This is a genomic window from Streptomyces sp. NPDC056503, assembly GCF_042794995.1.
Lineage (GTDB): Bacteria > Actinomycetota > Actinomycetes > Streptomycetales > Streptomycetaceae > Streptomyces.
This window is the reverse complement of record NZ_JBHTST010000051.1, coordinates 1-48,518: the sequence shown is the minus strand read 5'-3', so window position 1 is coordinate 48,518 and position 48,518 is coordinate 1. Positions and strand designations below refer to the sequence as shown.

General features: G+C 74.9%; 35 protein-coding genes and 1 pseudogene. 23 read left to right on the top strand and 13 right to left on the bottom strand.

The window, feature by feature from the left end:
* Positions 1-105: 105 nt before the first annotated feature.
* Together ACFQ8C_RS17680 and ACFQ8C_RS17675 are read right to left on the bottom strand one after the other, a co-directional pair.
* Complete coding sequence (locus ACFQ8C_RS17680; RefSeq protein WP_383458033.1) at positions 106-936, bottom strand: hypothetical protein; 831 nt, start codon at positions 934-936, stop codon at positions 106-108.
* On the bottom strand, positions 929-1,411 hold the full coding sequence (locus ACFQ8C_RS17675) for a sigma-70 family RNA polymerase sigma factor (RefSeq protein ID WP_383458044.1): 483 nt from the start codon (positions 1,409-1,411) through the stop codon (positions 929-931). Before ACFQ8C_RS17675 ends, ACFQ8C_RS17680 begins: the two co-directional genes overlap by 8 nt.
* Before the next feature lie 173 nt (positions 1,412-1,584).
* Here ACFQ8C_RS17675 and ACFQ8C_RS17670 point away from each other — a divergent pair, with 173 nt between their 5' ends.
* Both ACFQ8C_RS17670 and pepN read left to right on the top strand, forming a co-directional pair.
* A complete protein-coding gene (locus ACFQ8C_RS17670; protein WP_383458030.1) occupies positions 1,585-2,601 on the top strand; it encodes an aspartate-semialdehyde dehydrogenase in 1,017 nt (338 codons plus the stop codon).
* A 195-nt stretch (positions 2,602-2,796) separates the two neighbouring features.
* Positions 2,797-5,376, top strand: coding sequence for an aminopeptidase N (gene pepN / locus ACFQ8C_RS17665; protein WP_383458027.1), 2,580 nt, complete (start codon positions 2,797-2,799; stop codon positions 5,374-5,376).
* A gap of 73 nt (positions 5,377-5,449) precedes the next feature.
* Here pepN and alc read toward each other — a convergent pair whose 3' ends face one another.
* From alc to ACFQ8C_RS17645, 4 genes are all read right to left on the bottom strand, one after another.
* Positions 5,450-6,574 carry an allantoicase gene (alc, locus tag ACFQ8C_RS17660; RefSeq protein WP_383458024.1) on the bottom strand — a complete coding sequence of 375 codons (1,125 nt, stop codon included), beginning with the start codon at positions 6,572-6,574 and terminating at the stop codon, positions 5,450-5,452.
* Positions 6,575-6,632: 58 nt separating this feature from the next.
* Complete coding sequence (locus ACFQ8C_RS17655; RefSeq protein WP_383458021.1) at positions 6,633-7,559, bottom strand: LysR family transcriptional regulator; 927 nt, start codon at positions 7,557-7,559, stop codon at positions 6,633-6,635.
* 9 nt (positions 7,560-7,568) lie between these two features.
* Positions 7,569-8,453: a DMT family transporter gene (locus ACFQ8C_RS17650; protein ID WP_383458041.1), complete on the bottom strand. Its 885-nt coding sequence runs from the start codon at positions 8,451-8,453 to the stop codon at positions 7,569-7,571.
* Between the two features lie 148 nt (positions 8,454-8,601).
* Positions 8,602-9,546: an EamA family transporter gene (locus ACFQ8C_RS17645; RefSeq protein ID WP_383458019.1), complete on the bottom strand. Its 945-nt coding sequence runs from the start codon at positions 9,544-9,546 to the stop codon at positions 8,602-8,604.
* A 138-nt stretch (positions 9,547-9,684) separates the two neighbouring features.
* On the opposite strand from ACFQ8C_RS17645, the gene ACFQ8C_RS17640 reads away from it, so the two are divergent.
* Positions 9,685-10,191, top strand: coding sequence for a MarR family winged helix-turn-helix transcriptional regulator (locus tag ACFQ8C_RS17640; protein ID WP_383458016.1), 507 nt, complete (start codon positions 9,685-9,687; stop codon positions 10,189-10,191).
* 175 nt (positions 10,192-10,366) lie between these two features.
* Here the strand turns inward: ACFQ8C_RS17640 and ACFQ8C_RS17635 are convergent, their stop codons facing one another.
* From ACFQ8C_RS17635 to ACFQ8C_RS17625, 3 genes are read right to left on the bottom strand one after another with little or no spacing between them, the layout of a single operon-like run.
* A complete protein-coding gene (locus ACFQ8C_RS17635) occupies positions 10,367-10,597 on the bottom strand; it encodes a hypothetical protein (protein WP_383458014.1) in 231 nt (76 codons plus the stop codon).
* 20 nt (positions 10,598-10,617) lie between these two features.
* Positions 10,618-12,726 (bottom strand): 4-alpha-glucanotransferase, encoded by a 2,109-nt coding sequence (gene malQ, locus ACFQ8C_RS17630; protein WP_383458013.1) that lies wholly within the window; start codon positions 12,724-12,726, stop codon positions 10,618-10,620.
* Position 12,727: 1 nt separating this feature from the next.
* A complete protein-coding gene (locus tag ACFQ8C_RS17625) occupies positions 12,728-12,952 on the bottom strand; it encodes a hypothetical protein (RefSeq protein ID WP_383458040.1) in 225 nt (74 codons plus the stop codon).
* 343 nt (positions 12,953-13,295) lie between these two features.
* Here ACFQ8C_RS17625 and ACFQ8C_RS17620 point away from each other — a divergent pair, with 343 nt between their 5' ends.
* On the top strand, positions 13,296-16,523 hold the full coding sequence (locus tag ACFQ8C_RS17620; protein ID WP_383458038.1) for a beta-N-acetylglucosaminidase domain-containing protein: 3,228 nt from the start codon (positions 13,296-13,298) through the stop codon (positions 16,521-16,523).
* 81 nt (positions 16,524-16,604) lie between these two features.
* Here the strand turns inward: ACFQ8C_RS17620 and ACFQ8C_RS17615 are convergent, their stop codons facing one another.
* Positions 16,605-17,168 carry an HNH endonuclease gene (locus ACFQ8C_RS17615; protein ID WP_043230089.1) on the bottom strand — a complete coding sequence of 188 codons (564 nt, stop codon included), beginning with the start codon at positions 17,166-17,168 and terminating at the stop codon, positions 16,605-16,607.
* Positions 17,169-17,408: 240 nt separating this feature from the next.
* Between ACFQ8C_RS17615 and ACFQ8C_RS17610 the strand changes: the two genes are divergently transcribed.
* From ACFQ8C_RS17610 to ACFQ8C_RS17520, 19 genes and pseudogenes are all read left to right on the top strand, one after another.
* Complete coding sequence (locus ACFQ8C_RS17610; RefSeq protein WP_383458009.1) at positions 17,409-18,491, top strand: mechanosensitive ion channel family protein; 1,083 nt, start codon at positions 17,409-17,411, stop codon at positions 18,489-18,491.
* A 213-nt stretch (positions 18,492-18,704) separates the two neighbouring features.
* Complete coding sequence (locus ACFQ8C_RS17605) at positions 18,705-19,913, top strand: ROK family protein (protein WP_383458007.1); 1,209 nt, start codon at positions 18,705-18,707, stop codon at positions 19,911-19,913.
* Between the two features lie 55 nt (positions 19,914-19,968).
* On the top strand, positions 19,969-21,315 hold the full coding sequence (locus ACFQ8C_RS17600) for an ABC transporter substrate-binding protein (RefSeq protein ID WP_383458004.1): 1,347 nt from the start codon (positions 19,969-19,971) through the stop codon (positions 21,313-21,315).
* Between the two features lie 145 nt (positions 21,316-21,460).
* The gene (locus ACFQ8C_RS17595) at positions 21,461-22,342 is read left to right on the top strand and encodes a carbohydrate ABC transporter permease (RefSeq protein ID WP_383458035.1); all 882 of its coding nucleotides are present in this window, start codon (positions 21,461-21,463) and stop codon (positions 22,340-22,342) included.
* Between the two features lie 3 nt (positions 22,343-22,345).
* Positions 22,346-23,248, top strand: a complete 903-nt coding sequence (locus ACFQ8C_RS17590) for a carbohydrate ABC transporter permease (RefSeq protein WP_383458002.1) — start codon at positions 22,346-22,348, stop codon at positions 23,246-23,248.
* 7 nt (positions 23,249-23,255) lie between these two features.
* Positions 23,256-24,521 (top strand): 6-phospho-beta-glucosidase, encoded by a 1,266-nt coding sequence (locus ACFQ8C_RS17585; protein WP_383458000.1) that lies wholly within the window; start codon positions 23,256-23,258, stop codon positions 24,519-24,521.
* Positions 24,512-25,486 (top strand): N-acetylglucosamine kinase, encoded by a 975-nt coding sequence (locus ACFQ8C_RS17580; RefSeq protein WP_383457997.1) that lies wholly within the window; start codon positions 24,512-24,514, stop codon positions 25,484-25,486. The genes ACFQ8C_RS17585 and ACFQ8C_RS17580 overlap by 10 nt, the downstream gene beginning before the upstream one ends.
* Before the next feature lie 301 nt (positions 25,487-25,787).
* Positions 25,788-27,233, top strand: a complete 1,446-nt coding sequence (locus ACFQ8C_RS17575) for a hypothetical protein (protein ID WP_383457994.1) — start codon at positions 25,788-25,790, stop codon at positions 27,231-27,233.
* 11 nt (positions 27,234-27,244) lie between these two features.
* Complete coding sequence (locus ACFQ8C_RS17570; RefSeq protein WP_383457991.1) at positions 27,245-28,276, top strand: glutamate ABC transporter substrate-binding protein; 1,032 nt, start codon at positions 27,245-27,247, stop codon at positions 28,274-28,276.
* Positions 28,277-28,308: 32 nt separating this feature from the next.
* On the top strand, positions 28,309-29,586 hold the full coding sequence (locus ACFQ8C_RS17565) for a hypothetical protein (protein ID WP_383457989.1): 1,278 nt from the start codon (positions 28,309-28,311) through the stop codon (positions 29,584-29,586).
* Positions 29,583-32,132 (top strand): tetratricopeptide repeat protein, encoded by a 2,550-nt coding sequence (locus tag ACFQ8C_RS17560; RefSeq protein WP_383457986.1) that lies wholly within the window; start codon positions 29,583-29,585, stop codon positions 32,130-32,132. Before ACFQ8C_RS17565 ends, ACFQ8C_RS17560 begins: the two co-directional genes overlap by 4 nt.
* A gap of 2 nt (positions 32,133-32,134) precedes the next feature.
* On the top strand, positions 32,135-33,607 hold the full coding sequence (locus ACFQ8C_RS17555; protein ID WP_383457983.1) for a PP2C family serine/threonine-protein phosphatase: 1,473 nt from the start codon (positions 32,135-32,137) through the stop codon (positions 33,605-33,607).
* A gap of 108 nt (positions 33,608-33,715) precedes the next feature.
* Positions 33,716-35,041: a VWA domain-containing protein gene (locus ACFQ8C_RS17550; protein WP_383457981.1), complete on the top strand. Its 1,326-nt coding sequence runs from the start codon at positions 33,716-33,718 to the stop codon at positions 35,039-35,041.
* Between the two features lie 1,108 nt (positions 35,042-36,149).
* Positions 36,150-37,019, top strand: a pseudogene (locus ACFQ8C_RS17545) (FHA domain-containing protein); the annotation flags it as partial.
* A 65-nt stretch (positions 37,020-37,084) separates the two neighbouring features.
* On the top strand, positions 37,085-37,465 hold the full coding sequence (locus tag ACFQ8C_RS17540) for a globin (RefSeq protein WP_383457978.1): 381 nt from the start codon (positions 37,085-37,087) through the stop codon (positions 37,463-37,465).
* Positions 37,466-37,699: 234 nt separating this feature from the next.
* Positions 37,700-41,026: an FtsX-like permease family protein gene (locus ACFQ8C_RS17535; RefSeq protein WP_383457975.1), complete on the top strand. Its 3,327-nt coding sequence runs from the start codon at positions 37,700-37,702 to the stop codon at positions 41,024-41,026.
* Positions 41,026-43,878 (top strand): FtsX-like permease family protein, encoded by a 2,853-nt coding sequence (locus ACFQ8C_RS17530; RefSeq protein ID WP_383457973.1) that lies wholly within the window; start codon positions 41,026-41,028, stop codon positions 43,876-43,878. The genes ACFQ8C_RS17535 and ACFQ8C_RS17530 overlap by 1 nt, the downstream gene beginning before the upstream one ends.
* Positions 43,875-44,822, top strand: a complete 948-nt coding sequence (locus ACFQ8C_RS17525; protein WP_383457970.1) for an ABC transporter ATP-binding protein — start codon at positions 43,875-43,877, stop codon at positions 44,820-44,822. The genes ACFQ8C_RS17530 and ACFQ8C_RS17525 overlap by 4 nt, the downstream gene beginning before the upstream one ends.
* A gap of 46 nt (positions 44,823-44,868) precedes the next feature.
* Positions 44,869-45,471 carry a hypothetical protein gene (locus ACFQ8C_RS17520; protein WP_383457968.1) on the top strand — a complete coding sequence of 201 codons (603 nt, stop codon included), beginning with the start codon at positions 44,869-44,871 and terminating at the stop codon, positions 45,469-45,471.
* A gap of 151 nt (positions 45,472-45,622) precedes the next feature.
* Here the strand turns inward: ACFQ8C_RS17520 and ACFQ8C_RS17515 are convergent, their stop codons facing one another.
* From ACFQ8C_RS17515 to ettA, 3 genes are read right to left on the bottom strand one after another with little or no spacing between them, the layout of a single operon-like run.
* Positions 45,623-46,285, bottom strand: a complete 663-nt coding sequence (locus tag ACFQ8C_RS17515; protein ID WP_383457966.1) for a hypothetical protein — start codon at positions 46,283-46,285, stop codon at positions 45,623-45,625.
* Positions 46,282-46,707: a thioesterase family protein gene (locus tag ACFQ8C_RS17510; RefSeq protein ID WP_169084715.1), complete on the bottom strand. Its 426-nt coding sequence runs from the start codon at positions 46,705-46,707 to the stop codon at positions 46,282-46,284. Before ACFQ8C_RS17510 ends, ACFQ8C_RS17515 begins: the two co-directional genes overlap by 4 nt.
* A 6-nt stretch (positions 46,708-46,713) precedes the next feature.
* Positions 46,714-48,378, bottom strand: coding sequence for an energy-dependent translational throttle protein EttA (ettA, locus tag ACFQ8C_RS17505; protein ID WP_079022001.1), 1,665 nt, complete (start codon positions 48,376-48,378; stop codon positions 46,714-46,716).
* Positions 48,379-48,518: the final 140 nt, after the last annotated feature.

Genomic DNA, 48,518 nt, shown 5'->3' with positions numbered 1-48,518 from the left:
CTGTTTGTAACACCCCCCCCCCCCGGGGTCCGGCGGGGGGGGGGCCCCCCCCCCGGCCCCCCCCCCCTTCCGCGTCCGGCCCCGGGGTCCCGCCCCTCCGCGCGGTCAGCCCCGGCCCGGGCAGGGGGCGCCCGCGGCGTCGGGCAGGGCCGCCTCGACCCACTTCCGCCCGTACTCCAGCTCGTCGCGGACGGGGCCGACGTCCTCGCCGAGCTCACCGGGCGGCTCCATGTCCTGCCGGAAGGTGAGCGCCCCCTCGTCCGGGAAGCGGGAGACCACGACGAGCATCCGGGTGCCGGCGCGGTAGAAGGAGCCCTCGGCCGCCCAGCCGGTGAAGGTCAGCTCGCCCCCGCCGCCGGCCGGCTTGTACGCGCGCTCCACCCGCAGCACCACCCGGAACTCCCCCTCCTCCGCCAGCGGCTCGGCGCGCACGACCGTGCCCTCGGCGACGTCCGTGGCACAGGCCACGATCCCGGCCGGGGTGAGCTTCGCGTCCCCGGCGCCGTCGACGGCGCCGTCGAGCCCTCCGGGACGGGCGGCCAGCCACGCCCCGCCGGTGCCGAGCGCGCCCAGTGCCACGCAGGCGGCGAGCGCCCAGGCCGCGATCCGGCCGCGCCGCCGGGGCCGTACGGCTCGCTCCGCCGGTCCCGGCTCCCGCTCCTGCTCCTGCTCCGGCTCCGGCGGTCCCGGCTCCGGTGCCACGGGCCCTGCCGACCCCGGCTCTGTCGACCCCGGCTCCGTCGGTACCGGCCCTGTCGACCCCGGCTCCGTCGGTACCGGCTCCGCGGTCAGCGCGGCCGCCAGGACGCCCAGCCGCTCGCGGATCAGGGCCACGTCCGCGAGGGCGCGGGCGACCTCGGGGTCGTCCCCGGCGTCCCGCGGCCCGTCCTCCGGGAACAGGGCCCGCGCCAGCGGGTCCCTCGTGTCCTCACTCACTCACACCGCCTCCGTCCGTGTGGAGCCGCTCCCGCATCGCGCGTACGGCGGCGTGCAGCCTGCTCTTGACCGTCCCCTCCGGGACCCCCAGCTCCTCGGCGATCCGGGCCACCGGCAGGTCCGCGTAGAACCGGAGCACCAGGACCTGGCGCTGGCGGGCCGGGAGCGCCTCCAGGCCGTCCGCCACGGCGAGCGCGAGGACACGGGCGTCCTCCCCGCCTCCGCCCGACGGCTCCGGCAGCGCCGTCAGCCGTTCGCCGAGCCGTTCCTCCCTGCGCCTCGCCCGGTGCCAGTCGGCGGCCACCCGGGTGGCGACCACCGCGCACCAGGCGGCCGGGGAGCGCGGCGGATCGCCCTTCGCCCGGGCCTCCAGGAGGCGGAGCCCCACCTGCTGCACCCCGTCCTGGAGCTCCGCGTACGGCACCCCGCCCAGCGCCAGGACCGCCCGCACCCGGTCCACCAGCGCCGCGTCCATCTGCTCCACCCCGCCCCCTCCCGTCCGTGTCGCCCCTTCGACGCACGGCCGCTCCGAAACGTTCACCGGGCGGACCGTGTCCCGGTCCTCGGACAATGGATTGGACAAGGAACGGCAGGCGGCACGCATCATGGGGGACGGCAGCACCTGCACACACGTACGGAGGAGTCCCCGTGAAGGTCGGAATCGTCGGAGCCACCGGTCAGGTCGGCACAGTCATGCGCAAGATCCTGGCCGAACGGAACTTCCCGGTGGACGAGCTGCGGCTCTTCGCCTCCGCCCGGTCCGCCGGCACGGTCGTGGACGGCGTGACGGTCGAGGACGCCTCGACCGCCGACTACACCGGCCTGGACATCGTGCTCTTCTCCGCCGGCGGCGCCACCTCCAAGGCCCTCGCCGAGAAGGTCGCCTCCCAGGGGGCCGTCGTGATCGACAACTCCTCCGCCTGGCGCCGCGACCCCGAGGTCCCCCTCGTCGTCTCCGAGGTCAACCCGCACGCGATCAAGGACCGCCCCAAGGGCATCATCGCCAACCCGAACTGCACCACGATGGCCGCCATGCCGGTCCTCAAGCCGCTCCACCAGGAGGCCGGCCTGACCGCGCTGATCGCCACCACCTACCAGGCCGTCTCCGGCTCGGGCGTGGCCGGTGTCGCCGAGCTGCGCGACCAGGCGTGCGCCGTGGCCGAGCGGGCCGACCAGCTGGCCTTCGACGGCGAGGCCGTCGAGTTCCCCGAGCCCGCCGTCTACAAGCGCCCGATCGCGTTCAACGTGCTGCCGTTCGCGGGCAACCTCGTCGACGACGGCTCCTTCGAGACCGACGAGGAGCAGAAGCTCCGCCACGAGTCCCGCAAGATCCTGGAGATCCCGGAGCTGAAGGTCTCCGGCACCTGCGTCCGCGTCCCGGTCTTCTCCGGCCACTCGCTCCAGGTGAACGTCCGCTTCGACCGCCCGATCAGCGTCGAGCGCGCCCACGAGCTGCTGCGGGACGCCGAGGGCGTCGAGCTGTCCGAGATCCCGACCCCGCTCCAGGCGGCCGGCAAGGACGTCTCGTACGTGGGCCGCATCCGTGCCGACGAGACCGTCGACAACGGCCTGGCGCTCTTCCTCTCCAACGACAACCTCCGCAAGGGCGCCGCGCTGAACGCGGTGCAGATCGCGGAGCTGGTGGCGGCCGAGCTCCAGGGCTGACCCCGCGCACGCGTACCCGTACGCGCCCCCGCGCGCCCCTGCGCTCCCGTTCGCGCACCCGTTCGCACGAAGAACGGCGGCCGTCCCCCCGGATGGCCGCCGTTCTTCGTGTTCGCCCTGGGAAATGCGCGATGCGTCTTCGCCGCACCCCGTGGAAGGATGGCCCAAACGTCACGAAACCGAGGAGTTGACCGGGTGCCTGGTACGAACCTGACCCGTGAAGAGGCCCAGCAGCGGGCGTCGCTGCTGACCGTGGACGCGTACGAGGTCGAACTGGACCTCACCGGTGCGCAGGAGGGCGGCACCTACCGGTCCGTCACCACCGTCCGCTTCGATTCCGCCGAGGAAGGCGCCGAGAGCTTCATCGACCTGGTCGCGCCCGCCGTGCACGAGGCCGTGCTCAACGGGCACTCCCTCGATGTCGCCGCCGTCTTCCGCGACTCGCGGATCGCGCTGCCGCGGCTGAAGCAGGGCCGCAACGAGCTGCGGGTCGTCGCGGACTGCGCGTACACCAACACCGGTGAAGGCCTGCACCGCTTCGTCGACCCGGTCGACGGCCAGGCGTACCTCTACACCCAGTTCGAGGTCCCGGACTCGCGCCGGGTCTTCGCCTCCTTCGAGCAGCCCGACCTGAAGGCCACCTTCCGGTTCACCGTGAAGGCGCCGGAGGGCTGGAGCGTCATCTCCAACTCGCCGAGCCCGGAGCCGAAGGACGGGGTGTGGGCCTTCGAGCCGACGCCGCGGATGTCCACCTACGTCACGGCCCTGATCGTCGGCCCGTACCACTCGGTGCACTCGACGTACGAGGGCCCGGACGGACAGGTCGTCCCGCTCGGCATCTACTGCCGTCCGTCGCTGGCCGAGTTCCTCGACGCGGACCACATCTTCGACGTGACCCGGCAGGGCTTCGACTGGTTCCAGGAGAAGTTCGCGTACGCCTACCCGTTCGCCAAGTACGACCAGCTGTTCGTGCCGGAGTTCAACGCGGGCGCGATGGAGAACGCGGGCGCGGTCACCATCCGCGACCAGTACGTCTTCCGCTCGAAGGTGACGGACGCGGCCTACGAGCGCCGCGCCGAGACCATCCTCCACGAGCTGGCCCACATGTGGTTCGGCGACCTCGTGACCATGGAGTGGTGGAACGACCTGTGGCTGAACGAGTCGTTCGCCACCTACACCTCGGTCGCCTGCCAGGCGTCCGTCACGGGCACCCGCTGGCCGAACGCCTGGACCACCTTCGCCAACGCGGAGAAGACCTGGGCCTACCGCCAGGACCAGCTGCCCTCGACGCACCCGATCATGGCCGAGATCAACGACCTGGAGGACGTGCTCGTCAACTTCGACGGCATCACGTACGCCAAGGGCGCCTCGGTCCTCAAGCAGCTCGTCGCCTACGTCGGCCAGGACGAGTTCTTCAAGGGCGTGCAGGCGTACTTCCAGCGCCACGCCTTCGGCAACACCCGCCTCAGCGACCTCCTCGGCGCCCTTGAGGAGACCTCGGGCCGCGACCTGAAGACCTGGTCGAAGGCGTGGCTGGAGACGGCCGGCATCAACATCCTGCGCCCCGAGATCGAGACCGACGAGAACGGCTCGATCACCGCCTTCGCGGTGAAGCAGGAGGCCCCGGCGCTGCCCGCCGGAGCCAAGGGCGAGGCCGTGCTCCGCCCGCACCGGATCGCGATCGGCTTCTACGACCTCGACGCGGCCGGCAAGCTGGTCCGCACCGAGCGCCTGGAGCTGGACATCGAGGCGGCCGAGCTCACCCGGGTGCCGGCGCTGATCGGCAAGTCCCGCCCGGCGGTCGTCCTGCTGAACGACGACGACCTGTCGTACGCCAAGGTCCGCCTCGACGAGGTGTCGCTGCAGAACGTCACCGCGCACCTCGGCGACTTCGCCGAGTCCCTGCCGCGCGCCCTGTGCTGGGCCTCGGCCTGGGACATGACCCGCGACGCCGAGCTGGCCACCCGCGACTACCTGGAGCTGGTGCTCTCGGGCATCGCGAAGGAGTCCGACATCGGCGTGGTGCAGTCGCTCCAGGGCCAGGTGAAGGCGGCGCTGGAGCTGTACGCGGCGCCGGAGTGGCGCGACGCGGGCCTGACCCGCTGGACCGAGGCGGCGCTGACCCACCTCAAGGCGGCCGAGCCGGCGAGCGACCACCAGCTGGCGTGGGCGCGGGCCTTCGCCACGACCGCCCGGACGCCGCAGCAGCTCGACCTGCTCGCCGCGCTCCTGGAGGGCCGCGAGACGATCGAGGGCCTCGCCGTCGACACCGAGCTGCGCTGGGCGTTCGTGCAGCGCCTCGCCGCGACCGGCGTCTTCGACGAGCCGGAGATCGCCGCCGAGCTGGAGCGCGACCGCACGGCCGCCGGTGAGCGGCACGCCGCCACGGCCCGCGCGGCCCGCCCGACCGAGGCCGCCAAGGCCGAGGCGTGGGCCGCGGTCGTCGAGGACGACAAGCTGGCCAACGCGGTGCAGGAGGCGGTGATCGGCGGCTTCGTCCAGGCCGACCAGCGCGAGCTGCTCGCCCCGTACACGGAGAAGTACTTCGCGTCGATCAAGGGCGTGGCGGAGACCCGCAGCCACGAGATGATCCAGCAGATCGTGGTCGGCCTCTACCCGACGCTCCAGGTCTCGCGCGAGACGCTGGACGCCACGGACGCCTGGATCGAGGCCAACGACCCGGTCCCGGCGCTGCGCCGCATGGTGACCGAGTCCCGCGCCGGCGTCGAGCGCGCCCTGAGGGCCCGCGCGGCCGACGCGGCGGCCGCCGAGTAGCCGTTCCCGTACGGAGAAGGGGCGCCCTCCCCCGCGGAGGCGCCCCTTCGCCGTGTCCTGGGACGGCTGACGGCTAGCGGCTCGCGCGGGCGAAGCGGGCGCGGAGTCCGGCCGTGCCCTCCTCGGTGAGGGAGCCGTGGAGGCGCATCCGGGCGACGCCGCCGTCGGGGAAGGCGTCGAGGCGGACGTGGGTGACGACCGCGTGGGCGGGGAGCCTGAAGCGGTGGAGGGTGTCGGGCTGGAGGCGGGTGCGGGGGATGATCTCGAACCACTCGCCGGACTCGCCGTTGCGGCCCTGGAGGGCGATCCAGCCGGCCGAGTTGCCCTTGAGGTAGGCGGTGTCGATCTCGACGGCGCGGACGGCGCCCTGGGCGGGCAGGCGGAAGCGGACCCAGTCGTTGGTGCCGCGGACGCGGCGGCGGCGGTTCTCCCAGCCGTCGTCCATCTTGCGGGAGGTGCCGGGCAGGATGATCTGGGTCGGCGAGGAGTAGAACTTGTCGGAGGCGTCCTCGTACGACCCGCCGTTGAGGACGGAGAGCAGGTCGAAGGTGCCGAGGAGGTCGAGCCACTCGGGGTCGGGCAGCACCTCGCCGTGGACGCGGAGGCGGGCGACGCCGCCGTCCGGGTGCTGGCAGAGGCGGACGTGGGTCCAGCGGCGGTCGCTGTCGACGGCGAAGCCGTTGGCGGCGTGGCCGCGGACGGGGGTGGGCGGGACCAGCTCCTCCCACTTCGCGTCGAGCAGCTCCTCGGGGCCGGGGCTGCCCTCGACGGCGGTGGCCTGGACGCTGACCTTCTGCGGGTAGTTGCCGCGGAAGTGGGCGGTGTCGACGACCAGGCCCCGGATGACGCCGGGGGCGCCGAGGCGGACGATCGCCCAGTCGTGGTCCTCGGGGGCGGGGAAGACGTTCCCGGCGTCGGCGCCGCGACGGCGGCGGGTCTCCCAGCCGTCCATGATCTTGCCCTTGTGGCCGAAGCGCTCCGGGTCGAAGACGGCCCGCTCGCGGACGAGGAGGTTCTCCCGCTCGGCGAAGAACTCGTCGTTGGCGGCGACGACGCCGGCGCCGAGGCGGCGGTCGGCGAGGTCGACCAGTTCGGTGAAGGGGAAGTCGCCGGTGCGGTAGTCGGCGTACGGGTCGCCTCCGGCGTAGGGGGCGGCGTCGTTGGCGTGCGGGTCCTGGGTGTCCTCGGTTCCGGTCATACGTCGACTCTCGCGCGCCGGAAGCCCGCGGTCCATCGAATGTTTTCGATGGTGTCGTTCAGTTCCGCTGAACGGTTTCGCGGGCTGCGGCCTCCTGGCGGAGGGCGGCGAGCACCCGGGCCACCGCGGGGCCGTCCTCGGCCCCGCGCCGGACGGCGGCGACGACGTGGCGGCGCGGCTGGTCGGCGGAGAGCACCCGCATGACGACCCCGCCGCCGCTCCGGCGGTCGGCGGAGGCCATCCGGGGCACCAGGGCGACGCCCAGCCCGGCCTCGACCATGGCGAGGATCGCGGTCCAGCCCGAGGCGCTGTGGGCCTGCTCGGGCACGAAGCCGGCGGCCTCGCAGGCGGCGGTGGTGATCTCGGACCAGGGGCCCGAGCCGCCGAAGATCCAGGGTTCGGCGGCGAGGTCGGCGAGCCGGAGACCGGGGGCGTCGGCGAGCGGATGGCCGGCCGGCAGGGCGACGTCGAGGGGGTCGGCGAGCAGCGGCATCCGGCTGAACTTGGGGTCGCGGGCGGTGGGGGCGTGGGCGGCGAGCGAGAGGGCGAGGTCGACCTCGCCGGCGGTGAGCAGTTCGTACGCCTCCGCCGCCTCGGCCTCCCGGATGCGGACGCCGAGTCCGGGGTGTGCGGCGCGGAGCCGGCGTACGGCGGGGACGAGGAGCGCGGGCACGGAGGTGGAGAAGGCCGCGACCCGGACCTGGCCGGCCTCGCCCCGCAGGTAGCCGTCGAGTTCGGCGTCGGCGCGCTCCAGCTGGGCGAAGACCGCCTCGGCGTGGCGCAGGACGAGGTGGGCGGCGTCGGTGAGCCGGACGCGCCGCCCGTGGGCCTCCAGGAGTGGCACGCCGAGCTGCCGGGCGAGGTTGGTGAGTTGCTGGGAGACGGCCGAGGGGGTCATGAGCAGGGTCTCCGCGGTGGCGGTGACGGTGCCCCGGTCGCGCAGGGTGCGCAGGATGTGCAGCTTCTTGATGTCCCACTCGGTCATGGGCGCAACCTACCTGGGGGCCCGGCCCCGTCCGGGCGGGGCCGGGGGCCTCGGGGAGGAGCCCAGCGCCACTCCGCCGAGGATGAGGGCCATGCAGGCGCCGCCGACCGCCCCCGGCTCCTCGCCGAGGAGGGCGTACGAGAGGAGGGCGACGCAGACGGGCTGGAGGTAGTAGACGACCCCGGCGCGGGCCGCGCCGATCAGGGAGATCGCCTTGTTCCAGGAGAAGAAGGCGACGGCGGAGGAGAACACCCCGAGGTAGAGCAGGGGGCCGACGGTGGCGGGGGTGGCGGGGAAGCCGCCCTGGACGGCGAGGGAGACGGCGTAGGCGGGGGCGAGCATCAGCGCGCCGAGCACGAAGGTCGTGAAGAGGAAGGCGAGCCCGTCGATCTCCTGGGGCCTGCGCCTGAGGAGGGCGCTGTACGAGGCGAAGGAGAGGGCCGCCGCGAACATCCAGAGGTCGCCGGCGGCGAGGTCGATCGCGAGGGAGCCCTCGCCGACCAGCAGCAGCACGCCGAGGACCGCGACGGCCAGGCCCAGGAGGCGGCGGGCGCCGAGCCGTTCGCCGCCGAGCCGGGCGTAGCCCGCCATGATCACCGGGGAGGCGGCCATGATCATGCCCATGTTGGTGGCGGAGGTGGTCAGGCCGGCCTGGTGGACGAGGGTGTTGTAGAGGGCGACGCCGAAGAGCGAGGCGAGGGCGGTGAAGCCGAGGTGGCGGCGGATGAGCGCGCGCTGCCGCCAGAACGGGCGGACCGCCAGGGGGGCGACGGCGAGGAGGGCGACGACCCAGCGCCAGAAGACCGCCTGGACGGGCGGGACGGAGTCGGCCATGCCGCGGGTGGCGACGAAGCTGCCGGACCAGACGACGGTGGCCAGGAGGGCGAGGAACAGGCCGGGACCGGCGCCCGTGGCGGGCGGCGGGCCCTCCGGCGGGGGGCCTGGGGGGCGGGCACCGGGCGGGCCCGGGCGCCTTGGGGGGGCCCGGGCCCGGGGGTGGTGGGGGTGGCGGGTCGGCGGGGGGCGAGGAGGCTCATGCCGCCTACCGTCGCACCGCCGAAACCTCCAGGTCCATCGAATGTTCCTGACCGTTCTTTTCAGCAGAAGTGAACGATACGGGGGCGGGCCGGGCCTTCGCGGGGGCCAGCTGGCCCACCAGGGTGGCGCCGAAGGCGATCACCATGCCGAGCACCTGCACGGGGCCGAGGGCCTGGCCGAGGGCGGCCCAGCCGATGACGGCGGCGGTGATCGGGGAGAGCGGGCCGAGCAGGGTGACCGAGGAGGCGCTCAGCCGCTCGATGCCGCGGAACCAGAGGAAGTAGGAGATCGCGGTGTTGCCGAGGGCGAGGTAGGCGTAGCCGGCGAGGTGGGTGCCGGTGAGGGCGGGCGGGGCGCCTTCGACCAGGAGGGCGACGGGGAGGATGACCAGGCCGCCGGCGGTGAGCTGCCAGCCGGTGAGGGCGAGGGCGCCGACGCCCTCGGGGCGGCCCCAGCGCTTGGTGAGGACGACGCCGGCGGACATGGAGAGGGCCGAGAGCAGTCCGGCGACCACTCCGACGAGGTCGAGCGCGGCTCCGGCCTTGAGGACGACGAGGCTGACGCCGAAGGCGGCGGCGACGGCGGTGGTCAGGGTCCGGACGGTGGGGCGGTCGCCCAGGAGGAGGGCGGCGAGGCCGACGACGAAGAGCGGGCCGACCGAGCCGACGACGGCGGCGACGCCGCCGGGCAGCCGGTAGGCGGCGAGGAAGAGGAGCGGGAAGAAGGCTCCGATGTTGAGGGCGCCGAGGACCGCCGACTTCCACCACCAGGCGCCGCTCGGGAGCTTGCGGGTCAGCGCGAGGAGCAGGAGTCCGGCCGGCAGGGCCCGCATGAGGCCGGTGAAGAGCGGCCGGTCGGGCGGCAGGAACTCGGTGGTCACGAAGTAGGTCGAGCCCCAGGAGATCGGGGCGAGGGCGGTGAGCGCGACGACTGCGGCCTTGCGGGACATGGCAGGACTCCCCCTGGAGCGGCGCGGCCCCGGCGGTCCGGAGCACGACTGGCTTGGCGGTAATTAACTTAGCACTAAGCTACTTACTTGCAAGTGTCTTTCTTGCCATCGACCGGGAGAGGACGGAACACTGGACTCATGAACACGCAGCCCCCCGCGCACGACCCCGTCGACGCCATCGCCGACCAGTGGGCGGTGGTCCGCCCCGACCTGGACACGCTCCCCATGGCGGTCTTCGGGCGGATCTACCGGCTGGCCGCCGCCATGCGCGGCAAGGTGGACAAGGCGTACGCGCCCTACGGCATGGCGCTCGGGGAGTTCGACGTGCTGGCGACCCTGCGCCGGTCAGGGGAGCCGTACACGCTCTCGCCGCGCGAGCTGACCGCCACCCTGATGATCACCACGGGCGGGATGACCGGCCGGCTGGACAAGCTGGAGAAGGCCGGGCTGCTCACCCGCAGCCCCGACCCGAACGACCGGCGCGGACTGCGCGTCACGCTCACCGAGCGCGGCCGGGAGCTGGTGGACCAGGCGGTCGGCGCGGGCCTGGCGCGGCAGCGGGAGGCCCTGGAGTCGGCGCTGACCGAGGAGGAGGCGCGGCAGCTCGCCGGGCTGCTGCGGAAGCTGCTCGCGACGACCGCGTGAGCCGCGCGGTCGCCGGGTGGTCGCGGCGGTCGCCGGGTGGTCGCGGTCGTCGCGGTCGTCGCGGTCGCCGGGCGGTCGCCCTCGGAGGGAACGCGAGGGCGCCGCGGGGAAACGCGAGGGCGCCGCGCGGCCGGTGCGGCCGTGCGGCGCCCTCGGGAACGGGCGGAGGAGGCGGTTACGCCTTCTTGTGGGACTTGTCGAGGACCATCACCAGGCCGGCGATGACCAGGAACAGCACCAACGGGGCCACAACGAACAGGCCGAGGGTCTCGATGACCTCCAGCTTGGGGGCCGGGTCGTCACCGTCGTCGCGGGTCAGCGCGAGCGCGGGGGACGACATGAGCAGCATCATCAGCGTCGTACCGGCCGCGACGGCGCCGGCGCGCAGGGCGTTCTTCTTGTCCACGGTGCAAAAGTAGCGAACACCTAAACGGCCCGCGCGCCCGGGGGTGCCGTACGGGCTCCGACCCCCTCGGCGGCGGTCCGCAGCAGCGCGTGCGCGCGCGGCGAGGCGGCGATCCGCTCCAGGGTGAGCGGCTGCCCGTCGGGGCCCGCGACCGGCAGCCGCCAGTTGGGGTACTCGTCCCAGGTGCCCGGCAGGTTCTGGGGCCTGCGGTCCCCCACCAGGTCCGGCAGCCACACCCCCACCATCCGGGCCGGGGTGCGCGCCAGGAAGCGGTGGACGGCCCGGATCTCGGCCTCCTCGCCGCCCGGGCCCTCCGGGAGCAGCCCGAGCCGCTGGAGGACCCCGCGCCACTCGGCGCTCTCCGCCGCGTCCACCGCGCGCTCGCGGGCCAGGTCGCCGGAGAGCAGCCCGAGCCGGTGGCGCAGCAGCACGTGGTCGCCGGAGAGGCGGGCGGCGGTGGAGGGCAGGTCGTGGGTGGTGGCGGTGGCCACGCAGTCGGCCCGCCACGCCTCCGGCGGCAGCGGGGCGCCGCCGCCGGCCCAGTCCCGCTCGAACCAGAGCACGGAGGTGCCGAACACCCCGCGCGCGGCGAGGGCTTCGCGGACGCCCGGCTCGACGGTGCCCAGGTCCTCGCCGACGACCAGGGCGCCGGCCCGGTGCGCCTCCAGGACCAGGACGGCGAGCATCGCCTCGGCGTCGTACCGGACGTAGGTGCCCTCGGTGGGCTCCCGGTCCTCCGGCACCCACCAGAGCCGGAAGAGGCCCATCACGTGGTCGATGCGGAGCGCGCCCGCGTGCCGCAGGAGTTCGCGCAGCAGGCCGCGGTACGGGGCGTACCCGGCGGCGGCGAGGGCGTCGGGGCGCCACGGCGGCAGGCCCCAGTCCTGCCCCCGGGAGTTGAAGGCGTCGGGCGGGGCGCCGACCGACATCCCGGCGGCGAAGTCGCCCTGCCGGGCCCAGACGTCGGAGCCCTCCGGGTGGACGCCGACGGCCAGGTCGTGCACGATCCCGACCGCCATCCCGGCCTCCCGGGCCGCGTCGGCGGCCTCGCCGAGCTGCCGGTCCGTCAGCCAGGCCAGCCGGCAGTGGAAGTCGACCCGCGCGGCCAGCACCGCGTCGGCGCGGACCGCCGCCGCCGCTCCCTCGGGGGTGCGCAGCGGCTCGGGCCAGGAGCGCCAGCGGGGGCCGTGCAGTTCGGCGAGGGCCTGGTAGGTGGCGTGGTCCTCCAGGGCACGGCCGCGCTCGGCGAGGAAGTCGTGGAAGTCGGCGCGCCGGCCGGGGCCGGACTCGACGGTGGCGAGGAGCTCCAGGGCGCGGAGCTTGAGCGCCCAGACGGCGTCCCGGTCGATGGTGGTGCCCTTGCCGAGCACGCTCTCGCGGAGTTCGGCGGCGGCGGCGAGGATCCGGTCCAGCTCCTCGCGGTGGCCGGGCCCCAGGTGGGCGTACTCGGGGATCCGCTCGATCCGCAGGTGGACGGGGTCGGGGAAGCGGCGCGAGGAGGGACGGTACGGCGAGGGGTCGGAGGGCGCCCCGGGCACGCCCGCGTGCAGCGGGTTGACCTGGACGAAGCCGGCGCCGTGCGCGCGGCCCGCCCAGGAGACGAGTTCGCGCAGGTCGCCGAGGTCTCCCATGCCCCAGGAGTGCTCGGAGAGCAGCGAGTAGAGCTGGACGAGCAGGCCGTACGCGCGCGTGGCGGGGGCCGGCACGCGCGCGGGGGCGACGATCAGGGTGGCGCGGGCGGTGCGCCCGTCGGGCGCCTCGGCGTCCACGGTGTGCACGCCGAGCGGCAGCCGCTCCCAGTCGCCGCCGTCCTCGCCGCCGTCCTCGCCGCCGTGGACGGCGCCGGTCTCGGTGGTGACGCGGAGCCGGGTGCCGTCGGGCAGTCCGGCCGGCGGGCGCACCGGCCCGTCGCCGGTGTGCCGGACGAGGGTGGGCGGGAGCAGGCGCTCCCGGTCGGCCCGCTCCGCCGCGCCGAGGGAGGCGGCGACCGCCTCCGGGGTGGTCGCGTCGACCCCGAGGGCGCCGAGCACCGCGACCACGGTGGCCTCGGGCACGGGCACGGTGACGCCCTCGGAGGGGCTGAACGCGGTGGCGACGCCGTGACGTGCGGCGAGGCGGGCCAGGGTCACTTCACACTCCGGGGGACTCCGTGCCGCACCGGCTCGCGGGGGCGGTGGGCTCGCTGGTGAGGGGTGCCGCGCCGGTGAGGGGCGGCTCGCTGGTGAGGGGCGCGGCGCAGGCGAGCGGGGGCTCGCTGGTGAGCGGCGCGAGGTCGGCGCACGGGGGCTCGCTGGTCAGCGGCGCGGCGGCGGCCGGGGCGGGTCCGCCGGAGGCGGCCTGGCGTGGAACGCGTATCCGCTCGGAAAGGTGGCGGGCGGTCGTGGTCACGGGGGTCTCCCGGGTCTCGTGTCGACGTGGTGGCCGGTCGCGCGGCTGGTGGCCGGCGTCCGCGGGGTGGGACGAGTGAGCCCTACCCACCGCACCTCCCTTTGCCCCTTTTACCGGGGAGACGTGGCGAAAGGGCGACAGCTCGCCGGTGGTTCGCCGGGCAAAGCCGACACTTCGCCCTGTCGCATTGACACCTCAGTGCGACGGGTGGTGGGGTCGTAACCCGCTCGTTACCAACCGGCCGGGCGGGACCCGCTCCTGACGGACCGGCGGGTCCCGGCCCAGGCGAAGGGAGATCCCCGTGACCCCCGTGCGTCCGGGACGCGGACCGCGTACGGCGACCGCGGTCGCCGCCGCCGTGATCGGCGGACTCCTCGGCGGTGCCGTGCCCGGCTCGGCGGGCGCCGCCCCGCTCCCGGTGGCGGTGCCCGATCTGGCGTCCGCCCCCCAGGGGCCCGCGCGGGCCCCTGGGGGGCCCTCGGCGAGCCCGGGCGTGCCCACGCCCAGGACCGGCTCCCCGCGCGTGGCGCCGCCGGTGCCCGCCGTGTGGCCCCGGCCGCAGTCGCTGACGGCCTCGGGGGCCGCCGTGCGCCTCGGGGAGCGGGTGACGCTGGTCGCGGACCGGGACGCCGATCCGTCCGCCCTCGCGGCGCTGCGGAGGCTGCTCGCCGACGCCGGGGTGCGGACCGTGCACGAGGGGCTGCCGGGCGCGGGCCCGGTGGTCCGGGTCTCGGGGCCCTCCGGAGAGGCGGCGCGGGAGGCGCTGGCCTCCTTCGGGGTGGCCGAGCGGGCCGATCTGCCGTCCGGCGGCTACCGGCTGGCCACCGGCCGCTTCGGCGGGCGGGACACGGTGGTGCTGGACGGGACGGGCGAGGACGGGCTCTTCCACGCGGTGCAGACGCTCCGCCAGCTGCTCGGCGAGGGCCCGGACGGCGTCGGCCGCGAGGTGCCGGGCGTCGTCGTCAGGGACTGGCCGGGCACCGCCGAGCGGGGGCTCGCGGAGGGCTTCTACGGCACGCCCTGGACGACGGAGCAGCGGCTGGCGATGGTCGACTTCCTCGGCCGCACCAAGCAGAACCGCTATCTGTACGCGCCGGGTGACGACCCGTACCGCGCGGCGCAGTGGCGCGAGCCCTACCCGGAGGCGCAGCGGGCGGGGTTCCTGGCGCTGGCCGAGCGGGCCCGGGCCAACCACGTGACGCTGGGCTGGGCGGTGGCGCCCGCGCAGTCGATGTGCCTGTCGTCGGACGCGGACGTGGCGACGCTCGCGCGGAAGCTGGACGCGATGCGGGAGCTCGGCTTCCGCTCCTTCCAGCTCCAGTTCCCCGACGCCGGGTACGGCGAGTGGACCTGCGACGAGGACGCCGACGCGTTCGGGCGGGACGCGGCGGGCGCGGCGCGGGCGCACGCGCGCGTGGCGAACGCGGTGGCCCGGCACCTCGCCGAACACGCCCCGGACGCGGATCCGCTGACGGTGCTGCCGACGGAGTACTACCAGGAGGGCACCAGCGAGTACCGCTCGGCCCTCGCGAGCGCCCTGGACCCGCGCGTGCGGGTGGCGTGGACGGGCGTCGGGGTGGTGCCGCGCACCATCAGCGGCACCGAACTGGCCGGGGTGCGGGCGGCCCTGGGGCAGCGCCCGCTGGTCACCATGGACAACTACCCGGTGAACGACTACGCGCAGGACCGGCTCTTCCTGGGCCCCTCCCGGGGCCGGGAGCCGGCGGTGGCGGCCGGTTCCGCCGCCTACCTGGCGCATGCGATGGAGCAGCCCGCCGCCTCCCGGATCCCGCTGTTCACCACCGCCGACTTCGCCTGGAACCCGCGCGGCTACCGGCCCGGGGAGTCCTGGCGGGCGGCCGTCGCCGACCTCGCGGGTCCCGAGCCGGCCGCCCGGGCGGCGCTCGGCGCCCTGGCGGGGAACGCGGCCTCGTCGATCCTCGCCCCGGACGCCGAGTCGGCCGGCCTGAAGCCGCTGATGAGCGCCTTCTGGTCGGCCCGGGCCGCGGGCTCCGCGGCGGCGCGGGAGAAGGCGGGCGGTGAGCTGCGGGCCGCGTTCTCGGTGATGCGGGAGGCGCCCGAGCGGCTGGCCGGAACGGCGGACGGCGCCCTGAACGCCGAGGCCGGGCCCTGGCTGGAGCAGCTGTCCCGCTACGGGGCGGCGGGCGAGGCGGCCGTCGACATGCTCCTCGCGCAGGCGCGCGGGGACGGTCCCGCGGCCTGGCAGGCGCAGCTGCGCCTGGAACCGCTGCGCCCGCGGATCGCGGCGAGCGGGGCGACGGTCGGCGACGGGGTCCTGGATCCGTTCCTGGACCGGGCGGCGAAGGAGGCGGCGGCGTGGACCGGCGCCGACCGGGACCCGGAGCGTTCGGTGGACCGGGCCACGGGTTCGTACACGGTGAAGCTGGACCGGGCGCGTCCGGTGGAGTCGGTGACGGTGCTGACCGGGAAGCCCTCGGAGGGGGCCTCCGGGGACGGCGGGGGGCCGGGCGCGGAGAAGGCCGCACACGCGCGCGTGGAGGCGTTCGTGACGGGCGAGGGGTGGCGGCCGCTGGGGCCGCTGGACTCCTCCGGCTGGACGCAGACCGAGTTGAAGGGGCTGCGCGCGGAGGCGCTGCGGATCGTCTGGGACGGCGAGGGCCCGGCGCCCGACGTGCGGTCGCTGGTGCCGTGGTTCGCCGACGGCCCCCGGGCCGGTCTGGAGCTGGCCCGCACCGTGACGGACCTGGAGGCCGGTGGCCCGGCGGGCCGGGTGGACCTGGAACTGACGGGGCGGCGGGCGGCCGAGGTCCGGGGCCCGCTGACCGCGAGGCCGCCGAAGGGGATCACCGTACGGCTGCCGGGGGAGGCCTCGGTGGAGCGCGGCGGCACGACGACGGTGCCGATGGAGGTGTCGGTGGCGCCGGGCACGCCGTCCGGGGAGTACCGGGTGCCGGTGTCGTTCGCGGGCGAGGAGCGGGTGCTGACCGTGCGGGCCTTCCCGCGTACGGGCGGCCCCGACCTGGCCCGGTCGGCGACGGCCTCCTCGTCGGGCGACGAGACGGCGGACTTCCCGGCGGCGCTGGCGGTGGACGGCGATCCGGCGACCCGCTGGTCCTCGCCGGCGGAGGACGGCGCCTGGTTCCAGCTGGAGCTGGCCGAACCGGCCCGGATAGGGCAGCTGGTGCTGCACTGGCAGGACGCGCACGCCTCCCGCTACCGGGTGCAGGTCTCGGCCGACGGCCGGAACTGGCGGACCGCGGCGACCGTCACGGACGGGCGGGGCGGCCGGGAGTCGGTGCGGATGGACGCGGCGGACACCCGTTTCCTCCGGATACAGGGCGAGCGGCGGGCGACGCCGTACGGCTACTCGCTCTGGTCGGTGGAGACCTACGCGGTGACGCCCCCGGAGCCGCCGAAGACGCCGGAGGCGCCGAAGACGGAGGAGACGAGGGAGACGAGGGAGACGAGGGAGCCCGAGCGGGAGGCCCCGGAGGGAACCGTGCCGGAGACGGAGGTGCCGGAGGGGGACGCGCCGGAGGAGGGCGCCGCGCCCTGAGCGGCGGCGCCCTCGTCTCCGTACCCGCTCCGCCCGCCGCGAAGGGCCCGGCCGGCCCCGGGAACGCGGAAGGCCCGGATCTCAGCCGGTCGTCAACGCCCCCGCGGGGGTGTCGGCGACGGAGTCGATCCGGGCCATCGCGTCCTCGGCGCCGTACGGCGTGAGGTAGGGCAGCCACCGTGGGTCCCGGTGGCCGGTCCCGATGATCCGCCAGGCCAGGCCGGTCGGCGGCGCGGGTTGGTGGCGCAGCCGCCAGCCGATCTCCCGCAGGTGCTTGTCGGCCTTGAGGTGGTTGCAGCGGCGGCAGGCCGCCACCACGTTCTCCCAGGCGTGCGTCCCTCCCCGGCTGCGCGGGATGACGTGGTCGACGCTGGTCGCCACTCCCCCGCAGTACATGCAGCGCCCGCCGTCGCGTGCGAAGAGGGCCCTGCGGGTCAGGGGAACGGGCCCCCGGTAGGGGACCCGCACGAAGCGCTTCAGCCGTACCACGCTGGGCGCGGGGACGATCTGATGCTCGCTGTGCAGGAAGGCGCCGGACTCCTCGATGCAGAGGGCCTTGTTCTCCAGAACGAGGACGAGTGCGCGGCGGAGCGGTACGACGCCCAGGGGCTCGTACGACGCGTTGAGGACCAGGACATGCGGCACGGATGCCTCCTATGGCGCCGGCGGCGCGTGGCTCGCGCCGGGACGAACTGCTCTCAGTCTCTCCTCATGCCTGGTCGGAGCGCCACCACGTTCCCGTGATCGCGGGTGGCGGGCCGGACGTGTTCTCGACCACATCGGCATGTCTTCCGGGTATGTGCCCGGGTGAGGTCGGTCTCTCCCTCGAACAGGGCAACGGGTGCACGTCCGATGCCCCGTTAGGGTGGATGGCCTGCGTACGCGATGCCTGGAGGTTGTCCCGTGTCCTGGTCCGTCCTGGCCGCCGCCACCGAACCCGAGCCCATCCCGGTGACTCTGGACGAGGCGGCGGAGAAGGCCACCAACGCGGCGAGCTGGGTGGAGGAGAACTGGTCCACCTGGCTGAACACCGGTCTGCGCATCCTGCTGATCGTGGTCGTCGCCCTGTTGCTGCGGTGGGCCGTCCGGCGCGCCCTGACGAAGCTGATCGAGCGGATGAACCGCTCCGCCCAGGCGGTGGAGGGGACGGCGCTCGGCGGACTGCTCGTCAACGCGGAGCGCAGGAGGCAGCGGTCCGAGGCGATCGGTTCGGTGCTGCGGTCGGTGGCGTCGTTCCTGATCCTGGGCACGGCGGGGCTGATGGTCCTGGGCGCCTTCGACATCGATCTGGCGCCGCTGCTGGCCTCGGCCGGTGTGGCCGGTGTGGCGATCGGCTTCGGCGCGCGGAACCTGGTGACGGACTTCCTCTCGGGCGTCTTCATGATCCTGGAGGACCAGTACGGCGTCGGCGACTCGGTCGACGCGGGGGTGGCCTCGGGCGAGGTCGTCGAGGTCGGGCTGCGGGTGACGAAGCTGCGCGGGGTCGACGGCGAGGTCTGGTACGTGCGCAACGGCGAGATCAAGCGGATAGGGAACCTGAGCCAGGGCTGGGCGACGGCGGCGGTGGACGTGACGGTCCGGCCGACGGAGGACCTGGACAAGGTGCAGGCCGTGATCGCGGCGGCGGGCGAGGCGATGGCCGAGGCCGAGCCGTGGAACGAGCGGCTGTGGGGTCCGGTGGAGGTCCTCGGTCTGACCGAGGTGCTCCTCGACTCGATGACGGTCCGGGTCTCGGCGAAGACCATGCCGGGGAAGAAGCTGGGCGTGGAGCGCGAGCTGCGCTGGCGGATCAAGCGGGGCCTGGACGAGGCCGGCATCCGGATCGTCGGCGGGCTGCCCGCGCAGGCGGAGGAGGCCTCGGCCGATCCGACGGCCGGCATGGCGGCGCCCTCGGTGTTCTCGAACGCGGCCTCGCCGCAGTCGGCGGCGGCCACCCCGCTGCCGAGGACGGACCTCAACAAGTCCTGACCCCTCCCTCCTCACGGGCTTCGACGCCCCCGGCGGCACCCCTCGGGTTGCCGCCGGGGGCGTCTCGTGTTCCGGGGTATTGACGGCCCGGTGGCGGCCGTCCTACCGTCCTCCCACCGGATAGGAAACTTTCCTAACAGTGTGGTGGGGAGAGCGGCCGCCGGCAGGCGCCACAATGGGCCTCCCGACATCGAAAGGGCAGGTGCGACGGTCATGGCAGGTACCCAGGGAACCCCTGGCACCCCGCGCGTCCTGCGGGCCATGAACGACCGCGCCGCGCTCGACCTCCTCCTGGAGCACGGCACCCTCTCGCGGACCCGGATCGGCAAGCTCACCGGCCTCTCCAAGCCGACCGCCTCCCAGCTCCTCGCCCGCCTCGAAGCCGCCGGCCTGGTCCGCGCCACCGGCACCACCGAGGGCCGCCCCGGCCCCAGCGCCCAGCTGTACGCCCTCGACCCGGGCGCCGGGTACGCCGCCGGGCTCGACGTCAACCAGCACCGCATCCGCGCCGCCGTCGCCGACATCACCGGCGCCGTCACCGGCGAGTACGAGCTCCGCACCGGAGGACGGACCGGCGACGGGGTGGTCCGGCAGGTCACCGCCGCCCTCGACGGCGCCGTCAAGGCCGCCGGTCTCACCCGGGGCGACGTCCGGCGCCTGGTCATCGGCACCCCCGGCGCCTTCGACCCGGCCACCGGACGGCTCCGGTACGCCTCGCACCTGCCCGGCTGGCACTCCCCCACCCTCCTGGAGGAGCTGGCCGCGGTCCTGCCCATGCCCTTCGAGTACGAGAACGACGTCAACCTGGTGGCCATCGCCGAGCGGGCCGTCGGCGCCGCCCGCGGCCACGAGGACTTCGTCCTGCTGTGGAACGAGGAGGGCCTCGGCGCCGCCCTCGTCCTCGGCGGCCGGCTGCACCGGGGCTTCACCGGCGGCGCCGGCGAGGTCGGCTTCCTGCCGGTCCCCGGCACCCCGCTGGTCCGCCAGGTCACCAAGGCCAACTCCGGCGGCTTCCAGGAGCTCGCCGGCGTCCAGTCCGTGCCCCGGATCGCCCGCGAGGCCGGCATCGACACCCCCGACCACCCCTACGTGCCGGTGGCGTCCGGACTGCTCGCCCGGGCCGCCGAGACCCCCGACGAAGGGCCGTACGCGGAGCTGCTCGACCGCTACGCCGAGCGGCTCGCCACCGGTCTCGCCTCCCTCACCGCCGTCCTCGACCCCGAACTGATCGTGCTCTCCGGGGACGTCCTCGTCGCCGGCGGCGAACCGCTGCGGGCCCGCGTCCAGGCCGAGCTCGCCGACCTCGCGGCCTCCCGGCCGCGGCTCGTCCTCACCTCCGTCCCCCGCGAACCCGTGCTGCGCGGGGCGCTGGAGAGCGCCCTCGCCACCACCCGCGACGAGGTCTTCGACACCTCGCGCTGACCCGCGCCACCGCTTCCGCCCTTCCCCTCACCCGCCCGCCCAGGGAGACATCGCCATGCCCGCACGCCCGCGCAGAGCCGCAGCCGCGCTCGCCGCCACCGCCTCCATCGCCCTCTTCGCCTCCGCCTGTACCGGCTCCGCCGGCACCGCGGCGAGCGACGACCCCAAGGCCGAGACCACGATCACCTTCTGGCACGGCTGGTCGGCCCCGTCCGAGGTCAAGGCGATCGAGGAGAACGTCGCCCGCTTCACCCAGGCCCACCCGAACATCAAGGTGAAGATCGTCGGCAACATCAACGACGACAAGCTCGGCCAGGCGCTGCGCGCGGGCGGCTCCAACGGCCCCGACGTGGTGGCCTCCTTCACCACGGCCAACGTCGGCAAGTTCTGCCACACGGGCGCGCTCGCCGACCTCAAGCCCTTCGTGGAGAAGGACAAGCTGGACCTCGACAAGATCTTCCCGAAGGTCCTCCAGGAGTACACGCAGTTCGAGGGCAGGCGCTGCACGCTGCCGCTGCTCTCCGACGCGTACGGGCTCTACTACAACAAGGACGCCTTCCGGCAGGCCGGCCTCGACCCCGAGGCGCCGCCGAAGACCTGGTCCGAGTTCACCGAGGCCGCCAAGAAGCTGACGAAGGCCAAGGGCGACACGTACGAGCGGCTCGGCTTCATGCCGAACTACCTCGGCTACGAGACGGTCGTCTCGCACTACATGTCGCAGTGGGGCCACAGCGGTTACTTCGGCCAGGACGGCAAGTCGACGGCGGCGTCGGACCCGGCGTTCGCCGAGATGATGACGTACCAGAAGTCGCTGGTGGACGCGCTCGGCGGCTTCCAGAAGCTGGACAGGTACCGCACGACCTTCGGTGACGAGTGGGGCGCCAAGCACCCCTTCCAGACCGGCCAGGTCGCCATGCAGCTGGACGGCGAGTGGCGGCTGAACTTCATCAAGGAGGCGAAGGTCCCCTTCGAGGTCGGCGTCGCGCCGCTGCCGGTCGCCGACGACGAGGTCGCCGAGTACGGCAAGGGCTACCTCTCCGGCACGATCATGGGCATCGCGCCGCAGAGCAAGAAGCAGAACGCCGCCTGGGAGCTGGTCAAGTACATGACCACGGACACCGAGGCGGTGGTGGACTTCGCCAACGCCATCGGGAACGTCCCCTCCACCCTGGAGGCCCTGAAGTCCCCGGACCTGAAGTTCGACGCCCGCTTCAAGACCTTCCTGGACATCGCCCGGCACCCGAAGTCCACCACCTCGGACGGCGCGGTGAACGGCTCCGCGTACCAGGACACCCTCCAGAAGTTCGCCCAGCAGTACGAGAAGGGCCAGGTCACCGACCTGAAGAAGGGGCTCGCCGACACCGCCGCCCAGATCGACCGCGACATCGCCGCGGCGAAGTGACGGCCGGATCCCACCCATGAGCACGGACACCCTGCCCGCGAAGGAGGCGGCCTCCCCGGCCGCCTCCGGCCCCGGCTCCTCCGCCGGGGGGCGGAACACGCTGCGGTCGAGGCGCCGGCGCAACGCCCTGCGGACGCTGGCCTTCATGTCGCCCTGGCTGATCGGCTTCGGCTTCTTCTTCGCCTACCCGCTCGTCTCGACCGTCTACTTCTCGCTGATGAAGTACGACGGGCTCAACGCCCCCGAGTGGCGCGGCACGGACAACTGGGAGTACGTCTTCACGTCCTTCCCCCAGTTCTGGCCCGCCCTGCAGAACACCCTCTGGCTCTGCGTCGTCATGGTGAGCTGCCGGGTCGTCTTCGGACTCGGCGTCGGCATGCTGATCACGAAGATCAAGACGGGGGCCGGAATCTTCCGCACCCTCTTCTACCTGCCCTTCCTGGCCCCGCCGGTGGCGGCGACGCTCGCCTTCGTCTTCCTGCTCAACCCCGGCACCGGACCGGTCAACGCGCTCCTGGAGGGCATCGGCCTCCCCGCCCCCGCCTGGTTCACCGACCCGGCCTGGGCCAAGCCGGCCCTGACCCTCCTCGCCGTCTGGGGCATCGGCGACCTCATGGTCATCTTCATGGCCGCCCTGCTCGACGTCCCCAAGGACCAGTACGAGGCCGCGGAGCTGGACGGCGCGAACTCCCGGCAGCGGTTCCGGCACATCACGCTGCCGAACATCTCGCCGATCATCCTCTTCGCGGTCGTCACCGGGATCATCGGCGCGATGCAGTACTACACGCAGCCGATCGTGGCCTCGAAGGTCGCCTCGGGCGTGATGGGCGGCTCCGGCGTCACCTTCGTCCCCGGCTATCCGGACGACTCCACGCTGACCCTGCCGCAGCTCGTCTACAGCCTCGGCTTCAGCCAGTTCAACTACGGCGCGGCCTGCGTGGTGGCGCTCGTGCTCTTCGCCTTCTCCATGGCCTTCACCGCGCTGCTCATGCGCCGGCGCGGCGGCCTGATCGGCTCGGGTGACTGAACCATGACCCTCACCGCCACCGACCCGGCCGCCACCGCCCCGGCCTCCGGCACCGCCGGGGCAGCCGGCAGGCGGGCCCGCCGCAGGGCCCTGCTGCACTGGATCGCCGTGCACTCGCTCGGGATCGCCGCCGCCCTCTTCTTCGTGCTGCCGTTCGTCTTCGTCGTCCTCACCTCGCTGATGAGCGACCAGCAGGCGCTCACCCGGGACCTGACGCCGGACTCCTGGCACGGGGGCAACTACCTCAAGGTCTTCGAGACCGAGGGCTTCCTCACCTGGTGGAGGAACTCGCTGCTGTACGCCGGGCTCGGCACCGTCCTCGTCGTGGTGTCGTCCGTGCCCGTCGCCTACGCGCTCGCCAAGTTCCGCTTCCGCGGCCGGCACCTGTCGCTGCTCCTGGTGATCTCGATGATGATGCTGCCGCCGCAGGTCGTGATCATCCCCATGTACCTGTTCTGGGCCAAGCAGATGGACCTCTCCGGGACGCTGTGGCCGCTGATCATCCCGATGGCCTTCGGCGACGCCTTCGCCATCTTCCTGCTGCGCCAGTTCCTCCTCACCATCCCCGACGAGTACGTCGAGGCGGCCCGGATCGACGGCTGCGGCGAACTGCGCATCCTGCTGCGGGTCGTGCTGCCGATGGCGAAGCCGGCCATCGCCGCCGTCGCCCTCTTCCAGTTCTTCTCCTGCTGGAACGACTACTTCGGGCCGCAGATCTACGCCTCCGAGAACCCGGCCGCCTGGACGCTCAGCTACGGCCTGGAGTCCTTCAAGGGCGCGCACCACACCGACTGGAACCTGACCATGGCCGCGACCGTACTGGTCATGGCCCCCGTGATCCTCGTGTTCTTCTTCGCGCAGAAGGCGTTCGTCGAGGGAGTCACACTGACCGGAGTGAAGGGCTGATACGAGAATGAAGCTCGCTGTCGTGGGGGGCGGCTCCACCTACACCCCCGAACTGATCGACGGATTCGCGCGGTTGCGCGACACCCTGCCCATCACCGAACTCGTCCTCGTCGACCCGGCCGCCGACCGCCTCGACCTCGTCGGCGGACTCGCCCGGCGGATCTTCGCCAAGCTGGGCCACGACGGGCGGATCACCACCACCACCGACCTCGACGCCGCCGTCGAGGGGGCCGACGCCGTCCTCCTCCAGCTCCGCGTCGGCGGCCAGGCCGCCAGGAACCAGGACGAGACCTGGCCGCTGGAGTGCGGCTGCGTCGGCCAGGAGACCACCGGCGCCGGCGGCCTCGCCAAGGCGCTCCGCACCGTCCCCGTCGTCCTCGACATCGCGGAGCGGGTCCGGCGCACCAACCCGGACGCCTGGATCATCGACTTCACCAACCCCGTCGGGATCGTGACGCGCGCCCTGCTCCGGGCCGGGCACAAGGCCGTCGGGCTGTGCAACGTGGCCATCGGCTTCCAGCGGAAGTTCGCGAAGCTCCTCGACGTGGCCCCGTCCGAGGTCCACCTCGACCACGTCGGCCTCAACCACCTCACCTGGGAGACCGGCGTCCGGCTCGGCGGCCCGGACGGCGAGGACGTGCTGCCGCGGCTGCTCGCCGAGCACGGCGACACGATCGCCGCCGACCTGCACCTGCCCCGCCCGGTGGTGGACCGGCTCGGCGTCGTCCCCTCGTACTACCTGCGCTACTACTACGCGCACGACGAGGTGGTGGAGGAGCTGCGCACCAAGCCCTCGCGGGCGGCCGAGGTCGCGGCGATGGAGAAGGAACTCCTGGAGATGTACGGCGACCCGGCGCTCGACGGGAAGCCGGCGCTGCTCGGGAAGCGCGGCGGCGCCTTCTACTCGGAGGCGGCCGTGGACCTCGCGGCCTCGCTGCTGGGCGGCGGGGGCTCGCCGTACCAGGTGGTGAACACGTACAACAACGGCACGCTGCCGTTCCTGCCCGACGACGCCGTCATCGAGACGCAGGCGGCGGTCGGCCCCGGCGGGCCGGTGCCGCTGCCGGTCGCGCCGGTGGACCCGCTGTACGCCGGGCTGGTCGCGAACGTGACGGCCTACGAGGACCTGGCGCTCGACGCGGCCCTGCGCGGCGGCCGGGAGCGGGTCTTCAAGGCGCTGCTCGCCCACCCGCTGGTCGGGCAGTACGCCTACGCCGAGCGGCTCGCCGACCGGCTGATCGCCCACAACCGGGAGCACCTCGCGTGGGCGTGAACGGGACCCTGCTCGCGGTCGACGCGGGGAACAGCAAGACCGACGTGGCGGTGCTCGCGTCGGACGGCACCGTGCTGGGCTCCGCGCGCGGCGGGGGCTTCCAGCCCCCGCTGGTGGGGGTCGCGGCGGCGGTCGACGGGCTGGCGGAGATCGTGGGGCGGGCGGCGGCGGACGCCGGCGTCCCCCTGTCCTTCGCCCACGTCACCGCCTGTCTGGCCAACGCCGACCTGCCGGTCGAGGAGGCCGCGCTGGCGGAGGAGCTGCTGGGTCGGGGATGGAGCCGTTCGGTACGGGTCCACAACGACACCTTCGCGATCCTGCGGGCCGGGCTCGACGAGCCGCGCGGGGTGGCCGTGGTCTGCGGCGCGGGCGTGAACTGCGTGGGCATGACCCCGGACGGGCGGACCGCCCGCTTCCCGGCGATCGGGAAGATCTCCGGGGACTGGGGCGGGGGCGGCGGACTCTCCGAGGAGGCCCTGTGGTTCGCGGCCCGTGCCGAGGACGGACGGGGCGAGCCGACGGAGCTGTCCCGCGCGCTGCCGGCCCACTTCGGCCTGGAGTCCATGTACGGGCTGATCGAGGCGCTGCACCTGGACCGGATCCCGCACGCGCGGCGGCACGAGCTGGCGCCGGTGCTGTTCCGGGTGGCGGCGGAGGGCGACCCGGTGGCGCTCTCCCTGGTGCACCGGATGGCCGAGGAGGTCGTGGCCCTGTCGGCGGTGGCGCTCGGGCGGCTCGAACTGCTCGACGAGGAGGCCCCGGTGGTCCTCGGCGGCAGCGTGCTGGCCGCCCGGCACCCGCAGTTGGAGGCCCGGATCCGGGAACTCCTCGCCGTGCGGGCGCCGAAGGCGGTGCTGCGGTTCGTGACCGCGCCACCGGTGCTCGGCGCGGGGCTGCTCGCGCTGGACGAGACGGGGGCGGCGCCGGAGGCGGCGGAGCGGCTGCGGGGGCGGTACACGAGCTGACCCCACGGCCTGTTCACCTGTTCGAGCGATCCCCCGGGCGGAACCGATTCGGGGGATCCGGCGTATTCAGAGTGAAGGATGTGCGAAGGGGGTTCGAGGGGCGCCCGACGGATGTTCGAGGGGATTCCGGAGAGACGGCGAGGGGGCGCCGAGCGGGCGACGAGGGGGCTCGCCCGCGGAAGTCCGGTGGGAGTGGGGCACGATAGGCACAAGATCGTGTCATTCCCGGTGTGCGGGCGGGCCGCCTGCGGCCATACTGCTCGCCGGGGTCGATCGACGTCGAGACCGAGGGGGAGGTCACGTGACACAGCCACCGAGCGCGCCCGCCGCGGCGCACGCCCCGGCGGCCGCGCCCGCGCGACCGGCGGTGCCGGGACAGGTCTCGCGCGCCGCCGCCGTCGGGGCCGCTCCGCCGCCGCCCGCGCGGGGAGCGTGGGCGACCGGCCGCGAGGTGCTGCGCGAGGCCGCGACCACCGAGCCCGGCCGGCTGCGGATCCTGGGGGCCGTACTGGCGCTGCTCGTGCTGGCGCTGGGGACGGTCGCCGGACTCGAAGCCGCCGACCGGACCGCCTCCGCCGAGGACGTCGTGGGGCGCAGCCAGCCGCTCAGCGCCGACGCCGCCGCGATCTACCGCTCGCTGGCCGACGCCGACTCGACGGCCGCGGCCGGCTTCCTCGCCGGGACGCTCGAACCGGCCGAGTCCCGCGCCCGCTACGACCGGGACCTCGCCACCGCCTCCCGGCTCCTGGTGAAGGCGGCCGCGAACACCGACGGTTCGGACGAGTCGGCCCGCGAGATCACCGCGCTCAACGAGCTGCTGCCGCGGTACGCGGGGCTGATGGAGCGGGCCCGGGCGGCCAACCGGCAGGGCCTGCCGCTCGGCGGCGCGTATCTGCGGTACGCCAACCAGGAGATGACGACCCGGCTGCTGCCCGCCGCCGAGCGGCTCTACGCGGCCGAGACCGCCCGGCTCCACCGGGACGACGACGAAGCCCGCGCCTGGCCCTACCTGGCGCTCGGCGCCGGGGTGCTCGCCCTCGGCGTCCTGGTGTGGGCGCAGCGGCGGGAGTTCCGCCGGACCAACCGGGTGTTCAGCCGGGGGCTGCTCGCCGCCACCGCCGCCTCCCTGGTGGTGCTGCTCTGGCTCGCCGGGGCGCACACCGTGGCCCGGAGCGGTCTCGGCTCCGCGCGGACCGAGGGTCAGCAGTCGCTCCAGCTGCTCAACGAGGCGCGGATCAGCTCCCTCAAGGCCCGCGCCAACGAGAACCTGACCCAGGTCGCCCGGGGCGCGGTGCTCACCGAGGACGGCAAGGACGACAAGTACGAGGCCGAGTACGCGAAGGGCATGACGGCGCTCACCGACGCGCTCGCCCGCGCGACCCGGCTCGCCGACGACGAGGCCGGCAAGGCGCCGCTGACCGAGGCCACGGCCCGGGTCGGCGAGTGGCGGGAACGGCACGCCGCCGCCCGCGAGCTCGGCGAGGCCGGCGACTACCAGGCCGCCCTGGACCGGATCATCGGCCCGAAGGGGACGGCCGAGCCGAAGGAGTCGGCCGGCTGGTCCTCCGACCAGGTCGACGCGGCCCTGGAGCGGGCGCTCGCCCACGAGCAGGAGCAGTTCACCCGCTCCGCGCGCGGTGCGGTGGACGCGCTGACCGGGCTGCCGCCGGGGGCGGCCGCGCTCGGCGCCCTCGGCGCCCTCGCCGCCGTGCTCGGCATCAACCGAAGACTGTCGGAGTACCGGTGAGAGGGGGCGGAATGACACCCGACGGCGAGCCGGTGGCGCGGCGGGCGGCCCGGCGGCTGCGCGGCTGGGGCGGCGTGGCCGCGATGGGCGTGGCCTGCGCGCTGACCGCCTCCCTCACCCTGCTGCCGCTGACCCGGGACGCGGACGGCGCGGACGCGCCCACCGGCCCCTTCGGGCCGGGTCCCGGCGTGGGCACCGCCGTCCAGGTCAGGGCCGACACCTGCGAACACCCGGAGGCCTCGCTGCGGCCCTCGACGGCGGACGGACCGTCGGTCACCGCGATCAAGGAGCGGGGCAAGCTGATCGTCGGCGTCGACCAGTCCAGCTACCGCTGGGGCTTCCGCGACCCGGAGACCGGCACCCTGGAGGGCTTCGACATCGCCCTGGCCCGGGCGATAGCCAAGGACCTGCTGGGCAGCGAGGACGCGGTGGTCTTCCGCGCGGTGCCCACCAACCAGCGGATCGCGGCGCTGGACAGCGGCACGGTGGACCTCGTGGTCCGCACGATGACGATCAACTGCAAGCGGATCGGGCAGGTGGCCTTCTCCACCGCCTACTTCCAGGCCGGGCAGCAGGTCCTCGCGCCGAAGACCTCCCCGATCACCGGCCACGACGCCTCGCTGAAGGGCCGCCGCGTCTGCACCGCCGAGGGCTCCACCGCCCACGAGGCGCTGGAGGAGAAGTCCTTCGGCGCGGTCATCAGGGACGAGGGCGACGGCACCCCCGCCGACCGGAACCTGCTGACCGTGCCCAACCAGCTGGACTGCCTGGCCCGGCTCCAGATGGGCGAGGTCGACGCGGTCGTCACCGACAACGCGCTGGCGGCCGGACAGGCCGCGCAGGACCCGGCGGTGGAGCTGAAGGGGAAGCCGTTCACCGAGGAGTACTACGGCGTGGCCGCGAAGCTCGGCAACGACGACCTGGTGCGCCGGGTCAACAAGGTCCTGGAGGACTACCGCAAGGGCCGCTGGCAGGAGGCGTACGGGATCTGGCTGGAGGCGGGCCTGGGGAAGGCCGAGCCGCCCGAGCCGCTGTACAAGTAGGCCCGCACGAACCGAAGGAGATGAGGAGAGCGATGGGCGTCACGGGACCCCCTGGGCCGGTGATGGACCGGGACGAGGTGGACCGTGCGCTGGCGCGCCTCGGCGCGGAGCACAAGGCGGTCGAGGACTCGCTCCTCGCGCTCCAGGACCACGCGGGCCGGCGGCTCCTCGAAGGCGCCGGCCTCACCGGCACCACCCGGGAGCGCTGGGCGTCGACCGAGCGGACCATCACCGTGCTCTGGAACTGCTTCGACGCGTACACGGCGGCGCTGCGGGGGGCCCGCGAGGTGCGGTCGCGGCACAAGTGGCCGAACCGGGACGAGCTGGCCGAGCTGACCGAGCGGCTGCGCGGCGACTCGGTGCACGTGCCCGGCGGCGCCGGCGAACAGGCGCTGCTGGCCGAGCGGTTCACCCTCGACGGACTGGTCCGGCGGATGAACGAGCTGTACGCGGCCTCGCTCGACGTGGTGGTCACGGCGGACGCGGTGTGGTCGGCGCTGCCCGCGCGGATAGACCTGCTCGCCGCCGAACTGGGCCGGACGCGTTCGCTGGCCCACTCGGTGGGGGTGCGCCCCGGGGAGCACCCGGCCGGCGACGAGCTGGAGTCCATCACCGCCGAGCTGACCGAGCTGCGGTCCCTGGTGGTGACCGATCCGCTGGCGTTCTGGCGCCCGGCGGCCGGGAGTTCGGCGCCCGGCGGGGGCCGGCCGGACACCGTGCGGTACGACCGGGCGGCGCTCGCCCTGGAGGACGTGCGGCGGGAGATCGAGGCGGTCCTCGCGGTGCGGCAGGACTCCGAGGAGCGGCTGCTGCGGCTGCGGGACGTGCTGTCCCGGGCGGACCGGACGCTCGCGGAGGCCCGGGTGGCGCGCGGCGAGGTGCTCGCGAAGATCGCCGCCTCCGAGGTGCCGGCCGTGAGCGGACCGTCGACGGCGCTCCAGGAGCGGCTCCAGGCCGCCGCCGAGTACCGGCGCCACGCCCTGTGGCACCGGCTCTCGCCGCTCCTCGACGCGCTGGAGCGGGAGGCGGAGGAGGAGTTGCTGCGCGCCCGGGACTCGCTGACGGCGGTGACGGCGCCGCTCGCGGTGCGGGCGGAGCTGCGCGGCCGGCTCGACGCGTACCGGGCGAAGGCGGCCCGGCTCGGCGGGGCGGACGACCCGTTCCTGACCGAGCGGTACGACACGGCGCGCCGCATGCTGTGGAGCGCGCCCTGCGACCTGCGGGCGGCGGAGCAGGTCGTGCTGCGCTACCAGCGGGCGGTGGCGGACCTGCTGTCCGGTCCGTCGGACACGGAAGGACGACAGTGGTGAGCGGTCTCAGAGCGCCGGGGAGCTGCCAGCGGCCCACCTGCGAGGGCGCGTACGAGGACGTGGGCGGCGGCGAGCTGTACTGCGACACGTGCGGGCTCGCGCCGGTGGTGGCGCCGAGCGGACGGCTCCAGTCCAACCCGACCGGCCTGGCGGTGCCCGGCAAGTCCGGCACCGGCACCGGCACGGGTTTCGGCGCGCCGTCCGAGGCGACGGCCTGGGGCCCCGACTCGGCGTCCGCGCACAGCGGTTCGCGGGCGTCCTCGCGGGCCTCGTCCCGCTCGTCCTCCTCGCGCCGCTCGGTGTCCGGGCGGCTGTCGCGGGCGCTGTCCGGGCGGAGCACGGGCCGTTCGGTGTCGGTGCGCAGCTCGGGTTCGTCGACCGCGCAGTCGGCGCGGAAGCGACTGGGCGCGGGGCTCGTCACGATCCCGGAGGTGCCGCGCCCCGATCCGCGCGCGGCGGTGATGGCGGACCCCGAGGTGCCCGAGCGGAAGCGATTCTGCTCGCGTTCCGACTGCGGGGCGCCGGTGGGCCGTCCGCGCGGCGACCGGCCGGGCCGCACCGAGGGGTTCTGCACCTCGTGCGGGCACCCGTACTCCTTCGTGCCGAAGCTGCGGGCCGGTGACGTGGTGCACGGGCAGTACGAGGTGGCGGGGTGCCTCGCACACGGCGGCCTCGGCTGGATCTACCTCGCCGTCGACCGGGCCGTCTCGGACCGGTGGGTGGTCCTCAAGGGCCTGCTCGACACCGGCGACCAGGACGCCATGGCGGCGGCGATCTCGGAGCGCCGCTTCCTCGCCGAGATCGAGCACTCCAACATCGTCCGGATCTACAACTTCGTCGAGCACCTCGACCCGCGCACCGGCTCCCTCGACGGCTACATCGTCATGGAGTACGTCGGCGGCAAGTCGCTCAAGGAGATCGCCAACGACCGGCGGACCCCCGAGGGCCGGCGCGACCCGCTCCCCGTCGAGCAGGCCTGCGCGTACGGCATCGAGGCGCTGGAGGCCCTCGGCCACCTGCACAGCCGCAACCTGCTGTACTGCGACTTCAAGGTGGACAACGCCCTCCAGTCCGAGGACCAGCTCAAACTCATCGACATGGGCGCGGTCCGGCGGATGGACGACGACGAGTCGGCGATCTACGGCACGGTCGGCTACCAGGCGCCCGAGGTCGCCGAGGTCGGGCCCTCGGTCGCCAGCGACCTGTACACGGTCGCGCGCACGCTCGCGGTGCTCACCTTCGACTTCCAGGGCTACACCAACGTCTTCGCGGACTCGCTCCCGGAGCCGGAGCACATCGAGGTCTTCCAGCGGTACGAGTCCTTCTACCGGCTCCTGGTGCGGGCCACCGACCCGGACCCGGCGCGCCGCTTCGCCTCCGCCGAGGAGATGGCCGAGCAGCTGACCGGGGTGCTGCGCGAGGTCGTCGCCCTCCAGTCGGGGCGGCCGAGGCCCGCGCTCTCCACGCTCTTCGGCGCGGAGGTCCGGGTCACCGACACCGTGCTCTTCGCCGAGCAGACCGAGGACGTGTCGGTGCTGGGCGCCCGCCGCACCGGCCGGGCCCGGCGCTCCGCTCCCCCGGTCGCGGGCGTCCCGGCCGGGCAGGGCCTCGGCTCGCTGCTCGCCCCGCCCGACGTGGCGGCCACCGCGCTCGCGCTGCCGGTGCCGCGGGTGGATCCGGCGGACGCCAACGCCGGTTTCCTCGCCGGTCTGCTGGCCGCCGCGCCCGCCGAACTCCTCGGCGCGCTGCGGGCCGCGCCCGCCGACACCCCCGAACTGCGGCTGCGCGCCCTGCGGGCCCAGCTCGACCTGCGGGACCTGGTCTCCGCCGGGCAGACGCTGGGCGCCCTGGAGCAGTGGGACGCCGACGACTGGCGGGTGGTGTGGCACCGGGGCGTGGCCTCGCTGGTGGGCGGCGACCTGACACACGCGGCCCTCGCCTTCGACGCGGTCTACGACGCCTTCCCCGGCGAGCCGGCGCCCAAGCTGGCGCTCGGCGTCTGCGCGGAGGTGCTGGGCCAGCTCGACAACGCCGCCGAGTACTACCACCTGGTGTGGGCGACCGACCCCGGTTTCGTCAGCGCCGCCTTCGGGCTGGCCCGGGTGCGGCTCGCCGCCGGGGACCGCACGGGGGCGGTCGCCGCGCTCGAATCCGTACCGGAGTCCTCCATCCACTACACGGCGGCCCGGGTCGCGGCCGTCCGGGCCCGGCTGCGGCGGCGCCCGCCGCGCGAACCGCTCGGCGCCGACCTGACGGCGGCCGCCGCGCAGGTCTCCGCCCTCGGCGGCTTCGGCCTCGACCCGGTCCGCCGGGAGCGGTTGTCGACGGAGGTGCTCGGCACCGCCCTCGACTGGGTACTCTCCGGGAGTCCCGGTGCCGCGCCGGGCGGCGGGGAGCCGTTGCTCGGGAGCGCGCTGGACGAGAGCGGGCTCCGCTTCGGCCTGGAGCGCGCCTACCGGGTGCTGGCCCGGCTCGCCCAGCGGGGCGATGAGAGGATCGAACTGGTGGAGCGGGCCAACCGCTACCGCCCCAGGACGTGGGTGTGAGGATGGACCAGAAGCCCCAGCCGCCGGCACACGGCCTCGCCGTCTGCCCGGACCCGGAGTGCGCGGAGCCCGTGGACCCGAGGGACCGCTTCTGCGGGGCCTGCGGCCACGACCTGTCGGCCGCCGCGGAGCTGCCGGCCGGGCAGGACCGGCCGACCATGCCGATCGCCGCGCCCGTCTGGCCCGAGGCCCCGCCCCGGGACCCCGGCTCGCTGTCGACGCTGACCCAGCACCCGGGCGAGCTGCCCGGCACCGACTCGGGCGGGCGCGACCTGCCGACGGTGCCGGTCCGGACGGACGGCCCCGCGGCGCCGCCGCCGCCGACGACGCCGCCGAGCGGGGCGACGGTCCGGGGCGGAGGCGACTTCGAGCTGGCCGCGCCGGATCCGCGGGCCGCGGTGCGGGTGGAGCCGGACGCGGCCCCGGACGCTCCGGGCGCGGCCGCCGGCCGCCCGGACGCGGCTGCCGAGGCCGCCGTCGCTCCGGACGCCTCGGGTGCTCCGGACGCCTCGGGCGCTTCGGACTCCTCGGACGCCTCGGGCGCTTCCGGGGACGTGGCCGAGGGGATCTGCGTGGCCTGCCGGGCCGGGCGGGTCGACGGGGACGGCTACTGCGAGAACTGCGGGCACGCCCAGCCCCGCGAGCGCGACCACATGGAGCGGGAACTCGGCACGGTGGCCGCGGTGAGCGACCGGGGCCTGCGCCACCACCGCAACGAGGACTCGTTCTCGATCGCCGAGACCGGTCTGCCCGACGGCCGGCCGGCCACCGTCGCGATCGTCTGCGACGGCGTCTCCTCCGCCCACCGCCCCGACGAGGCGTCCGCCGCCGCGGCCCGCGCGGCCGGAGCCGTGCTCCGCGAGGCCCTGCCCCGCGGCACCCATCCGCAGCAGGCCATGCACGAGGCGATCGTCGCCGCCGCGGCGGCCGTCACCGCGCTGGCCGACCCCGACGGCGGGGGCCCCGACTCCCCCCACGGCGGCAACTCCCCCGCCTGCACCATCGTCGGTTCCGTCGTCACCGACGGACTGCTCGTCGTCGGCTGGGTCGGCGACAGCCGGGCCTACTGGGTGCCCGACGACCGCACCGCGCCGTCCGCCCGGCTCACCGAGGACGACTCGTGGGCGGCGCAGATGGTCAAGGCGGGCCTGATGAACGAGGCGCAGGCGTACGCGGACGAGCGCGCCCACGCCATCACGGGCTGGCTCGGCGCCGACGCGTACGAACTGGAGCCGCACACCGCCGCGTTCAAGCCCGACCGGCCCGGGGTCGTCGTGGTCTGCACCGACGGGCTGTGGAACTACGCGGAGGCGGCCGAGGCGATGGCCCGGGCCGTCCCCGCCGACGCGGCGGTCCGGCCGCTGCACGCGGCGCGGGTCCTCGTCGGCCACGCCCTCGACGGCGGCGGACACGACAACATCACGGTCGCGCTGACGCCGTTCGCGCCGACGCCCTCGGGGGCAGGCTCCTCCTGACCCCCCGTCACCAGCCGCGTCCGCACCGTCACCACCGCCGCAGTACCGTCGCCCTCTCCGTACCCGTCGCCACCGCAGTACCCGTCGCCGCCGAGGAGCCGAAACCAGATGGCGAACTTCGCCAAGCCGTCCGTGCCGCAGTTCTCGGTGGACGTCTACCAGAACGAGTACCTGCCGGTCGGCGGGCGGGACGTCGACGCCGTCGTCACCGTGACCGCGACCGGCGGCGGCACCAGCGGCGCGCGGGGCGTCACGACCGGCGGGCCCGCCGGCGTGGTGATCATGGTCGACTGCTCGGGGTCGATGGACTACCCGCCGACGAAGATGGAGGGCGCCCGGGCCGCGACCGCCGCCGCGATCGACACCCTCCGCGACGGCACCTCCTTCGCCGTCGTCGCCGGCAACCACGTCGCCACCCCCGTCTACCCGGGCGACGGGCGGCTCGCCGTCGCCGGCGCCCGGAGCCGCGCGGAGGCCAAGGAGTCCCTGGCCCGGCTCACGGCCGACGGCGGCACCGCGATCGGCACCTGGCTGCGGCTCGCCGACGCGCTCCTCGGCGGGGAGGACCTCGCCATCCGGCACGCGGTGCTGCTCACCGACGGGCGCAACGAGCACGAGACGCCCGAGGCGCTGCGGGCCGCGCTCGACGCCTGCGCGGGCCGCTTCACCTGCGACGCGCGGGGGGTCGGCACCGACTGGGAGGTCAAGGAGGTCACCGGCATCGCCTCGGCGCTGCTCGGCTCCGCCGACATCGTCGCCGATCCGGCCGGGCTCGCCGCCGACTTCACGGCCATGATGGAGAACGTCATGGGCAAGGGCGTCGCCGACGTAGCGCTGCGGCTGTGGACGCCGGTCGGCGCGGAGCTCGTCTTCGTCAAGCAGGTCGCCCCGTCGGTCGCGGACCTCACCGGCCGGCGCGCCGACGCGGGGCCGCGCGCCGGGGACTACCCGACCGGATCGTGGGGCGACGAGTCCCGCGACTACCACGTGCGCGTGCGGGTCCCGGCGAACGCGGTCGGACAGGAGATGCTCGCCGCCCGGGCCTCCCTGATCGTCCCCGACCCGGCCGGCGGCGACGCCCGGGTCGTGTCCCAAGGACTGGTACGGGCGGTGTGGACGCACGACGTGGCGATGACCACGGCCATCAACCCGCAGGTCGCGCACTACACGGGCCAGGCGGAGCTCGCGGACGCCATCCAGGCCGGACTCGACGCCCGCAAATCGGGCGATCGGGACGGAGCGACCGCGAAACTGGGCCGCGCGGTGCAGCTCGCGGCGGCTTCCGGCAACGCGGATACCGCGAAACTCCTTTCGAAGGTGGTGGACGTGGTCGACGCGGCGGCGGGTACTGTGCGGTTGAAGGCGAAGGTCGCGGAGGCGGACGAGATGACACTCGAGACGCGCTCCACCAAGACCGTTCGCGTCAAGAGGTAGCCCGGCCCACCCGGGCCGGAAGACGAGAGGGGGAAGCACCGACATGCCGACCTGCCCGAACGGACACCAGTCGGTCTCCGACGACTGGTGCGAGGTCTGCGGCCATCGCATGGCCGGGGCGGGTGCGCAGGCGGGTGCCGTACCCCCGCCGCCCCCGCCGCCCCCGGGCCCTCCGGGTCCCCCCGGTCCTCCGGGTCCCCCCGGTCCCCCCGGCCCGCCGCCCGCCTACGGCTACCCCCACCCGTCCCCTCCCCCCGGCGGCCCCGGCTTCCCTGACGGCCCCGGCGGGTCCGGCTTCTCCGGTGGTCCCGCCGGCCCCGGCTACCCCGGCGCGCCTGGCGCACCCGGCGGACCCGGCTACCCCGGCGCCCCTGGCGGCGGTCCTGGCGGTCCCGGCGGCCCCGGCTTCTCCGACGGTCCGGGGGGTCCCGGCGCCCCGGGCGGCCCCGGCTACCCCTCCGGCCCCAACTTCCCCGGCGGACCCGGCGCCCCTGGCGCCCCCTCCGGCCCCGGCTTCCCGGGCGCTCCGGGCGGGCACGGCGGCCCGGGTGCTCCCGGCTACCCCGGCGGACCCGGCGCGCAGGGCGGCCCCGGTGCTCCGGGCGGCCCGGGCACGCCCGACGGTCCCGGCTACCCCGGCGCCCCGGGCGGCGGTCCCGGCTTCCCTGGCGCTCCCGGCGGTCCCGGCGGCTCCGGCTTCTCCGGTGGCCCGGGTGGCCCCGGTGGCCCCGGTGCGCCCAGCCGTCCCGGCACGCCCGACGGCCCCGGCTTCCCCGACGGCCCCGGCTTCCCCGGCCCTCCGGGCGGGCCCGGCGGCCCCGGTGCTCCCGGCTACCCCGGCGGACCCGGTGCGCAGGGCGGCCCCGGCTTCCCCGGTGCGCCTTCCGGCCCCGGCGGTCCCGGTGCGTCTTCCGGCCCCGGCGGTCCCGGTGGCGGTTCCCCGTTTCCCGGTGCGCCCGGCGGTTCGGGTGCTCCCGGGTTCCCGGGTGCGCCCGGCGCGTCCGGCGGTCCGGGTGGGCCCGGCTTCCCGGGGCCCGGTGGCCCGCCCGCTCCCCCGGTGGGCGGTGGGTTCGGGGCCGGCGGGGATCCGAACGCGACCGCGCAGGCGGAGCTGTGCCCGCAGTGCCGTACGCCGCGGGAGCACATGGCGCCGTTCTGCGAGGAGTGCCGCTGGAACTTCCTGACCGGCACCGCGACCTCGTACACGCCGGTGGCGCCCCCGCCGCAGGCGCCGCGTCCCTCGGGGCCGCCGCCGGGGCTGAACCTGCCTCCGGGCTTCCAGTCCCCGCCGCCGGGTGCGCCCGTCGCGCCGCAGCCCGGTCCCGGCGCGGGCCCCGGCACGGCCGCCCCGCAGGATCCGTTCGGCTACCACGACTCGCGGCCCTCTCAGGTGAACCGGCCGGCCGAGCCGCTCGGCGCCGAGCCGACGCACCACCAGGCGCCGCCGTCGTACGCCCAGGCACAGGCCCCGGCCCCGCCGGCGCCGCCGCGTGCCGACGACGACTGGGTGCTCCCGCCGCCGTCGCAGGCGCAGCCCCCGCAGGCCCCCCAGCCCCCGCAGCCGCGGGCCCCGCAGGGGTGGACGGCGCACATCGGGCCCGACCGTGACTACTTCATGGCGATGATGCGCCGCAGCGGGCCGGAGGCGTCGGGGCTCAACCTGCCCGCGTACGCGCCGCCGAAGCAGCTGCCGCTCCAGGGCAACCAGGTGTCCATCGGGCGGCGGCGGCACTCGACCGGCGAGGCCCCGGACATCGACCTGGCCGTGCCGCCGGAGGACCCGGGCGTCTCGCACCAGCACGCCGTGCTGGTGCAGCAGCCCGACGGCTCGTGGGCGGTGGTGGACCAGAACTCCACCAACGGCACCACGGTCAACGGCGGCGAGGAGCCGATCCAGCCGTACGTGCCGGTCCAGCTCCAGGACGGCGACCGGGTGCACGTCGGCGCCTGGACGACGATCACCGTCCGGCGCGGCTGAGGCCCCGGAGGGCCGGGGGTCCTAGACCTCCGGTCCTCCGCCGCCCCGTCTGAGACGATGGAACGGTGAACGAGCAGAGCTTCTACGATCAGGTCGGCGGCGAGGAGACGTTCCGCCGTCTCGTCCGGCGCTTCTACGAGGGCGTCGCCGGGGACCCGTTGCTCCGCCCGATGTACCCCGAGGAGGACCTCGGCCCCGCGGAGGAGCGCTTCGCCCTCTTCCTGATGCAGTACTGGGGCGGTCCCGGCACCTACGGCGAGCGCCGCGGCCACCCGCGACTGCGGATGCGGCACGCCCCCTTCACCGTCGACCAGGCCGCGCACGACGCCTGGCTCCGGCACATGCGCGCCGCGATCGACAGCCTGGAGCTCTCGCCGGAGCACGACGCCCAGTTGTGGCGGTACATGACGTACGCCGCGGCCTCGATGGTGAACACCCCCGGCTGATCCGGGCGCCCGCCCAAAAGGAACGTCCGTTTCTCGGCAGGTTCAGACCACTCCGTGCCACCGGATGAACACATTCCGGGGACGCGTGACCGAATAACGGTCACGATCCCATCAAGGTCCGTGCGTAAGCGGTTTCCAGCGGCCCGTGGCCGATGAAAGCATTCCCGGAGCGTTTCGACAGTTCGACAAGCGTTCGCCGGTATGCGGACACGCGTGGAGCGGCCAGGGGGATGGGTGACGGGGTTCGTACTTCTGCGCGTCAGGGCTCACCGACTACTGCTCGGCGCGGCCCTGCTCGCCGTCGTCCTGACCACGACGGTGCTCGCGACCCTCGCCGGCTTCTCGTCCTCCATCGGGAACGCCGCGCTCCAGGCCGGACTGCGCGACCGCTCGGCCTCCGCCGCGACCCTGCTCGTCTCCGGGCAGGTCCCGGCCGAGCGGCGGGCCGCCGCCGACGAGGCCGTCACCGGAAGCGCCCGGCGCACCTTCGACGGACTGCCCGTCACCGTACAGCGCCTGGAGAGCTCGGGGCCGTACGCGCTGCCCCGCGCCCTCCAGCCGCCCGCGGCCCGCGAGGGCGACCCCGACCTGACCCACTTCGCGGCGCTCGACCGCTCCCGGCTCGTCCTGGACCGCGGCGCCTGGCCCTCGGCCACGCGCACCGACGGCGTGGTCGAGGCGGCGCTGCCCGCGGAGGCGGCGAAGCGGCTCGGCGTCGGCCCGGGCGTCACCTTCGAACTCACCGACCGGCTCACCGACAAGCGCGTGCGGACGCGGATCACCGGCGTCTACGAACCGGCCGACACCACCGACCCGTACTGGCTGCTCGACCCGGCCGGCGGCCGCGGCGTGCGCACCGTCTCCTTCACCACGTACGGACCGCTGCTCGCCGACCCCGCCGTCCTCGCCTCCGGCGCCCTCGCCCTCGGCGAGACCGCCTGGCTCGGCACCGCCGACTTCTCCCGCCTCGACACCGGCGGGATCGAGTCGCTGCGCGCGGCGGCCACCCGCGAGCCCGCGGCGCTCCTCGCCGACGGCGAGTCCTTCGGGACCACGATCAGCGTGATCACCGGCCTCCCGACCGTCCTCGCGCAGACCGAACGCGCCCTCGCCGTCTCCCGCTCCACCCTCCTCGTCGTCGCCGTGCAGCTGGTGATGCTCGCCGCCTACGCGCTGCTGCTCGTCGCCCGGCTGCTCAGCACCGAACGCTCCGGCGAGACCGCGCTGCTGCGCGCCCGCGGCGGCTCCCGGCGCCGGATAGCCGGGCTCGCCGGCGCCGAGGCGCTGCTCCTCGCACTGCCCGCCGCCGTCGTCGCCCCGCTGCTCGCCGGCCCGCTGACCCGGCTCTTCGCCGAGCGGTCGGCGCTCTCCTCGCTGGGGGTCCGGCTCGACACCTCGCCCTCCCCCACGGTCTGGCTGGTCGCCGCCGGCGTCGCCCTCGCCTGCGCGGCGGCGGTCGTCGCCCCCGCGCTCGCCGCCCGCGACGGCGACGCCGTCTCGCTGCGCAAGGCGCGCGGCGGCACGCTGCCGTGGCCGGTGCGGGCGGGCGCGGACCTCGGGCTGCTGCTCGTCGCGGGCATCGCGCTCTGGCAGCTCCAGCGCCGGCCCGAGGCGGCCGCCGACGCCTCCTCGATCGATCCGGTGCTCGTCGCGGCGCCCGCGCTCGCGCTGCTCGCCGGCACCGTCCTGACGCTGCGTCTGCTGCCGCCCGCCGCCAGGCTGGCGGAGCGGCGCGCCGCCGGCGGCCGGGGCCTGTCGGCCGCGCTGGCCGGCTGGCAGTTCAGCCGCCGCCCGCTCCGCGGCGCCGGTCCGGTGCTGCTGCTGGTCCTGGCGGTGGCGATGGGCATGCTGGCGATCGGGCAGAGCCGCTCGTGGGAGCGGTCGCAGCACGACCAGGCGGACTTCCGGGCCGGCACGGAGCTCCGGGTGATCGGCGCCGGCCCCGGCGACCCGGCCCGGACCTCGCAGCTCGCCGCCGTCCCGGGCGTCCGCGAGGTCGCGCCGGTCTTCCGGTCCACCATGGACCTGGCCGGCCGCACCGCGACGGTCCTCGCCGTCGCCACCGACCGCCTCTCCGGCGGTCTGCTGGTCCGCGAGGACCTGGCGGGCGGGACGGCCGCCGGACTGCTCGCCCCGCTCTCCCCCGAGGGCGGCGCCCGGCCGGGCCTCGCGGTGCCGCGGGACAGCCGCTCGGTCGTCGTCGGCCTGCGCGGTCAGGCCCCGCGCGGCACCTCCGACGCGCGGGTCACGCTGGTCCTGCAGGACGCGTACGGGGTGCCGTACCGCCAGCACGTGGGGCAGCTGCCCGCCGACGGCCGCACCCACCGGCTGACGCTCGACCTCGCGAAGCTGACCTCGAACGGCACCCGGTCCGACGCGGGCCTCGTCCTCACCGGCATCGAGCTCTCCGCCGAGTTCTTCGAGGGCGACGAACGCGCCCAGACCCTCCACGTCGACCTGCTCGGCACCACCGGGAAGGACGGCGCCCTGCGCCCCGCCGACCCGGCCCGCACCCTGGCCGGCTGGAAGACGGCCCGCGAGCAGACCCTGCGGGGCGCCCCCCAGGACCCGGAGGAGCTGAAGGGCCGGGCCGGCGCCCCGGCGGCGGGCGGCCAGGGAGCCCCGTACTCCGTCGCGTACGGGCTGAAGGGCTTCTTCTCCGAACCCCGCGGCCCGCTCTCCGAGGACTACGCGGTGCGGCTGACCGCGCCCGTGGGCCGGCAGGACCACCTGCTGCCGGCGATCGCCTCCGAGGCCTTCATGGCCGCGTCCAAGGCGAAGCCCGGCGACCACCTGGAACTGTCCCTCGGCGGCCGGCGGCTCTACGCCGTCGTCGGCAAGGTCGTGAAGGACCTGCCGACGACCGGCACCGCCGGCCGGGCCACCGACGCGGAGGCCGCCGGCCACGTGCCGGAGGACGGCGGCGGGGTGCTCGTCGACCTGACCGCCGTCAACCGCTACCTGGCCACCACCGACCCGACGGCCCCCGTGGCGCCCACCGAGTGGTGGCTCACCCCCGAACGGGGCGCCGCGGACACCGTCGCGAAGACGCTGCGCGAACGGTCCGACGGCGCGCCCGGCGAGCTGGTCGTCCGCGACGAGATCGCCGCCGACCTGCTCGGCGACCCGCTCGGCGCCGGCCCCAACACCGCCCTGATGGCGGTGGCGGCCGCCGCCGCGGCGCTCGCCGCCGTCGGCTTCGCGGTCGGCTCGGCCGGTTCGGTACGGGAGCGGGCCGCCGAGTTCGCGATCCTGAAGGCCATCGGCGCACCGCGCCGCCGGCTCGCCCGGCTCCTCGCCGCCGAACAGGGCGTCCTGATCGGGGTGGGCCTGCTGGTGGGCGTCGCCCTCGGCACCCTGCTGGCCCGGGTCGTCGTCCCGCTCGTGGTGCTCACCGGCCGGGCCACCCGGCCCGTGCCGCCCGTCCTGGTCGAACTGCCCCTCGGCGAAGTGGCCCTGCTCCTCGCCGGAGTCGCCGCCCTGCCGCTCGCGGTCGTCGCGGGCATCGCCCTGCGCCGCAACGACCCGGCGGTGTCCCTGCGCCACCAGGGAGACAACTGATGCCCGACGTCCCGCGCGAGGAGCCCCGCCCGATGCAGCCCGCAGGCGAGTCCCCCGACCACCGGCCGACCGCCGCCGAGAAGGGCACGGCCCGGGTCGTCGCCCCCTGGGTCCGGACCCGGCTGCGCGCCTCCCCGGGCGCCGCGGCCGGACTCGCCCTGCTCGTCTTCGTCACCGCGCTGCTCGCCGCCGCGCTGCCGCGGGTGATGGACGCGTACGAGACGAAGGGGCTGCGGCACGGCATCCGTACCGCGGCCGCCCACCAGTCCCAGCTGGAGATCACCGCCCCGCTCGACCCGGGCGCCTCCATCGGCCCCGCCGTCCTCCAGGGCGACCGGGAGAACCTGCGGGAACTGCTGCCCGCGCCGCTGCGCACCGACCCGGCGCAGACCGTGCACGGCGTCCGCACGACGGTCCCGGTCCAGGGCCTCGACCCGTGGCTGCCCAAGCCCGACAACACCCCGCCGGAGTTCACCCTCGCCTCGCCCTCGGAACTCGCCGCGCACGCGGTGCTGCGCCAGGGCCGGATGCCGGCGGGCGACGCGAAGCGTCCGGAGGCCGCGGTCACGGCGGCGACGGCCGAGGCCCTCAAGCTCAAGCCCGGTTCCGTCGTGCACGTGCCCGGCACCGGCGCCGACCCCGTCGCGATCACCGTGACCGGCGTCGTGGAACCCTCCGACCCCCAGCGGCCCTACTGGGCCGTCGAACCGCTCCTCGGGACACCGGTGCTCGCGCTGAAGCCGGACCCGACGCAGCTCACGTACTACTGGCGGGCCGCCCTCCTGCTCGCCCCGGAGTCGGGGGCCGCCCTCCTCACCACCATCGGCCAGCCGGAGGTCTTCTGGCGCTACCCGGCGGCCTACGACCACCTGACCGCGCGGGACGCCGAACCGCTCGCCGCCGCCCTCGACTCGCTCCACAGCGGCCCCGCCATGGCGGAGATCCGCAAGATCACCGGCCCCAACGGCCTGGTCACCACCGGGCTCGACGAACTCTCCGCCGGCTACGCGGCGACGAAGGCCGCGATCTCCCCCGTCGTCGCCGTCGCCGTCTTCGGCATCGGCTCCGTCGCGGCCGTGGTCGTCGCCATGACCGGCGGCCTCTTCCTCAGCCGCCGGGACGGCGAGCTGACCCTGCTGCGCGCCCGCGGCGCCTCCCTGCCCGGCATCGGCCTCCGGCTGCTCGGCGAGACCGCCGCGGTCACCGTCCCGGCCGCGGCGCTCGGGCTGGCCGCCGCCGTGGCCCTGGTCCGCGGCCCCGACACCCCCGGCACCTCCTCCCTCACCGGCTCCGCGCCGCTCCTCCCGTCCGTCCTCGGCGCCGCCCTGGTGACGCTGGTCGCCGCCCTGATGCTGCCCGTCCGGGCCGTGCTGCGGCACCGCGCGCCCCGGCTGCACGGAGCCCGCGAGGACCTGGTGGACGCCAAGCCGTCCCGGCGCCGCACCGTCGCCGAACTGACCCTGCTCGTCCTGGCCGCGGGCGCCATCGGCTCGCTGCGCCTGCGCGGCACCGAGGACACCGGCGACCATCTGGTCAGCGCGGCCCCGGTGTTCGTCGGCGTGATCGCCGCCCTCGTGCTCGTACGGATCCAGCCGCTGCCGCTGCGCTGGCTGGCCCGCCCGGCCCGCCGGATGCGCGGGGTCGTCGGCCCGCTGGCCATCGCCCGCGCCGGACGGTCCTCGGCCACCGGAGTGCTGCCCCTGCTCGCCCTCGTCCTGGCGCTGACCACGGCCGCCTTCGGCGGCTCCGTCCTCGCCGGGGTCGCCGAGGCCCGCGACCGGGTCGCGACGCTCTCCACCGGCGCCGACGCCCGCGTCGAGGGCCGCACCGAGGGCCTGCCGCTGCCGGCCGGACTCACCGAGGCGGTGCGCGCCGCGAAGGGCGTCCGGGAGGCGCAGCCCGTACAGATCGAGTACGGGGTGTCGCTGCCGTCCCCGGTCGCCACCGACCAGCCGATGAGCGCCCCGCTCGTCGCCGTCGACCCGGCCGCCTACGCCCGGCTCGCGCGGCGGACCGACAACGGCGCCTTCCCGGCCGAGCTGCTCGCCTCGACCGGGAAGGGCGGCCCCGAGGCGGTCGGCGACACCGAGCGGGTGCTGCCCGCGCTCGCCTCGCCGGAGGTCGCCGCCCGCCTCGGCGACCGGCCGATGGACCTCATCTCGGCCGCCGGCAGCTTCCGCGTGCGGGTGGTCGCGGTACGCGCCTCCACCCCCGCCGTGCGCGGCGAGGACTTCCTCGTGCTCAACGCCGCCGACATCACCAACCGGCGGGAGACCGCCGTGCTGGTGACCGGCGCGCCCGACGGCGCCGCGCTGCGCGCGGCCGTCGCGACGAAGACGAAGGACTTCGCCGTCACCCTGAACTCCGAGGCCCGCGGCACCTACGTGGACTCCCCGCTCCAGTCCGGCGCCGAGGGGCTCTACTCCGCGGCCATCGGAGCGGGCGCCGCCTACGCGGTGGTCGCCGTGCTGCTGTCGCTGACGCAGAGCGGTCCCGAGCGGGCCACGCTGCTGTCCCGGCTGCGGACCATGGGCCTGACCCGCAGGCAGGGCCGCCGGCTGCTCGCCCTGGAGGCGCTGCCGCCGGCGGTCTTCGCCGCACTCGGCGGGGCGCTCGCCGGCTGGGCGACGGTGCCGCTGCTCGCGCCCGGCGTCGACCTGCACCGGCTGGCGCTCGCCACCGCGCAGGGCGGCGCGCGCCTGGCCGACGTACCGCTGCGGGCCGACCCGTGGTCGCTGGTGGTGCCGGCCGTGGCCGTGGTCCTCCTGACGGGGGCGGCGGCGGGCCTCCAGGCGTGGTGGACGGGCCGGAAGAGCTCGGTGAAGGAACTCAGGGCAGGAGACGCACGATGACGACGACCGCGAACACGACCCTGGAGGAGCTGGAGAGGCGGGCCAACGCCCATCGCGACCGGCCCTCGTACGGCCACGACGCGCTGATCTCCTGCGACCGCCTGGTGCGGATCTTCACCACCGACGGAGTGGAGGTGCAGGCGCTCCAGGGGCTCGACCTGCTCGTCAAGGAGGGCGAGCTGATGGCCCTCGTCGGGGCCTCCGGCTCCGGCAAGTCGACCCTGATGAACATCCTGGCCGGCCTGGACGTGCCCACCGCCGGCGCCGCCCGGGTGGCCGGCTGCGACCTGCTCGCGATGACCGGCAAGGACCGGCTGCGCTACCGCCGCGAGGTCGTCGGCTTCGTCTGGCAGCAGACCGCGCGCAACCTCCTCCCCTACCTGACGGCCGCCCAGAACGTGGCCCTGCCGATGCAGTTGGCGGGCAGCCGGAAGAAGCGGGCCGAGCGGGCCGAGGAGCTGCTCGCCATGATGGACATCGCGCACTGCCGCGACCGGCGGCCCCACCAGCTCTCCGGCGGCCAGCAGCAGCGGGTCGCGATCGCCGTCGCCCTCGCCAACGACCCGAAGGTCCTCCTCGCCGACGAGCCGACCGGCGAGCTGGACTCCGCCACCGGCGAGCAGGTCTTCGCCGCCTTCCGCCGGGCCAACGAGGAGCTGGGCACCACGATCGTCATCGTCACCCACGACCAGGCGGTCGCCACCGAGGTGCGCCGCACGGTCGCGATCCGCGACGGCCGGACCTCCTCCGAGGTGCTGCGCCGCACCGAGGTCGACGCGGAGGGCCAGGAGTCGCTGGTGGCCCGGGAGTACGCGATGCTCGACCGGGCGGGACGGCTCCAGCTGCCGGCGGACTACACCAAGGCGCTGGGCATGGAGCACCGCGTGGCGCTGGAGCTGGAACAGGACCACATCGGGGTGTGGCCGGACGACGCGGAGCGCTGAGGAACCGGCACCGCCCCCGCCCCGTCCCACTCCGGGGGTGGTCGGGATGGGAAAGGGACGCCTGCTCGCGTACGCGGGCGCGGTGGCCGTGCCGCTCGGCGCCGGCGCGCTGCTGCACCTGTGGGGGAGCTGGTCGCTGCGGTCCCCGCTGGGCACCCCGACCGCGCTCGCGGTCCTCGTCGGCCTCGTCCTCGCCGGACTCGCGGTGGCGGCGCACAACGCGCTCTTCCGCGAGGGCGGCAGCGTCCTGGCCCTGGTGCTGCTGCTCGCGGGCCTGGGCGCGGTGTGGGTCGAGGCCCGGGACTCGCGGGTGCGCGGGGCGACGGTGGAGTGCATGGTGGTGGGGAAGGTGCGGGTCACCGACCATCCCACCTTCGGCGAGGGCGCCCCGGTGGCGAAACGGCTGTACCACCACGCGCTGGACTGTCCGGGCGGCTACCCGGAGGAGTTCTCCTGGGAGCGGAAGCTCGGCGAGGCGGGGAAGCGGCTCAGGATCGCCTACGACCCGGCACGGCGGATGGACCCGGTCCCGGCCGACGAGAACGTCGCCCGGGGAGCCCTCTTCGTCCCGGTCGGCCTGCTCCTGCTCGCGGCCGGCCTCTCGGCGGCCGCGCTGGCGGTGGAGGGGACGGGCGAACGGGTCTGGTGACGTCCCCGCCCGGCCGGACTCAGGACACCGACCGGATCAGGTGACGTCCCCGCCCGGCAGGGCTCAGGACACCGACCGGATCAGGTGACGTCCCCGCCCGGCAGGACTCAGGACACCGACCGGATCAGGTGACGGCCCCGCCCGGCAGGGCTCAGGTGGCCGGGGTGACGGTGAGCGAGGCGGGGGCCGTGCGCAGGGCGACGGAGCCGTACGGGGTGCGCAGCCGCAGCCACGGTCCGGTGGCCATCAGCGCGACCGGAACGTCGCCCGGCGGCAGGAAGCCCAGCGACTGGGCGGCGTGCACGGCCCGCAGCGGCAGGCCGGTGGCGCCGAGGACGCGGGACCAGATCTCCCGGCCGACGCGGTCGCGCTCGGCGCGGGTGCGCCGCTCCTCGGGCAGCTCCGCGTCCCGGCGGCGGAACTCGGCGACGGCGGCGGCGACCGCGCCGCGCAGCTCCCCGGCGCCCGGCAGGCCCTCGACGGGCCGCCAGCCGGTGCGCGGCGGGAGGACACCGGCCCACGGCGGGCCGGTGACGGCGCCGGGGACGACGGCCTTGCCGGCCGACTCCTCGATGCCGTCGAGCAGCTCGCCGGCGGAGACCGTGACGTCGAGGTCGACGGCGTCCTCCAGCCGGGCCGTGCGGATCGCGAGGACCTCGAAGGACGGCGGGCGTCCGAACACGGCGAGCGCGCCGCCCCCGGCCTGGAGGCGGACGGCGGCGGCGCGGTCGTAGTGCACCAGCCGGGTCAGGAAGGCGGCGAGGGCCGCCGCCTCCCTGGGGTCGGCGAAGTGCAGCGGGGCGAGCACGGTCATGCGGCGGACGTCATCCCGTCGTCGACGTACTCCTGGAGGAAGCTGCGCTCCTCCTCGGAGATGCGGCGCGGTCGCTGCGCCTCCAGGTCGAAGGGCACGACGACCGTCGAGGCCCGTACGTAGGTGACCTCGGGGTCCTTGATCTCGTACGCGATCGTCAGCGACGCCGCGCCGATCTTCGTGACCCACGACTCGATGGTCACCGGCTCGTGCCGGTGGACCAGCGGGCGGAGGTAGTCGATCTCGTGGCGGGCCACGACGGACCCGCCGGAGAAGGACGGACTGCCGTCCCCCGGCGCCAGCCGGAACATGAAGTCGATCCGGGCCTCCTCCAGGTAGCGGAGGAAGACCACGTTGTTGACGTGCCCGAAGGCGTCCATGTCCGACCAGCGGAGGGGGCAGCTGTAGATGTGTCTCGCCACGGCCGGTCAGCCCCGGGTGAGCTTCTTGTGGGTGGCGCGGTGCGGACGGGTGGCGTCCGGGCCGAGCCGCTCGACCTTGTTCTTCTCGTACGACTCGAAGTTGCCCTCGAACCAGAACCACTTGGAGTCGCCCTCGTACGCCAGGATGTGCGTGGCGACCCGGTCCAGGAACCAGCGGTCGTGGGAGACGACCACGGCGCAGCCGGGGAAGTCGAGGAGCGCGTTCTCCAGCGAGGAGAGGGTCTCGACGTCGAGGTCGTTGGTGGGCTCGTCGAGGAGCAGCAGGTTGCCGCCCTGCTTGAGGGTGAGCGCGAGGTTGAGGCGGTTGCGCTCACCGCCGGAGAGCACGCCGGCCGGCTTCTGCTGGTCCGGGCCCTTGAAGCCGAACGCGGAGACGTAGGCGCGGGACGGCATCTCGACCTGGCCGACGTTGATGTAGTCCAGCTCGTCGGAGACGACGGCCCACAGCGTCTTCTTGGGGTCGATGTTGGCGCGGCCCTGGTCGACGTAGGAGATCTTGACCGTCTCACCGATCTTGATCTCGCCGGCGTCGGGGGTCTCCAGGCCCTGGATCATCTTGAAGAGCGTCGTCTTGCCGGCGCCGTTCGGGCCGATGATGCCGACGATGCCGTTACGGGGCAGCGTGAAGGACAGGTCGTCGATGAGGACCTTCTCGCCGAAGGCCTTCGAGAGGTTGTTGACCTCGACGACGACGGAGCCCAGGCGCGGGCCCGGCGGGATCTGGATCTCCTCGAAGTCCAGCTTCCGCATCTTGTCGGCCTCGGCGGCCATCTCCTCGTAGCGCGCGAGACGCGCCTTGGACTTGGCCTGACGCCCCTTGGCGTTGGACCGCACCCACTCGAGCTCTTCCTTGAGGCGCTTGGCGCGCTTCTCGTCCTTCTTGCCCTCGACCTTGAGGCGCTCGGCCTTCTTCTGGAGGTAGGTCGAGTAGTTGCCCTCGTACGGGATGGCACGGCCGCGGTCGAGCTCCAGGATCCACTCGGCCACGTTGTCGAGGAAGTACCGGTCGTGGGTGATGGCCACGACGGTGCCCTTGTACTTGGCGAGGTGCTGCTCCAGCCAGTTCACCGACTCGGCGTCGAGGTGGTTGGTGGGCTCGTCGAGGAGCAGCAGGTCGGGGGCCTCCAGGAGGAGCTTGCAGAGCGCCACACGGCGCTTCTCGCCACCGGAGAGGTTGTTGACCGGCCAGTCGCCGGGCGGGCAGCCCAGGGCGTCCATGGCCTGCTCCAGCTGGGTGTCGAGGTCCCACGCCTCGGCGTGGTCCAGGTCCTCCTGGAGCTTGCCCATCTCGTTCATGAGCTCGTCCGTGTAGTTCGTGGCCATCTCCTCGGCGATGGCGTTGAACCGGTCGAGCTTGCCCTTGATCTCCGCGACGCCGTCCTCGACGTTCTCCAGGACGGTCTTGGACTCGTCGAGCTTCGGCTCCTGCATGAGGATGCCGACCGAGTAGCCGGGGGAGAGGAAGGCGTCGCCGTTGGACGGCTGCTCCAGGCCGGCCATGATCTTCAGAACGGTGGACTTACCGGCACCGTTCGGGCCGACCACACCGATCTTCGCACCCGGCAGGAAGCTCAGCGTCACGTCATCGAGGATGACCTTGTCGCCGTGCGCCTTGCGCGTCTTGCGCATCGTGTAGATGTACTCAGCCAAGAGAAACCGTCCGGCAAAGAGTGAGTGGGCAGATACACCCATCTTGCCGCACTGCCGCCCTCAGGCGGAAACCAGTACCGTCCGGCGCCCGCCGGAGCCCCGCCGACGTGCGACGGCCCCGGACGCGGGTGCGTCCGGGG

Excerpts from the sequence above, each read along its gene's own strand:
- ACFQ8C_RS17675 (WP_383458044.1), bottom strand. The coding sequence starts at position 1,411 with ATGGACGCGGCGCTGGTGGACCGGGTGCGGGCGGTCCTGGCGCTGGGC.
- alc (WP_383458024.1), bottom strand. The coding sequence starts at position 6,574 with ATGACCGGAACCGAGGACACCCAGGACCCGCACGCCAACGACGCCGCC.
- ACFQ8C_RS17655 (WP_383458021.1), bottom strand. The coding sequence starts at position 7,559 with ATGACCGAGTGGGACATCAAGAAGCTGCACATCCTGCGCACCCTGCGC.
- ACFQ8C_RS17645 (WP_383458019.1), bottom strand. The coding sequence starts at position 9,546 with ATGTCCCGCAAGGCCGCAGTCGTCGCGCTCACCGCCCTCGCCCCGATC.
- ACFQ8C_RS17640 (WP_383458016.1), top strand. The coding sequence starts at position 9,685 with ATGAACACGCAGCCCCCCGCGCACGACCCCGTCGACGCCATCGCCGAC.
- ACFQ8C_RS17610 (WP_383458009.1), top strand. The coding sequence starts at position 17,409 with ATGCCTGGAGGTTGTCCCGTGTCCTGGTCCGTCCTGGCCGCCGCCACC.
- ACFQ8C_RS17605 (WP_383458007.1), top strand. The coding sequence starts at position 18,705 with ATGGCAGGTACCCAGGGAACCCCTGGCACCCCGCGCGTCCTGCGGGCC.
- ACFQ8C_RS17600 (WP_383458004.1), top strand. The coding sequence starts at position 19,969 with ATGCCCGCACGCCCGCGCAGAGCCGCAGCCGCGCTCGCCGCCACCGCC.
- ACFQ8C_RS17595 (WP_383458035.1), top strand. The coding sequence starts at position 21,461 with ATGTCGCCCTGGCTGATCGGCTTCGGCTTCTTCTTCGCCTACCCGCTC.
- ACFQ8C_RS17590 (WP_383458002.1), top strand. The coding sequence starts at position 22,346 with ATGACCCTCACCGCCACCGACCCGGCCGCCACCGCCCCGGCCTCCGGC.
- ACFQ8C_RS17585 (WP_383458000.1), top strand. The coding sequence starts at position 23,256 with ATGAAGCTCGCTGTCGTGGGGGGCGGCTCCACCTACACCCCCGAACTG.
- ACFQ8C_RS17570 (WP_383457991.1), top strand. The coding sequence starts at position 27,245 with ATGACACCCGACGGCGAGCCGGTGGCGCGGCGGGCGGCCCGGCGGCTG.
- ACFQ8C_RS17565 (WP_383457989.1), top strand. The coding sequence starts at position 28,309 with ATGGGCGTCACGGGACCCCCTGGGCCGGTGATGGACCGGGACGAGGTG.
- ACFQ8C_RS17555 (WP_383457983.1), top strand. The coding sequence starts at position 32,135 with ATGGACCAGAAGCCCCAGCCGCCGGCACACGGCCTCGCCGTCTGCCCG.
- ACFQ8C_RS17550 (WP_383457981.1), top strand. The coding sequence starts at position 33,716 with ATGGCGAACTTCGCCAAGCCGTCCGTGCCGCAGTTCTCGGTGGACGTC.
- ACFQ8C_RS17530 (WP_383457973.1), top strand. The coding sequence starts at position 41,026 with ATGCCCGACGTCCCGCGCGAGGAGCCCCGCCCGATGCAGCCCGCAGGC.
- ACFQ8C_RS17525 (WP_383457970.1), top strand. The coding sequence starts at position 43,875 with ATGACGACGACCGCGAACACGACCCTGGAGGAGCTGGAGAGGCGGGCC.
- ACFQ8C_RS17520 (WP_383457968.1), top strand. The coding sequence starts at position 44,869 with ATGGGAAAGGGACGCCTGCTCGCGTACGCGGGCGCGGTGGCCGTGCCG.
- ACFQ8C_RS17515 (WP_383457966.1), bottom strand. The coding sequence starts at position 46,285 with ATGACCGTGCTCGCCCCGCTGCACTTCGCCGACCCCAGGGAGGCGGCG.